Below are 57,671 nucleotides of genomic sequence, written 5' to 3'. Positions count from 1 at the left end.
TGTGATTATGGTGTGAACTTCTGCACAGCGATTCACAAAGACAATTTATTCGCGACCCAATTCCATCCAGAGAAAAGTCATACTGCTGGTTTACAGTTGTTAAAAAACTTTGTGGAATGGAAAATCTAAGCATTTGAACAAGTTTAGCTCCTGATAATAAAGCCAATTTTAAATTGGCTTTATTTTTTTAATTGCCTTATCTATTTATTTCTCATTATTTTTTGCATATCATGCAAACACTTTGAATAAAAATCAAACAACAGATAATTTCAAAATTAAATTTAAAAATCAGAGACTACAGGAAAATAATATGTCTTCTCAGCTTCAAACAAATGATTCAGGTTTTAGTGCAAATGGGCGTTTTGGCAGACTTTCTTACTTAGGCTGGAATATGTTACTCGTGGTCTTCGTATTCATTTTGGGTATTATCGCAGCGTTTTTTGTTCCAGCTTTGAGTCCTTCAACGACAAGTTCATCGATGTATGTATTTGGTGGACTCTTTATCATTGTTTATATTGCAATGATCTACTTCAGCTTTATTTTCTCAATCCGCCGTTTACATGATCGAAATCAAACAGGTTGGTTGTCATTAGTGATGATTATTCCTTTCATCAATTTCTTATTTTTTATTTACTTGAGTTGTGCAAAGGGTGATGAAAATACAAATAACTATGGCTCACCTCGTATTACTCAGGGTTGGGAAAAAGTCTTAGCTTGGATATACATTATTATCCTTCCACTCTGCATTTTAGCCATAGCAGCATCCGCAATTCCTGCTTACCAAAACTATATTCAAAAAAGCCAACAGCTCCAGATGGAACAAATGAATAGATATGCAGAATAAACCAAGTCTATTTTTCAAAGCCAAGTGGGAAAACTTGGCTTTTTCATTTGATCAAAACGGTTTAAGCTGAGTGAAACGATTTGAGCTCATTTCATGGAAATGCAACAACAAACTGCGCTTTTAAGCAAAGAACAAATACGCACCTTCCCTGCATTTCAAAACTTAAATCCAGATCGAATTTATGTCATCCATACACTTAATCAGTGTTTACAAATTGAAGCTGAGCTTAAATTTGTGCAAGTGTTCGGCTTTGATACAGAATCCAAACCGACCTTCAAAGTCGGTGAAAAATCAACAGGCCCTCACCTTATCCAGTTGTCTAGCTTAGAAAATGCTTATCTTTTTCAGGTGAATCCAGAAATATTGGCTTTCTTAAAACCTATTTTAGAAAATGAACAACAACTCAAAGTTGGTTTTGGTTTAAAAAATGATGCCAGTGGTTTTAGACGCAAAGGGATTCATCCAAACGGTCTGATTGATTTAGCAAAATGCTTTTCAAATTTTGGATATAACACCCAAGTCGGTGTACAAACGGCAATTGCTTTGTTATTTCAGCGTTATTTTCCTAAAAGTAAAAAAATTAGCACCTCTAACTGGTCTGTTAAACAACTCAGCCCTCAACAAATCAATTATGCTGCGGCAGATGCTTATGCCGCGCGTATTATTTTTGAATATCTCTACCAGCATCAAAGTTTCACGTCACCACTTCAACAACAAATCGAAAAAATACTCACAGGTTCTCAATCCAAGACTTAGAGATTGATCAATACTTTGTTAATATGTAGCCAATTTTAATTTACGATGAAGCTAGGAGCGAAAGCATGCTAATCATCCCTGCAATTGACCTGAAAGATGGTAAATGTGTACGTTTAAAACAAGGACGCATGGAAGACGATACTGTTTTCTCTGATGATCCTGTGGCAACTGCACAACATTGGGTTGATGAAGGCGCACGTCGTTTACATTTAGTTGATTTAAATGGTGCTTTCGCTGGTACGCCAATTCACAAACCAGTGGTTGAAGCTATTGCGCGAGCACAACCTGAATTACCAATCCAAATTGGTGGTGGCATCCGTTCACTTGAAACCATCGAGCACTACTTAGATGCTGGCGTATCGTTTGTCATTATCGGTACCAAAGCAGTCAAAGAACCTGAGTTTGTTGAAGAAGCATGTAAACAGTTTGCAGGTCATATTATTGTTGGTATCGATGCGATCAATGGCATGGTTGCAACTGACGGTTGGGCAAATGTCACTGATGTTAAAGCGACAGATCTTGCTAAACGTTTCGCTGACGCTGGTGTATCTAGCATCGTCTACACTGATATTGCACGTGATGGCATGATGCAAGGTGTCAACGTTGAGCAAACTGTTCACTTAGCTCAATATTCAGGATTACCTGTTATTGCATCTGGTGGTGTCACCAATCTTGATGATGTACGCAACTTGAAAGGTCAATCAGGTATTTTAGGTGCTATCACAGGTCGAGCAATTTATGAGGGCACTTTAAGCCTTCGTGAAGCTCAACTTTTACTGGATGAACAATCACTTTAATTGTGTTTAGCTCTAGCGATTTGAATAATGGCTAGAGCTTTTTTCGCTTAAATGTTATCCTCATCCTGATTTTTATCTCGATCTTCAATTCTATAATGTCACTTACGCCACCCTAGTTTTTACAGCCCCCTCTTGTAAATAACTCATCACTGTCTAGTGATGTGGTGTAGTCGTGTGCATTTTTATATCACATCACTAGCCTTTAAAATATTTTTCAAAAATAGGCTATTTCTATGTTTTCCAATGTACGAGAACAATGGTTCTCTAATATCCGTGCCGATGTGCTGGCGGGTCTTGTGGTCGGCTTAGCGCTGATTCCTGAGGCGATTGCATTTTCTATCATCGCGGGGGTTGATCCCAAAGTTGGTTTATATGCGTCCTTCTGTATTGCAGTCGTGATTTCTTTTGTTGGTGGGCGTCCTGCCATGATTTCAGCAGCGACTGGCGCAATGGCTTTGGTCATGGCAAGTCTGGTGAAAGAACATGGATTACAATATCTACTTGCAGCAACATTATTAACAGGTGTACTGCAAATTCTGGCGGGCTATTTAAAACTCGCAAAACTCATGCGATTTGTTTCTAAATCTGTGGTGATTGGCTTCGTCAACGCGCTTGCTATCCTCATTTTTATGGCGCAATTACCTGAATTGATCAATGTAACATGGCATGTATATGCATTAGTTGGCTTGGGTTTAGCCATTATTTATCTCTTCCCTTTACTCCCTAAAATTGGAAAACTTATTCCCTCTCCTTTGGTCTGTATTATCGTTATTAGCCTGATCGCAGTAGGTTTCGGAATTGATATTCGCACTGTGGGAGATATGGGTGAATTGCCAGATACACTGCCTGTATTCTTATTACCCGATATTCCTCTTAACCTAGAAACGCTACAAATCATTTTACCTTATTCGATTGCACTCGCAGCTGTGGGCTTACTTGAATCCATGATGACAGCCACGATTATCGATGAAATGACCGATACACCAAGTGATAAATTCCAGGAATGTAAAGGTCAAGGGATAGCTAATATCGCATCTGGTTTTATGGGTGGGATGGCGGGGTGTGCCATGATTGGTCAATCCATGATTAATGTAAAATCAGGTGGTCTAACCCGATTATCAACATTTTCAGCAGGCGTATTTTTGCTGATCTTAGTCGTCTTTATTAGTGACTGGCTCAAAGTTATTCCTATGGCAGCATTGGTTGCCGTGATGATTATGGTCTCGATCAGCACATTTGAGTGGAAATCACTGACAGGTTTTAAATCTAATCCCCAAAGTAGCAACGTGGTTATGATTGCCACTGTCATTGTGGTTGTAGCAACCCATAACTTGGCACTCGGTGTACTCACAGGTGTATTACTATCCGCTTTATTCCTTGCCAATAAATTAGAAAATGATATTCGTGTTGAAAGCTATATAGAAAATGATGCACGAGTCTACGATTTAAAAGGTCAAATCTTTTTCAGCTCCTCAGAAAAATTCATGCAGGGTTTTAATTTCCAAGAACCAATTTCTAAGGTCATTATTGATTTAACTCATTCACATATTTGGGATGTAACTTCAGTGGCAATGCTAGATTCTGTGGTGAATAAGTTCCAAAGAAGTGGAGTCAATGTCACGGTACGTGGGTTGAATGAAGCCAGCTCAATCATGATTGATAAATATGGAACACATACTAAACATCAGTTTGATGCAATTTAGTTCAACAGACTGACTCCATTAAGCATAAAAAAGCCAAACTTTCGTGTTTGGCTTTTTTAGATCAATAAATCACATTTCGAATAAAGCGGAGTATGTCAGTACCTTGATTGCTATAGCGATAAGGAACAGAACTATCAAATAAAAACGATGTACCTGCTGCAACTAAATGTGTTCTAGAAGCAAATTCTAGACTCAGTTCACCTTCAATAACATAGATCAACTCCTGCCACCCTTGTTGATCAGGTTCAGCAACATAGGTCTCTCCAACAGCCAATGTCCATGTCCATAATTCGACTTGAGTACGTGCAGGGATGGATGCCTGTAAAGTTGCCTGACTCTCAAGATGAGTGCCCTGCCACGCCAAAGTCCTAACAATCGCAGAATCCACAAACTCTGGTGCTGTCACAAGTTGCTTGAAATTCACATCTAAAGCATTTGCGATTGCATCCAGTTTGGTCAGACTAATATTTACCATTCCTGTTTCTAAAGATGCAATGGTACGTCGACTCACACCAGCCCGCACTGCCAGCTCTTGCTGACTCAGTAGATGCTGGTTTCGATAAAATCGAATATTCTGCCCTACATATTGCAAGACCGCATCAGGATGATTCATGCAGTTTCACTCTCATTTGATTATGCGCAATATATTGCACAAATGCATAAATTAATGCAACATGTGCAGTATATTGCACGTAGATTTGGAATTTGGTTTTGACAGCTTTCTCGCAATCACCTAGAGCAGCACAATTTGCATTGATTTTTATCACCATGATTTGGGGTGGGACTTTTCTAGCCGTGCAATATGCACTCAACTTTAGTACACCGATGTTTTTTGTCGGTTGTCGTTTTGCAGTTGCTGCGGCTGTAATTTTCCTACTTTCATTAAAATCCATGTCGGGTTTAACGCTCAAAGAAACACTGGCTGGAACTGCCATCGGCATCATGATTGCGATTGGTTATGGCACACAAACAATTGGTCTACAAAGTATTTTAAGTAGCGAATCGGCTTTTCTTACTGCGCTTTATGTTCCTTTAGTGCCCATTCTCATGTGGGTTATTTTTCAAAAATCACCATCACTCATGACATGGATCGGCTCAGCATTAGCATTTACAGGCTTAGTCCTACTGACAGGAAATGGTTTTTCCAATATCACGCTCTCTTATGGACAAGTACTTACCCTGATCTGTGCTTTGGTGATTGCATTAGAGATTATTTTGATTGGTTATTTTGCAGGACGAGTAAATTTACGACGCGTTACTGTGATTCAACTTATGGTTGCCGCCCTACTCTCTTTCGCCAGTATGCCTTTGGTTGGTGAACATCAGCTACCAGCATTTTCATGGCCTCTCCTATTAATCGCAACTGGATTGGGGCTCGCCAGTGCTTTAATTCAGTTTGTTATGAACTGGGCACAAAGCATGGTTGATCCAAGTCGTGCAGCGATCATTTATGCAGGTGAACCTGTTTGGGCAGGTCTGATTGGAAGAATTGCAGGTGAACGTTTGCCCTTACTCGCATTATTTGGCGGATTACTGGTGGTATTGGGTGTTTTGGTGAGTGAGCTCAAACTCAAAATCCTCAACTCTCCTCAAAACAATAAAGATGCTTAGCTTACTTTTCTTTTATTGGCGGCTCATTCTTCTTCAGTAGCATCTGAGGTTGATAATATTCAACGATTGGCATTGGATCATAGAAGGGATGTAATAAAGCTTTCCATTCTTGATAAGCAGCAGACTTTCTAAACCCTTCTGTGTGATCTTCAATATGATCCCAAAATATCATCAGGATATAATGATGATCATCTTGAATATTTTTGATCAGCTGTACGGCGTTTAATCCTGCCATCGGATAAATAATCGCTTTGGCTTTTTGAAATGCTGCCTCAAATGCCTGACTTTGATTGGGTTTAATTGTTAAATGCACATGCTCAATAATCATGATCCAACCTGTTTAAATGATTTTTACTAAAAACAGCATCACTTCCATCACAACCACTATATTTAAAATGGCATTTTTCCAATACACGTTTGGATGCATGATTATTTTGATCGACATAAGCCTCTATATTATATATGGCATATTGTTGATTTAAATAGGTTTCAAGCCATTTTAAGGCTTGAGTTGCATAACCTTTATTCCAGAAATCCTTAAAAATGATATAGCCAACGTAAGCAGTTTGCTTATGAGGGAAAATGGTAGCTTGCAGCGTACCAATCGGTTGCTGTTGACTTGTGTCATCAAAAACCACCCAATTTACCCAGACTTCTTCGAGTGTGCCTGAACCTTTGGCGAGTTGTCTAAACCGTTGTCTTAATCCTTCTCGCTCAGGATATTTCACGTCAGGAATAAAACGATATAGATCATCATCAAGCGTATATGAATAAATGAGATCTGCATGCTCAACAGTCAAAGGTTCATAATATAAACGCATCAAATAAATACCAATTCTTCAGGTTCAACACCTCAATTCATTGATACATAGGTTTATTGTCATTGAGAGCAATCAAGCCACGTATTGCACGATATACAATCCAAACCCAAGCTGTAAAAATCACCGCTACACAGAAAACCGTTCCTGATAATGCAACACCCGCAAACGCATTCGGATTATCGCCTGTAAAAAACAAGAAGAAGAATGGAATAAAGGCAATGATATTCCAAGCGAGATACCACCAAAATGTCCGAATCTGCCAAGTAAAATGACTTTCAAAAATAGAGCCTCTTACATCGCTACGTTTTACATAGTTAATAATTAAGGCAATCACTGCCAATAATCCACCTGTAAAAATCGCAATGATATAAAGTACGTAAAGGACCAAAGTCAAAGTACGGTTCGGGTCTTGATCAACGGAATAATTCATTTTATTTATCTCCGGAAACGAACTCCCTCAATAGAACACATTGAGTGGAGAAATTAACCAACATATCAATAATATATGGAAGACTATGGTACAGAAATAAATCTTACGAAACGGTTGTTTTTGTGTTTTATGTCTCAGTTTTTGTTGTGCTAACCAACCTGCACACCATCCTCCAAGCGAATCCACGATATGTAAGGTTTGCTCAGGAATACGGCGATTCCCCAATTGTGCCGCCTCTTTGTCTTGAGAATATAGCCAATAACTCAAGACATTCATCAAACTTACGAACAATAAAGTATAAGGTGGTAATAATTTACTAAAGCTCGCGATGCCCATGAATACAATATAAATCACAATGCCAATTTGCATCGCTGTCCAACGTTTAGCAGACTTTGCATCTGAAGGTTTAGGCTTATGTTCAAATACTTGGGCTGCTTTTAGATAACTGACTTGCTGAGCACGATAACGACCACGCTCATCTAAGATCACCAAGTACTCCAAAGCACAACCTATAATAGGTCGAGGACCTGTGCGAGCAAAGTCCTTGATGTGTAAAAAGACCCGATCTTTGTGCTTATCATTCGGTTGAATAAAACCATAGCCTTTATCATCAAACCATTCTACTAAACGACCTTGGTCTCGCATGCTTTTTCCTTAAGCTTGAACTTTTTGTAAACGATCTTGCAGCATCATCCGCATTTCCATCGGGTCTTTTTGTGAAATGTCTTCACCAGTACGACCCTGTTCCGCATTTTTTTGTGCAACTTGGAGACGCATACTCCAGAAACGACATGCAGCCATTGCCAAGAAAATATTTAAACACGCTAGCTCATCAGCTGTGAGTTGACGAATGCTTTGATACGCTGCAAGGAAAGCCTCTGCCTTGGCTTGGTCTATATGAGCGTTTGGATAAGCAGTACAGAAATCATTGATACTAATCGCAATATCAAATAAAAATTCATCTTGATTTAACTCATAAAAATCAAGAATCCCTCGTAATTGATCACCTTCAAATAATGTATTGTCTCTAAATAGATCAGAATGAATAAAACCGACAGGACGATCAGGATATTGCTGTGTAATTTTGGCAAATTGCTGAAAAACTTGATCCAATAGGGATTGATCATCGTCATTCATATTGGGTCTAAGTTGCTCTGCTACATCTGACCAATACTGATGATTACGATTAAAATCACGCTTTAAAGGAAAATCTTTCAACGCCACATGAATTTTTGCTTGAGCCTGAGCAATCGCTTGGATTTGTAATAATGTTGCTTCTTCTGGATGTTCACCCATCAAGCGTGGGGCAATTTGTGCAGGTTTATCTGCGATGCTATGAATGGCTTGACCATGGTGTTTCAATGGTACAGCAACGGCAACCCCTGCATCTCCCAAACAGTCTAGTACGGGAACAAGCTCACCAGCTCCTTCAGCATCAAGCTCTTCAAAAACAGTAAGAACGTAATGTTTTTGAGTTTGATCCACCAAAAAATAGTTGGTGTTTTGAATACCGCCTTGGATTGGAATCAGGTCAATCACTACCAAACCATAAGGTTCAGCAAAAGCTTGAACATCTTCTAAACTCAACGGGGTATAAACCGACATGGAAAACCTGCAAAAAATAGCTGTGAAGTTTGATAGAATACCCTTTCCCTCCATGAAGGTGTAGCACCCCTTTCTTTATTGGCGATTTTTTGGAATATTTTATGCTCGCAAAACGTATTATCCCTTGCTTAGATGTTGATAATGGTCGAGTCGTCAAAGGCGTTCAATTCCTTGATATTCGTGACGCAGGTGACCCAGTAGAAGTTGCCCGTCGTTATAACGAACAAGGTGCCGATGAAATTACCTTTTTAGATATTACTGCTACCCATCATGGACGCGATACGACTTACCGTACTGTTGAGCGTATGGCAGAAAGCGTTTTCGTTCCTCTCACCGTGGGTGGTGGTGTACGTAAAGTCGAAGATATCCGTTTACTTCTCAATGCCGGTGCAGACAAAGTCAGTATCAACTCGGCAGCGGTGTTCAACCCTGAATTCGTTCAAGAAGCATCTCAACGTTTTGGTGCTCAATGTATCGTGGTTGCAATTGATGCGAAAAAAACTGGCGAAAATAAGTGGGAAATTTTTACCCACGGTGGACGTAAGCCAACAGGTATTGATGCAATAGAATGGGCTGTCAAAATGGCAGACTTTGGTGCAGGTGAATTACTGATTACCAGTATGGATGCCGATGGAACCAAAGCAGGCTATGACATCGCTTTAATGCGTCAAATCAATGATCGTGTCACGATTCCAACGATTGCTTCAGGTGGTGTAGGAAATATACAACATTTGGCAGATGGTATTTTGAAAGGTGGCGCAGATGCTGTACTTGCCGCTTCCATTTTCCACTTTGGTCAACATACGATTCCTGAAGCGAAAAAATATTTAGCTGAGCAAGGCATTGAAATGCGCCTTTAAGCAATAAAAATAGCGAGATCCAAACCTCTCAATGTGATTACTTGAGAGGTTTTTTATTCGGCAAATTTTAGTCAAAAAAATACCTTGCTGAGCAAGGTATATGAAATGCGTTTATACAACGCTAGAGGGTAAACGAAAAACAATAAATTTGGATAAATATCAAGCAACAAAAAGGCTTGGGCTAAATTAGCGAGATATTCAGCAAAAATATTGACATTAAAAACCAATTTTATTGACAATTCACGACAGAAGCACGCGACTAGCATCATGTTTTGTCAAAATACCCTCTTCACGCTATATCAAGATGCAACCGATACTTTTTCGATCTCTTCTGTCTGAGCGGCGGTCACCAATTTGGGTTTCTGCTCTACCCATTTTGCAGGAAATACTGATTCAATCGCTTCAGTTAATATCTTCGAAATCGGTGCAGGTAAAGGCAGACCCAATGGATTAGCTTCTTTCAAATCTGCTGAAGACACCACACGCGTCCCCATCACATAATCAAACCAAGGACGAGTAACACACCAATTTGCATCTTGGTTCGAGTTCATATGGTGATCATAGTGCCACGGGATCGTGCGCTTCGCCCAATCAGGCTCAAGATGGGCACGGCGATGAACATAATAATAATTCCCCGCACTATAAATTGCTGCAAGTGCCATGCCTTTTGAAAAAGGATAGAACACAACACTGGCCACACCTGCGGCTACAGCAAGTGACATTAACTCATTACGCGTACGCCAGTGATCAATGCCTTCCACATAACATTCATCCGAGAAATCTTGTTTACGTACTTCACGATGATGCGCCCAATGCGACTCCATGCTTTTAGGTACAGGGCTATAACGAGGTTGCCCAGGACGATGTACACCATGCAAAACGTATTTATGTGCGAACCATTCAAATGCATTTGCAACCGCTAAACCAGCGATAAAACCCTTGATCATTTTGATCTCCTAAACTGTGCTTCTTTTTATTTAAGATATAAATTTTTGTAGGCGAAGTATTGACGATACGATATATTAATATTGACAAAACACGACAATAAGAGGAATAGACAGGATGTCTCAACTCAAGAATTATACAGGATCAGTTTACGGTGGCTTGGGGCATTTACTGGCGACTTATTGTGAAGCTAAAAATCTAGCTTTACCTGAACAATTACAAAAAATTCAAAACCTTGAACGCTTTGATTATGTCATTTGGCGGGATCTACTTGAAGAGTTGAATCAACTACATCCAAAAATCGGTTTAGGATTAGAAATTGCGGAATACGTCCAACCTAAGCATTTAGGGATTATTGCTTACTTAGCCTTATCTTGTGAAAGTCTTGGTGAAGCTTTAGCACGCTATCATGATTTTCATCGACTTATTTATGATGGAAGTCCTTTAATTGTTGAATTTAATGAACCCTATGCATCTATTCGTTGGGAAGCACCTGAACTACACCCCACTCAACTGACAGACGAAATTGCAATAGCACTGATGGTGCAATTCCTTAAATTGTTTATGTCAGGGGAAATGATCCATTTACACGAAGTTCATTTTGTGAATCCTGCACCTAAAAACCTCACGGTGTATGAACAGTATTTCCACTGCAAAGTTCGTTTTGATCAACCTAAGACTCAGCTTTTACTCCCGATTACTGAAGCATTCAAACCACTAAAAACAGGTGATCACACCCTGCAACAATTGTTATTGCAACAAGCTCAGGCACTATTAGATAAACTACCGAATTCAACACAATTAGATCAGCGTTTACAACATGCAATTTTGACAGGCTTACAGAAGAATCAATATCAGATTGATTTTATCGCTGAGAAATTGGGACTTTCTGTACGACAATTACAGCGTCATTTACAGCAGCAAAACACAACCTTTCAGGAGCGTGTCCAACAAGTCCGCTTTATGTTGGCTACAGAATACTTAAAAGATCCGCACCTGAGTTTGCAAGAAATCTCTTTATTACTTTGCTACTCAGAACAAAGTGCTTTTCAACGTGCTTTTAAACTTTGGACAGGACAAACTCCTCAACAATGGCGAAAACTCAACACAACTTACAGTTCTTTATAAAAACGATTAATGTTCTCACCATTTTACAATTGATCACTAATTAAACAATCTTTATACGAGATTCAGTGACCTATGCTTATAAATTCACATTAATTTCACAGGCACAATAATCAACCATCCATCCAATGGGTGCTTTTATTCTTATAATTAATTTGGTGATAACAATGAACAAATATTTAGCAGAATTTCTCGGAACGTTTTGGTTGGTGTTTGGCGGTTGTGGAAGTGCCGTACTTGCCGCCGCATTTCCAGAACTCGGAATTGGTTTTCTAGGAGTGGCTTTCGCTTTTGGCCTTACTGTCTTAACAGGCGCTTATGCATTTGGACATATTTCTGGCGCTCATTTTAACCCTGCAGTAAGTGTCGGTTTATGGGTGGGTGGTCGTCTTGATGCCAAAGATCTCGCTCCCTATATTATTTCTCAGGTTGTGGGTGCAACTTTTGCGGCGCTGATTCTTTATATGATTGTACAAGGACAAGCCAGCTTTGCAGGCACAGGTGGATTCGCAACCAATGGTTATGGAGAGTTATCGCCAAATCACTTTTCTCTAGCTTCAGCGTTCTTAATTGAAGTCGTTCTAACAGCCGTCTTTTTAGTTATTAATTAAGGGGCTTAGGAAGTTAAGCATATCAAAAAGTATGGTAACTTCCTTATATGAAAGCAAAAAATAGATACTATTCCCGTTCAAGAATCACAGAGGCAAAATTCAGACAGATCATTCGCTTTTTTGCCATGGATTTAACTGCTTCAGATACAGCTAAACTCACCAATATTTCTGTACGTTCCATCAATACAATTTACATCAGGTTGCGTAAAAAGATTGCGGCTCAATGTGAGGAAATATCTCCTTTCAACGGTATCGTTGAACTTGATGAATCCTACTTTGGTGCTCGTCGTATTCGAGGAAAACGTGGACGTGGTGCATCAGGAAAAACCATTGTACTTGGACTACTCAAAAGAGATGGAAACGTATACACAGAAATTGTGCCTGATTGCTCCAAAGCTACGCTACAGGGTATTATTCGGGGGCAGATAGAGCTTGATTCTGTGATCAATACAGATGGATGGAGAGGCTATGATGGTTTAGTTGATATTGGTTTTGACAAACATTTAAGAGTGAATCATGGGGACAACGAATTTGCATGCGGGGAGCGTCATATTAACGGCATAGAATCATTCTGGGGATATGCTAAAAAGCGACTCGTCAAGTTTAATGGAATTGACAAAAAGATGTTTTATTTGCATCTTAAAGAAACGGAGTATCGCTTCAATCATCGGAACGGTAGTTTATATCTCGATTTGCTTAAATTACTCCGTAACAATCCTCTTTAACTTCCTAAGCCCCTATTTTATTATCAACTCATCAAAATGCTCCAGCAGGTTTTGCACCGATTGCAATTGGTTTAACCCTCACCGTAATTCATTTAATCAGTATTCCTGTGACGAATACATCTGTGAATCCTGCACGTAGTACGGGTGTGGCTTTCTTTGCAGAAACTGCGGCACTTGGTCAATTATAGTTATTCTGGATTGCACCAATTGTAGGTGCAGTTATTGGTGCTCTCATATACAAAGTGGTTGCTACACCCCGAAATTAAATGATCACTCCATAAAAAAACAGCCACTATATGGCTGTTTTTTTATTGGATTATAAAAATGGATTCTCTATTTCCTGCTCTGGCTTTCGCTCGATCTGTGCAGGTAATTGTTCTTTTTCTAAAGCGATCACCACATCATTGATCAATTGCTGTAAAGCTTTAGCCGCTTTTAATCCCACTTGATCTTTTGTAATCTGCAAATTACCGTACAAACTGACGCAGTCCACTTGGTTTTCAAGCGTCAAATCATAAATCGAAGATGATTCATTTCCAGTTTCAAATGGTTTAAACATTGTCTACTCACTTTATTATTGTCGGACTATATTCTGAATCTAAATCAATTTACTGCCGAGATCGATTCGATTATCGCAACAATTGTAAGAAATACTGCACAAGTGCATCGACCAATTGTTTAATTAAAGCTTGTTTGGTTTCTTCATCAATTTGCGGAAGACTACTCTGTGAAGTTTGGCTTTGACCCGAACTAAACTGTTTTTGCTGCGCCTGTATCGCTTCTGTAGTCGCTTCTTCAGCACATTGACTTTGGCCATCCCAATGTGAATAGCTGATCTCTTTATTGACTTTTACCTGTTGAGCCGATAATGGCAAATGATAAATATTGCGCTTTTGCTGTTCAGTCAGTTGTGGAAATAAATTAATCCCTAATTTTTCTTCTAGATAACAAACGCTCACCACCTCGACCTGTTCAGAATTATTATTTGGTGCGTAATAAGCCCCAATGATTCCTTGTTTAGGTAAGTACACAGCTTTATAAACCGCAGTCGGGACAATCACACCGCTACCGATTGTTTTGAGTCGTTTTCCTTCAAAAACTGGACCTGTTACAACATATGCTTCTTTATGATGTTTGGTCACAACTGCACGGACAGCCTCTTCAAGTTTTCGCCAAACTTCCTGATTGTTTTTAGGTGCTTGAGGCACCATGTTGGCTAAAGAAAAACTATCATATTGTGCAGCAGTATTGTTCATATCAGCATTGGGTGCCATATGTCCACGATCATATCCTGAACCACGATAGTCCGATAACAATGCTCGATGAGCCATTTGTACACGTGTTTCTTCGTGGAAATTATCTTCGCGTTTAATTTTCATACTTAATCGATCAGGGCTTAAATACTCGGCTGACCATAGTGGCGTTTTTGAAACACCTGAATACATGACATTAAAATCATTAAAACATAAGGCATAGCTATGTTTGGTTAAGCTTTCCTTATTGAGCAATGGAGGAACTTCACGATAAAACTGATTAAGACACGCTCCACTACTTGATTGCAATGGAATAAATTTAGAAATCTTTTCACTACCAAAGGCTATCGCAAAGCTTCCTGTTGCGATCAACGCGAGCAGCACTTTTCCAGTATTTTTGCTCAAAAAAGTAGTTTGTGATTTACCTTTTCTCGTTGTTTTCTTTGCCATGACTACATCAAAACCTTTAAGAATGCGAAGCTTAACAACTCAAAAGCTTGATGTATATTGCGTTCCGAGCATGAACGACAATTTATGTCGCAAAACTATACAATTGATCAGCAGACAATAAAAAAGGCACGCGAACGCACTGCTGTCCCACAAATATCACAAGAAGAACCTCAATTGAGGTTCTTCTTGTTTTCGCCATTTTTTATCAGGCACAAAGAGTGACCTTAAAAGTTTCCTTTCAAATAAATTGACCTGAATAATTCTCAGTAAACGCTGAACACTCCATCCTTCTTGTGCCATGTGTTTAGCGAAGTTCACCAGCAAATAGGCAATTAATGCAATCCATATTTGCGTTTGTATCGCATTGCGGCTTCGACCTAGAAATGACTTCAGTTTTAAATTCTGCTTGATGGCTTTAAAGAATAACTCAATCTTCCAGCGGTCTTTATAAATTGCAGCAATGGTGGATGCTGCCAGATGAAAGTTGTTGCTCAGAAATTCGAATGTTCTTTTCTTATCTGTATCATAAAACTCTATACGTCTTAATAATTCAGGTGCGCCTCTTTTCTTGGCATGCGCACTGCTCAATTCAATACATTCATCCGCAATAATCCCTTTAGTCGCTAATACGCTGCGGCTTGATTTAACTTGATAAACTGTCTTTGGGCGTAGCCGGGTTACAAAGCTGACGTTCTGAAGTGTCAACTGAGCAAACCATTGATAATCAACATATCCTTTATCAAAGACGATAATGCTGCCAGCAGGAAATTTAAATGCTCTGCCTTGCACCATATCATTTTCAATACCATCCCCAAGCGCTACAAATTCAGGAATGGTATTGCTGTGATTTAAGCCAACACTGAGTTTAATACTGGCTTTGGATTCATGCACTTTTGCCCATGCGCACAATGACAGTGAAAGATCAATATGACTGGCATCTAGTGAATACAGCGGATTTTTGAATCTAAATTTATGTGCAGTTTTAGAGTTTTCACAGCGCTGAAGCAGCTGTGTGAACAATTGCTGATACAGGCTGGCGGGCTGTCCTTCGTTGAGTCTTGCTAAGGTGCTTCGCGCAATTCTCTTCGCGCCAAGATGATAGAGCTTTTCCTGCTGGGATTCGAGATTGGATTGAATGTCTCTTAAGCTTTGCCGACAAGAAAGTTGGGACATCAATATGGCAACAAACTGATCCCAGCGGGTGGCTGATCATAATTTTTGCCCAGAGTGGTGCAGTTTAGCCAGACGTTCAAAATCTTGTCTTAGAATGGGTTTGAGTAATTGATGAAATACGGTATTCTGATGTGACAAAACCTGAGTCCTTTATAGTTAAAGTGTTTGTTTGCACTCATATTTTAACTATTTAGACTCAGGTTTTTTTATTTAAAGCAAACTATGGGACAGTAGTGACGCGAACGTGCCTTTTTTAAAACCAATTCTTAAATTTCGATTTGACTACCTAACTCGACGACACGGTTAGTCGGAATTTGATAAAAATCACTAACAGGGCTGGTATTCCGTTGCATTGAGATAAATAAACGTTCACGCCACGGAGACATTCCATCACCAACACTGTGCACGATACGATCACGTGAAATGAAGAAACTAATCTGCATCAAATCATATTCAAATTCTAATTGCTCATATGCTTGCATTAATGCACGTGGAACATTTGGCTCATCTTTAAATCCATAGAAGATTTTAATGCGATAGAAATGCTCGTTTAGTGTTTCGACTTGCACCCGCTCCTCTTGAGGAACAAAAGGAACATCTTCAATCACAACCGTGACTAGAATATTTCGCTCATGCAATACTTTGTTGTGTTTAATATTATGCAACATCGCATGAGGTACAACATTCGGTGTCCCTGTCAAAAATACTGCATCACCAGGTACACGATGGACATTATCCCCCAGACTTCGGACGAATAAATCCAAAGATAGAGTATCGTGTTCCAGTTTAGCAAAGGTCAACTCACGACCACGCTTCCAAGTCATTAGAATCATGACTGCGATACTGCCGATAAGTAAAGGAACCCAACCACCAGAGAACATTTTTAATGAAGCAGCCGCAACCAGTACCGATTCCAAAAAGAAAAATGGAATAATTAAAAGCAATACTTTAGGCAGACTCCATTTCCATGCATAGAAAATAAAGATCGCAACCAGAATGGTGTCACACAACATCGTTAAGGTCACAGCTAAACCATAAGCACTTGCAAGGTTTGAGCTGGTCTTAAAGATTAAGATTAAAATTACAATCGCGACGAGAAGCAACCAATTCAGGAATGGGACATAAATCTGACCTTCTTCTGAATCTGATGTATGTTTAATACTTAAACGTGGCAGATATCCCAATTGAATCGCCTGACGCGCAAGGGAAAAGACCCCTGAAATGACCGCTTGTGATGCAATCACCGCTGCCATAGTTGCCAAGATAATCATTGGATATAAGGCCCAACTCGGCACCAATAAATAAAATGGATTTTCGATCGCAGCAGGGTTACGAAGTAGCAATGCACCTTGACCCGCGTAATTTAACACCAAGCAAGGTAAAACGACGGTGAACCAACCAAAGCGAATTGGACGAGGACCGAAATGTCCCATATCCGCATATAAAGCCTCACCACCTGTCACGGTAAGGACTACAGCACCCATAATAAAAAAGGACTGTAAAGGATGAGTAAAAATAAATTGAAATGCCCAATGCGGACTCACCATACCCAAAACCACAGGTGTCTGTATGACACTGACAATTCCGAGAATACCTAATGACAAAAACCAAAGTAAGGTAATTGGACCAAAAAATTTCCCGACAAAAGCTGTTCCATGTTTTTGCATCAAAAACAAGGTCGTAACGATCACAATTGCAATCGGTACAATAAAAGGATCGAGTACATCTGTTGCGATGGATAAGCCTTCTACTGCGGAGAGGACTGAAATCGCAGGCGTGATGATGCCATCACCAAAGAAGAGTGATGCGCCAATAAACCCAATTGCAATCAAGTAAATTTTTTTAGTATCTGATATTTTGGCTTTGCGCAAATTCAAGGCCAGTAAAGCCATGATTCCACCTTCACCATTATTGTCTGCTCGCATAACAATAGCGATGTATTTGATACTAATAATGAGCATCAAACACCAGAAGATAATGGACAGGATCCCCAATACATTTTCAGGCTGAATCCCGAGTCCATGTGCAGCATGAAATGATTCTTTCAATGCATACAGTGGACTTGTTCCAATGTCTCCAAAGACTACCCCTAGTGCTGCTAATGCCGTGGCTGGCAACGCTGCTTTTTTTGCAGTACTTTGCATATATTGTCTTCAATATAAAACGTGACTTGACGCAATATTATCATTAGACAAGAAGTTTTTCTGCAAATCTGTTTCGCTACAACTTGGCAGCCTGCTTTTTTTTAGTTACTATCGCACCCCATTGGTGAGGTGTCCGAGTGGCTGAAGGAGCACGCCTGGAAAGTGTGTAAACGTTTATAGCGTTTCGAGGGTTCGAATCCCTCTCTCACCGCCAAATTCAATTTCTATGATGTCTCATAGAGTCCTAAAAGCTTAAATCTAAAGGGTTTAAGCTTTTTTTATTGCCTTATACTATTCGATGAGATCTATTGTAATCCCCTATAACGTGGGGGATAATTGGGGGACTATTTTAAATAAACAATAATCATCCCCCAATATATAAGGATAACATCCTAAATGCTTACTGATGCGCAAGTTAGAAAAATCAAACCAATTGATAAGAAAAAACGCTATTCAGATGAAAAAGGGCTTTATTTAGAAGTTACACCATCAGGTGGACGTTTCTGGCGGTTAAAATATCGATTTAATGGACGTGAAAGCACTTTAACAATAGGAAGCTATCCTGAAGTTTCACTCGCTCAGGCTCGACGTGTTCGTGATGAGGCACGAATACAACTTTATAATAATATCGACCCTAACGCCGCAAAAAATCAACGTCTCGATAAAACTGATAAAAACAAGCTTTTCAAAGTTCTAGCAATGGAATGGATGCAAGATCGTAAAGATGCGATCACCGAAGGCACTTACTTACGCGATTTATCCGTATTTGAAAAAGACCTATTCCCAGCTCTAGGCGATATGCCAATTGATCAAATCAAGGGGAAAGACGTATTAGCTTGTGCTAAAAAAATTGAAGAACGTGGCGCATTGGAAATGGCTAAGCGCTCTATTCCTTTGACTGGTCGAATTTTCCGTTATGCGATCCGTAAAGGAATCATTGAGAATGATCCGACCCCACACCTGCAAGAAGCATTAAAGCCACGTAAAGTAAAACATATGGCTCGTTTGGATATCTCTGAGTTTCCACCATTCTTGGAACGTATGGATCGTTATCATGGCAGCATCTTGGTTAAAACAGCATTACAACTAATGACATTAACATTTGTAAGAACTGCTGAACTTATCAATATGGAGTGGAATGAGATTGATTTCGATAATCATTTATGGCGCATCCCTGCATACAAAATGAAAATGGCATTACCTCATATTGTTCCTTTATCAAGACAAGCCTTTGAGCTAATAGAAAGTCTCCGACCAATTACAGGTAACAAGCAATTTGTTTTTTATAACCATAGTAAAGCCAAACCCTTAAGCAATAATGCTCTTTTAAGTGCTATTCGAACAATGGGCTATATGGGAAAAATGACTGGACATGGTTTTCGTGGGCTTGCTTCCACTACGCTACATGAGAAAGGCTATATGCATGATGCTATAGAAATACAATTAGCTCATACTGTCGGAAATGCCGTATCGCAAGCTTATAACCATGCACAGCATTTAGATTATCGAAGAAAGATGATGCAGGAATGGGCGGACTTTATTGATGGTTTGAGGAGTTAAAATTTCATAGAGCATAGAGATTATTTATTTTATTGTAAACTTAAAGGAAAGGGATCTACAGCGCCTAAATTTAATTAATCGCCATAATTTTCCTTGAAATTATATTGGCCATTTTATAAAAATTTAATTTGTAAACTCTAATTAAACTTCCTAGCGAAGCCTTCAGTTTTTGCTAAATATTTAATAAATTATCATTCACTTGAAATTATTAGTTGTCACAACAATTCTAAATATAGACAATGAAGTATATTAATTAACAGTTTTTAATACTAAAATTTACTCAGGGGCATAAAATGGCTGTCGATCCAAAAACAATATTCGAAGCAATTTCTAAATCACCAATGGAATTACTAGCGGATAGGGGTCTCGGTCTCTACATTCCCTCTTACCAACGTCCTTATAGCTGGGATAAAGATAAAGTTAGCCGCCTAATTGAAGATATTAGCCATGGCATAAAAACCTTAGTCAAATCGGATGATAGCTTCACATTTCTTGGGACTGTGATCACAATTCATGATGTAAACAACTCTACTGTTCAACCAATTGTACGCGCAGATGTACCAAGTAAAGTCTTAACTGTTATTGATGGTCAACAACGCATGACCACGTTATTACTTGTCTGTATTGCTTTGCATAACACTTTGAGCATAACACATAAGCAATTCACAAAAAAAACAAAATCTTTATTTAATGAGTACGAAAAACTTACAAATGAAGGTGCAGAAATTTCTCCAGAACTCGAAAGTCATGTCACGGCTTTGGAATGGCTTGATGGCCAGACGAAAGAAGCTTTATCAGCGTTAGCTGATACATTTTATGAAAAATATTCATTTGGAAAATCACCTCTTTATCCTAGAATGATCCGATCAATTGACGATCAATGGTCTAAAAGCCCTGCGAATAAGAAGTATGACTCTCCAATTGCTAATTTAACTTTTAATTACATCACCGAAATTGATAAAGTCGATTATGACGTAATCGAATATAAACCGAGTAAAAGAAATTCAAATATAGAAGGTGAAGAAGCCCTAGTTGATCGCTACAATCAACTAATGAAAATCCTTAAAAGTATAATTAATAACCGTAATAGCGTAGCAGATGAAATGGAAGAAGTGCCAAATATTGAAGATATTTATGCTTCCGATTCTTTCCAAGAAGGCCTGCTAAATCATGTAGCACCTGTTCAAGACATTCTCAAGCTGCAAGAATCTGAAAAAGAAATTTTTGATAAGTTAAGTCTTCTCGTATTTTATGCTCGTTATGTCCTTCATAGAGTAGTTTTAACTGTTGTAAAAGGTAAGAATGAAGATTATGCATTTACAATATTTGAATCTTTAAATACGACAGGAGAACCCTTAACAGCATTTGAAACTTTTAAACCTAGAGTTGTAAATGCCGTTGGCCTTGCGGATTATGAAAACTCCATTGAAAAAACTCTACTTGATCAAGTTTCAGAATATTTATGTATATTCTCAGTAGGTCCTGAATTACAGAAAGCAACTAAAGAATTATTAATACATTTTTTTAGCGCATATTCAGGTTTAAAGATTTCGGGACGTTTAGCAGAACAACGTAGTGAACTAAAAACATCTTTTGAAGAAGCTGCTGCCCCTATAGAATTCATTAAAATGCTTAGTTATTGTGCTAATTTTAAGAAGTATTTCTGGGAATCTGATAGCTATACAGATATTCAGAAGTTTTTTCATCATCATCAATTATCTACAACCTCAAAACTTGGACTAAAATTTTTCAAAGATATTAACCATACGATTGTTATTCCGATTTTAACTTTATTCTTTAGTCAAGTTGTCGACGCTCAAGATCAAAATGAAAAAGCTCAACGATTTAAGGACTTTGAAGAGGCTATAAAAGCTATGCTTGCTTTCAGCACTCTTTGGAGAGCGACTAGAAGAGGAACTGGAGGAATCGATAATGAATACCGAGAAATACTTAGCAAATCAGAAATGCCATCTGGTCTTCCACGCCTAGCAAAACTTTACATGCAAGATAAAGTTATAAATATAGATCTATTCAAGGCGGAATTAAAATCAAGATTGCTTGATGCGGAACGCAAAGGAAAAGTTCTAAGCAAAGAAAATTTTATCAATTTAGCAACATATCAACCAATTTATAAAAGCTCTAAATTAGCGAAATTTATTTTACTTGCGGCACATCATGACGCAGTAGCAGATACCGCATATGAAGGTTTATTAATCAAGGGGAAAGATTTATCTAATCCATGCTTAAATCTGGAATCATATATTGATGATAGAAACCTATCTTTAGAACATATTGCACCACAATCGAATAACGGTTCTTGGGAACAAGCAATTTATGAGCATGGTGATTTAATTGATACACTTGGTAATCTAATACTTGTTTCTCATGAGCTAAACTCCTCTTTAGGCAATCGAGTTTGGGCAGAAAAAAGAATCTTCTACAAAGTAGTTGGTGCTCAAGATCAAAATAGCGCGGCTGAAATACTACGCGAGGCGGCTGAAACTAAAAACATTCGTTTCGGTGCATTAACACATGAACTTTTACAAGCTCAGAAATATATGCCGAATCTTATTGCTTTGGGTAATATGACAAAACCATGGTCAACAGATTTCATAATCACACGCTCTAAACGACTTTACGAATTAGCTTGGGATGAGTTGATTAATTGGCTAGAATGATTGATTAAAGGTAAAAAAAAAGAGATGCTTATAGTGTCTCTTTTATTATGCACTAAATATGATTTATCTAGATTTTGCTGCATCAACTCCTCTTCTACCATCTGTTAAAAATGAATTATTTAGAGCTTTTGAGGAAGAGTATTCAAATCCTTCTTCTGCCCATAAGCTAGGCCGCACTTCAGCAGAGAAGATAGAAAATGTTAGGAGAATAATAGCGGATTCAATCGGCGCATATAAAAGTGAAATAGTTTTCACTAGCGGTGCATCTGAAGCCAACAACTTAGCAATTAAAGGATATGTTTTAGCAAACCCTAAAAAAGGGAAACATATCATCACTTCCTCAATTGAGCATAAATGTATTCTAGCAATTTGCCATTTTCTTGAAAAAGAACATGGGTATGAAATTACTTTTATCTCTCCCCAGAAAAATGGAATCATTGATTCTCAGGATGTCATTCAAGCGATGCGTGATGACACGGTTCTTGTTAGTATCATGCATGTCAACAATGAACTCGGTTCTATTCAACCAATTGAATTAATTGGCAAAGCATGCTTTGAAAGAAATATTAAATTTCATGTAGATGCAGCTCAATCTTACAAAAAAATTGCTATTGATGTAGATGAACTGTATATAGATATGCTTTCAATATCAGCACATAAGATTTATGGCCCTAAAGGTATTGGAGCGCTATATATTAGAGACTTAAGAGAAACTAGAATCCAGCCAGTGATTCATGGGGCTGGGCAAGAATATAACATAAGAGGAGGTACTCTTCCGACTCCATTAATTTTAGGTTTCGGAGCAGCTGTTGAAGATAACATAATTGAAGACACCTCTACAGATATGAATAACCTTAACTCCTTACTACGAACCAAAGTTCTTGAAATTGGAGGAACAATTAATTCTCCCGATAAAAATTATATTCCCCATATTCTAAATATCAGACTTCCTAACTTTGATGCTGCACATTTTGTGGCTCAATCAAATTTTTTATGTTCTCAAGGATCAGCTTGCTCATCAATGAATATTGAAACTTCTTATATATTACAAGAAATCAATCTTTCTTTTGAGGAGGCTATCTCTAGTATACGTTTAAGTTTTGGTTATACGACCAATCTAAATAGTATTAATAATCTAATAAATAAGATAAAAGATAGCATTCTCTAGAGAATGCTATCTTTTCAAATTTCAATACATTGTTTAAACCATTCAATTAATTTAATCTTTCTCTGCATAAAAAATTGTGCAGTAGGAATACCGTTCTCATCGGAATGTATTTTTAATAATTTTTGGGTTTCATCCATTATGAAATGCTTATCTAAACCCACTTGATTATAAAAATCAAAACTATATATAAGAGGAAGATTTGATTTTTTTATATTTTCTGTTTTAGGTAAAGGCATAATATTACCTATTCCATTAATGTAATAGTCTCTTAATTCATCTTGAAAATAGTACTTTAAAAACTCTTGACTAGGATTTTGTGCTTCCATATGGTCTAGTTCTAGCTCTCGTACCTGCTCCTCAGTGAGACCAAAAGAGAAAAACTTGTTTACCAAAACATCATTCTCAAGCGATAATTTAAACAACCTAGAAAATAAAATTCTAACTTTTAAATTTGCACCGAACTTCCATTCATCAATCCATTGATTGAACTCATCTTGGGGAGTAGCTGAGCCAGCTTTTGATATTAGTGTATATTCTCTTGGCGAGGTACTATTTAAGTTATTTGCAGAAATTAAATTAACAGCTAATTGTCTAGGCAAAGTAGCATCTTTAGATTGTATAGATAATTTCCATATGATCTTAGATTGTGCCTCTATATCATTATCAACAGTTGTTATATTTTTTAACTCTTCAAATACTTTCTTCACTTTTTCAGGGTCAAAATTCGAAACCTCTATTTTTATGTAATTTAATAAGAAATTTACTAAACCAGATAACACACCCTCTTGTTTCAGGGCCATCAATAAATGTACAACTTTATAAGTTACGGATACATTTTTATCATATTCCGCTTGTACTGCAATGATATCTTGCGATCTAAATCTAATCCCAAAAACTTTAACAAAAATCTTACATGCCTCAAAAATATTAAAATCTCTTTTAATATCTTCCTCACTATAATTTGTATTTTCAAAATATTTATTCAAAACAGTTCTATAATCTTTGGTAGCCTTATGTGTTATTTGTGTAGAACCACTTATGAATGCAATTGCTAGATAAGTTACTAGCTTTTTTTCTGCATCAGAAATACCTGATTGATAAATTTTTTCAATCCATTGTTGGTCAAGGTTTTGTAATATACGATCTTTTTTCGCATCAGACATATCGTTCTTTATAACAAAATTCTTATAAAATAGATTTTTTATTAAATCTAAATCATCTAATGCTAATGCTCTATCATTTAAAACTTCAAATAATGTATAAGCATCCTCTGTATTTCCAGTCTGAATAAGACACAGCTTGACCTCTGTTAAAAAATCACCAATTTTATCTTTTAGAGAGTTAGCTCTAACAAAGGAATTTATACTTTTTACTTTAAAACCATCTTCCTCTACAATACTCTCAAACCTTCTTACTATCTCTTCAATAGCATTTAGATAAGTACGTTCACTTTCATTAAAAAAATCAGAGTCGAAGTTATTAATATAAAATTTAGGCGTGTTTATATCATCTAAACTATAAATAATATTACTTAAAACCTTGGCTAAAGAATCATTAAAGGTTGAACGATCATAAGTTAAAAAAAGTTTACTTTCTTTTAATTTATCTTGTAAGAGTTCTATTCTTTCCTTAACATTCGATGATTCAGTAGATGATAGAAAGAAACTAATATTGAATAATCTAGTTGACTCTTCAAAATTTTGATCCTGCCTTTGTTGATAAATCTCCTCTCCTAAATCTTCAAGCTTCGAAATTAGCCCATCATTTTTAAATAGATATTGAGTAACAAATATTAATTCTTTATATAGTGTTTTAAAATCTGGAAAATATTTTTGCTCTCTTAAACTTACTGATACTAACTCTCTCAAGACTAGAAATCGAACAAAATTAGCTAAAAATAAAGTCGTGAAACGTTGCTGCCCATCGATTAAATCATGCTCTTTATTATCTGAAGCGACAGTAACAATAGAACCCGAAAAGTAGTCAGTTTTCTTTTTATGATCTTTCCAATCTAAAATTAATTTTTCTACATTTTCTTTATCCCATCGATACGGTCTTTGGTAATGGGGAATTTTCATACCATGATTTACCTCAGACCTATCATTAATAGACTGACTAACAGCATAAAAATTTCTTAGTTCTGCACCCTTTAAATCCATTACCTAACCTTATTAAGTTTATGTTTTATAGTAAGGATATTATCATTTAGTTTAATTTTAAGTCTAGGAAAGTTTCACTTATAACAAGTAACGCATGCCCCAGCTCCCTCCATATCATCATACACAGCATCTAGATCAATCATTTCAATTAATTGATCATCATGCAGAGCATTTCGACGACGCTTTTTCTTAAATTTAACTAATTTTTGCTCATGATCAGCTTTAATTTGGGCAACACGCTCAGGATCTTCAAGTGTACTTAGTGGGGTGTTTTTTCCCATCCAATAATATGTTTCACCATTAGTAGATTTTTCGTCAGATAGTTGTTTTTCATAAGCCTTAGCTTCTTCAAATTTATCTGGGTGACGTTCTTTTAAACGTACCCATTCAATTTTTCTTTGATAAAAGCAGAAGGTACATCCACTTCTAGAACGCCATTCATAATACTTTGGCAGTCCTAAACCCGTTCCTTCTAAAATATTTATAATATCTTCTTTAACTAAACCATCTTCAGCAAACGGCATTTTTGTCGTTAAGAACTTTTGTGTAGGTACATAACCTTCACGCCATGGCTCATCAGCACGAATACCAACATAACTTATAATTTCATAACCCTCATCTAAAAATGGTTTCACCCATTTTTCAAATGGGACCAATTTCATTTGGACAGTGCACCAACGTTGATGTCCAGAAGGTAAGAAATGATTGTATTCTTTCAACCAATAATCGAAGTCTTTATCAGATCCCAAACGTAATATTGGTTTACCCAAGTAAGCCTCTAACTTATTTAAATAATCCATGACCTCTGGAAGTTCTTTACCAGTATCTGTAAAAAAATACTCAATCTCCAATTCAGGATAATTGTCTCGCATATAGACAGCTAGAGCAGCACTATCTTTTCCTCCAGACAATCCCAAAACATGCTTAATTGGCTTCTCAACCTTCATGTTTTCCCTCCTCACCTATTGGATACAAATAGTTCTTCAAGAGTTGATATAAAACAATCGCTTTAGCGTCATCACTTAATTCAATGGAATCAACCTGTTTACTTAGCTCAATCTCAACACTACTCAATTTAGTCTGAAGTTCAGGTTCAATGATCACATTTCTATTGTATTCTTCTAGACCATTAATAGTATTTACGATAATAGCCAAAGACTTATGATCCTCATCAGAAGTGATCTTAGTTTTTTTAGTAAAAAAACTTAATTGCTTAAAGCGTTGCACATAACTTGGGAGAGCTTCAAAAGCTTTTTTCAAGCTATCATCACTCCAATCTCTTTCAGGAATCTGGCCAAGTAAAGTAATCATATTACTTATCCATTGCGAAGAATCATTTGAGCTATTCGCTAAATGTTCCGCAAATTTCTTCATTTTCCAATCTGCAGCAGATGTACTTATAGATTTTGCTTGTTCAATAATATCAATTGTAATTTCACCTAACTCTTTAAAAAGGCTTTGTTCAAACTTCTTGAATAAATTAAGTTTAGAATTCTGAATACTAATGAAAAAATTTGAAAGATCAGAAAGAATTTGAACATCACTTCGCTTACTCACATCTAACAAATCGTACATATCTTCAAATAAAAGTTTGTAAGGATCATCAGCTTTAACAATAAAAGCTCGAAGTTGTTGGACTTTCTCTTCAAAAAATTCTATATCTTTAGAGAACTTGACCCAATTTGATTGTTTAACCAAATACGAAACAATAAATCGAGCAACTAACAATGGTGTTTCGTCGATATCTTTTGAAAAGTTCAAGCTAATGCTCTGTGCTAATAGTTGGATAAAGCGATCCTTTTCTTCAGGCTCTTTAACAAATTTTACTGCAACCTCATTTGGACGTTTAACCAATTTATTTACGAACTCTTCATCCATTGAGCTGATAAAGCGAAACTCTTGTGTAACATCCTGATCGTAAAATGCTAAGGCTTTTTCTTTAGCTAACAATAAAGCTAAACCAAAAATTGGCAACAATCCCTGAGGTATACCGAATGGTGGGGCCAACCAAATCTCATATAAATCAGAAATCTTGACTAGATCTTTATTTGATTTAAATAAGGCATGTCCAACCTCCATCATTTCAGCAACAAGTCTCAAATTACCACTAGCATCTTGATCATTTTCAATATCAAACTTAGGGATAACAAAAGCCCATTTACTTTGTTCTGCTAGATACTGATGTAAGCCTAGCTGCTTTAAACAAGAAAGATAAATTGCCTTCTCTGGTGGGAACTTCTCAATATTTAGATTTTCACTCTCATTACTTTCAAGCATCTTTTCTAATAATTTTCTTCGACCAGCCGCTGCTGAGCTAGAAACATCATGCCTTACAACTAGTTCATTTGAAACTGTAGGACATGCGAAGAAAATTTTATCGGCAATTTCAGAAGCAACCATAGACAAGGATTTAGACAGAATTTTTTCGCCAGAAAAATACCAATCAACATGTTCAAATGATTGTTGAAATAAAGAATCTACCTGCTGATACGCATAATTCAGTCGTTGCTCGTACTCCTTCTTAGCAACTGGATCTATCATTAATTTGGGCTGATCCCTATAAATTTCCTTTAAAGCGAAAATCTCTTTAGACCAATTCAAAATTTCACTTAATTTTTTAAGCTGAGAAATGACTAAATTAGGGTGCTGGGAAGATATCTCTGCAAGTTGCTTAGAGTTTAAAGCTTGCCCCGTAATTAATACAAAATGTGCAAATGCTTTCCTATTCTCTAAAGTATTGCTATCAATTAAGTGCTTCAATCCTGAGATATCAGAGACCAAATGTTGATCCATCCAACGTATAACACCTTTCTGCTGATAGTGTCTTTTCGCTAAGACTGAATTTCCTTTATAATCAATATGCTCGAAATAATTTTGCTGACTACTGAGAGTTTGCAATTTTTCTTCTAAAAGTTGTTGAATATTTAGTTCAGATGTTTCAACAACCTCATAAGAATCTGTACGGTTCCAATAAGTTATAACCCCCCAAGACTGCAAATTATTTAAACATTCATCAAGAAAGTCTAATGAGGCTGCCGAAGTTGGCAAAGCATTCGCTATCAATTTTTTTGTTGGATAAACTCCTAATGGCTTTCCAAACAAATTCATCATTGCGACGGCTTTAACAATATTGAAATACAATTGATCTAAGTCAATATTTTTATTGATTTCAAACTTGTTCATCTGCTTACTCAGTAGAGTAAGCGATTCTTCAACAACACTCCAAGAATGCCCTTCTTTAGAACCTAAAATTTGATGCTGTAAGTTATGGCTTAAATAATCCCATAGATCAACAATAGTGTAAGTTTTATAATACTCAACATCCGCTTCTAAAAACTTTCTAAAACTTAAGGGCTCAACAGATAAAAGAAAACTAAAAATACTACGTTCATTTTGGCTAAAACTACTTTTAGCAATCGCTCCAAGCAAAATTGTAGTCAATGGATGTAAAGGTAAGGCATTGATAAAATATTGTTTAATTTTAGGGCTGCTTTCAGTTAATCTTGAGCTAATTGACAACATAACATCATCAATTAGACGTTCATTTAGAATAACAACAGGATTAGGGATTTTATTCTTCGTTTTTTTAATTGTTTTAGAAACTAAAGCCACGGATTCATCTAATGAAATTCGATATGCGATATCAACATATCTCCCTTGGATTTTAGCCCATTCCAATGCAATTTGATGGCTTAAACCTTTCGCATAATCAGAAAAGGCCTGATGAAGCACTCCTAAAAATAAAAAAGGACACTCTTTTGTAGAAAGTCTGTTAATTTTTTCAGATAACTCCTGAAAAAGATGTAAATCACCGCTGTTTCGAGCAATATGATCTAATAACTTCCCCATTTCATCTAGAATGAAAATGCTGCCAGATATTTTACCATCAAGAGCACGAAATACTTGATCTATCCATGCGATTAACTGTTGTTCAGTTTTAATTTCCTCAGATAAGAAAAACAAGTCATCCTGAAGAAATTCAATCAGATTCGCTTCTTCTAAGGCCTTTAAAATAGATTTATAAAATAACTCTGTCGGAGAAGTCACTCCCCCTACAGCTTTAACTATCAGCCAAGGCTTTTCGTCATAGAACTTAAAAGAATTGTCCAACTTTTTAAGTAGTCTTTTATCATTCACCAGATTTCGTGCTGCACTTCGTATATTTTCATTCTGATGCAGCAAACCTGTCAAAACAGCAGCTAAAGTTGATTTTCCTGTTCCGTAACTACCTGTTAAAGTAAAAGTTGACTGTCCAGAAGAAGCAAATGAGTCAATAATGGTTTGTAAAGAATTAAAAGCTGTTCCATGAAAAACAACCTTGTCAAAAAACTCTTTTGATATATCTGTATCAAGTCGTGTAGATAAAAGATGATTAACGTGAATTTGATAATAATGATTCAAATTTTCTACTTTAGTCATTTTGAATTTTCCCACGATAAATATTAGCTAAGAGTTCATTTAAATCAACTTCATTAACTTGTTCACAAGCTAGACTTCTCATTCCTAAGGTATCTGTCCAATTAAAACGATCATCTATTAGCGCACATTGATTGAGAAAATAATCAACCGCCGCGTTGTTCAAACGAAATAGTTTTCCTGGGCTTCCTGGGTTAGTTACTACACTATCAACACTAATTGTAGGTGACTGACTAAAATTCTCTTGCCAGAAATCAACTAAACAATATAAAAAAACCTCTATAGATAAATTTTTCTGCTCAAGTAAGTCAGCTTTAAATTTATGTGATTCAATCTGATAAATGAAATTTAATTCATTCAATGGAGAGACAAATGTGTCTTCATTCAACTGCTTTTTACTTAGCCTTTTTGCATAACAAAGCACAAAACAATCAAAATCTTTTTGTAAAGTCGCTGGTGAAGGAACTTTTAGTCCTGCCGACTCCAACCAATTATTTAAATCACTAACTAATTCTGCTTTATCAAAAATTTGCTTATTTGAATAATTAAAATACCAACGAGAAAATGTTAAGTCCGTAAAACGTTTTTGAATAAAATAGTGTAACAACCAAGTAGATTCATTTAATTCTAAAAATGGATCATAATTTTCAAAAATTTCACCCAATTTTGTTTCATAACCTATTTTCTTATTCTTTCTATTTTGTAATGGGACTAAACCAGAAATATCGGCCCAATATTTAATACTATTGACCATATTTTTCCCGACACCCAACTCTACAACTTGTTTCTCAACATCTTTTTCATTAAAATTCAACAAAGTATAAGCTTTATTCAGCCAACCATAACGCAGAGCAAAAGTTTCATGCCCTGAAAAATGTAGAGTAAAATTAGTAGAATTCATTTTGAAGATATTCACTGGAGAGTTTTCTCCAGTAACTCTATCCTTTCTTACTTTAAGATTCAAGACTCGCATATATTAAAACGACAAGTTCTGTCACGCATTCCTTGTATTTAAGTTATTGAAAATAAAGAAAAACCACTAGTGGTTTTTCTTTATATCACAAATCACTTGATGAAAAACTAAATATGCTTCCATTGCAAAAGCAATACACTTATCAGTATCAACATCTGGTATCTGTACAATTTTCAGTACCTTAGCCTCATTAATTGAGCATAATTCAAGTTGCCGGCCTCTCAATCTAAAAACAATTTTGTAGTCATTGAATGATTTTTCTAAAGATTGCTGAACGAGAGTAAAGTTCTCATATTTAACCAGCCAACTTTCAATAAAAATCTTGATGACTTCATCATTCAAATTATCTTCAGTCATAAATTAATTACTCCTTTCGTTGCTTCAGCTTACCGTCAATCCACTGATGAATTTCCCAAGCTGACCAACCAATACGCATTTCGGTTAACCGCACAGGTTGAGGAAATGTAGGATCGTAATATTTCGAGTCCTTATTTATCATCTCATAGATCTTTGATCGGCTTAGAGCAGTAAACTCAACAACATGCTTGATATTAATAATTTGGTTCATCTGAAAAGTTTGACCTGTAAACGCATTCATGATGTTTAACTCCTAATCATTGATGCGAGCGGTAATTGCTCAAATGATAGGTCTCCTGAATAAAAAATTACTTGATCCAGTCTGATCCAATGCCATCTAATTCAAAGCCTGCACTGACTGCTGCAACCCTTTTTGAATATCCTGAACATGGGTCAGGTCATTAGTTTGCTGATGCTGTTCTAGCTTGGATTCATCCGAGTAAAACTCCTCAACAATATCCAAGCCTTCTTCACCACCCACCTCAAAACTAGCATTACCATAGCCCTGTCGTGCAACCTGATCCAAAGCCTCTTGATGAAACCCTACTGCCTTGCTTTGTTCACTGATTTGTTTGGCATTGCTAATCGCTTCCTGCAAATTGGTTCCATCCCGCAAGGTTAAATCCACGTAGTAAATCGGTGTACGATAACTTTGTGTGGTGCTTTTACCTCTTAAGGTCAGTTGCAGAGGCAAACATGAGAGTAGATCACCTGAAGCCGAACTGTAATAACGGAGTCGTGCTGCTAAGGTACGGATACTATTAAAACCTGTGGTCCTAAAGATGAAGGTGCCAAATTCATCGGATTCATCTAAGTTCACATAGAGCCGTCCATAAGGCTTACACAGTCCGCCTTGTGCCAAGGGACATAAATCAGGTGATGGACATGGATGTTGTTCAATGCCATTTTGTCCAATTCGTTGGCAAGTTTCTCCATTGCCTGAGCAGATTAATCGTCCTGTTTGTCGGTCAAATAAGCTGTACTCAGCGCGTAGGTTCAGTTCAGGATCATTGAAGATCATCCGTACTGGAATGGTTCTGAGTTTTTGATTCGATGCTTTAGCTCGTAGTTGTTCATCGAGTGGATGTTTGACCCAACCGTCTTTTCCTTGAATTTGGCTGGTAATGGTAAATTGATCATCCTTTTCAGGGACGCGTTTGCCGTTCTTTTCCACGATCTTACCAATACTGATACGACCTAAAACGGGTGGTGTAATTGCTAAACCTTTAATCATGTTGATGTCCTCTATATAGGTATTGAAGTGATGTTTAGATTTTGCGTATAAAAAAATCCCATGCCTGTTTGGGGTCTGGGATCGTGTTATTTGATGTGGCTTTGGTGATTGATATGTTGTTGGGAAATAAATGCTGCAATGCGTAGCTGCCTTATCCACCATTCGGATAAATCTGAAAGCGCCGTGTCCCAACTTTGGTTTGTGGGAACTGTTGTAGATATTCAGGGTGTTGTTTCAGTAAAGCTTTGCTATTTAATGTGGTGGCGTCTTGTGCCTTCTTCCATGTCACTGAACCACCGGTAAATACTGCACGTTCAGCATCTTTCATTAGCATCTGTATTTGGTGTTTGAGTTCATCGAAATACTGTTGATGCTGTTCAAGCCTATGTCGCTCTTCTAACAGTTGATTAAAGAGGTAGTTGGCCTGTTCATTTTGAGTCAGGTCTTCTACGGTTAATGGGATTTGTTCTGGATAAAGTTGTTGTAAGGCTTGGGCTGCTGAATCAGAGGCATCAACACTCGGTGGAATACCCGATTCTACACATTGCCAGAAGTGACGCTCCGCATTGATGATGTGCTGGATCACCGTTTCATTACGAGTCACTTTATAGATTTTGGTTTCATGTCCACAGATCAAGGCACAGATATGCGCAGCTTGTTTACCTGTCACCGCCAATTGATGTTGGACTTGGCACAGTACATACAGTGGCACGCCATCTCGCCACAGTTTTGCGCCATATTCTCCGACAGTTTTACACTCCAAGATTTGCACTTCTTCATTACTGACAATGGCATAGTCCAGATTGGCGAGCATAAACTGCTTGTCTTCATCAGGGTGTTGTAATACTGCATTAACACGACGCACTTTGTTGTTGGTGTGCATGCTGTAGTATTCAGCCACCAAGGGTTCAAGTTGTTTGCCCCAGTACAATGGTGCATAGCCTGCACTTTCATCTTCGATGTTTTGTTGCATGCGTCCTGTCTTGATCATCCACAGTTCCAGCATCGACATATAGGGATTGAGTCCGCAGGCAGTTGCAGCATCACTACTACCGATACCCTGTTTACGGATTTCAAGCCATTGTTGATAGTTCAGTTGCTTGGTGTTGGCTAGGCGTTTGGCTGTGGGTGTTTTTGTTTTTCTTGGCTGTTGATTGGGTCGGTCACGTTTAGTTCGAGTGCCGACTTCGACTTGTGGAGTGGATGGATTGATATTCGGTGAGTAAGCTTGTAATGGGGGTTGGTTTAATGCGTTTTGAATGTGATGATGACTATTCATAATGGCGATATTCCTTTTTAAATAAAGTATCGTCACCACAGCAACTTCTAGATTTCAGGTATAAAAAAGCCACCTCTGAGAGTGGCGAAGAGTCTTGCACTGCGGCTATCGTATAACCACTGGCTTAGACTAATGGTGAAAGCTTAAATAAAGCTGAAATATGAGTCACTGTGGTGGGTATAGGTTGTAAGGGAAATGATGGTTGGATCTGATAGTCGTTGGGCTAAGGCTAAGCCAACATACGTAAAGCCTGTTCCAAGCCCCGTTGTTTAATCGCAGCCCCCGCCCCAAACCATGCTGAATCGAGTCGATGATCGGTACTCATGGCGCGTCTTTCATGATCGACGAATTCCGTGATTGAGCATAACAAACCATAGGCCGTGTCTTTGGCTGAACTGAGTTCTGCCCCACGCCCATGTCCGTTAAACATGGTCATCACTTTAGACATAGCGCGTCCATTCGGTTCGGTTTTATTGTCGGATTTATGCAGGTTCGGTGTTACGGGAATGGTTGCTTTGGGTAGTGCTGCATTACGATAGTATTGAATGATACTGTCCTCTTGATCTGCCACACTCAGATTGCTGTTGTTAAACACCGCATCAAAGTAAGCAGCCGCTTCTTGTTGTGTCACTTTACGTTGACTGAGTTGCTTCATTTCATACATGTGTTCATCCCATGCACGCACTGAAATACCGAGTTGATGTTTGACTTTCTCCGCATCAAAGCGAGTACTGTGGGGAACTTTGACTACACCTGTGTTATTCGATCCAGCACTTTGTGCTTTCAGTGCAATCGCTAGGGTATTGTTACACACCACTCGAATTGAAGTGAATTGTACCGTAGTCGCTAAGGTACCATCACAAGCGGTCGCCAAAAGAATATAGCCATTGCTGACATCTTTGCCTTTTAAGGCTGCACTCTGTCCTGTCTTCGCCAAAGCCCAGAATTTCTTACCGCCTTTCAGCACCCCAGCGGTTTCTAACTCAAAACCCGATTGTTCGCTTAAGTCTCGATAGAAGTTTAAGATTTCCATTGGTTGCACTTCTTGGAAACGTTGACTAACCACAGATAACGGTGCATGGGTATCGGAGCGATACAGTACCCGTTGTTCTTCAAAGGGTAGAATGATGTCTTGTCCGCGTACATTCTGTGCCATGTAACGAACATCAGAGCTTTCAATACGCCAATCCATACCCGCTTGTTGGGCCCAAACTTCAATCGGTTGATTGGGGGTGAGTTGATTCCCCAGTCCATGCCAAGGGGTTTGACCCACAAAGGCCATACTGTCGACTAAATGTGCCATAAAGCATTCTCCTGTTGAGATTAAATAAAATTGTGAAACTGCAATTATTCGAAAGGACGTGTGTTGTGCATCGGATAAGTGGTCTCTGGCTCATATTGAAAAGCCAAAGCAAAGCAATATTCACACTCCAAGCATTGATACGAAGTTTGCCCACGGGCTTGGGCAGGAATGGAAGGTGTGGTGGGTTGAGTCGGTGTGGCATCCTGTAAATGATTGAGTAGACAAGCCGCGCATCCCACCGCGCCGCCAATCACAGCACCAATGATCAGCACCATCGGCTTTTGCCCTTTCAACATTCGGGCACCTGTGACTCCCATCGCGGCATAGTTGACCAAGTAATGCATCAAGCTATGCATGGGTGGTTTGGGAAAGTTCGTATGCATTGGGTTAGGTGGTGGTTGGAATTGCGGTTGTGCAATCATTTCAACCTGATCACTGCCACACATCGGACAACAAATTTTGGACATAACAGTCTCCTGAGATAAAACATCAGTCATAAACGGGCATAAAAAAACCTGCCGCAATGGGCAGGTTTTTAGGTTTGTGTTGGATTGGATTTAAAGCTTGGCAAGCAGTTGTAAGAGTTTGATGACATAGACCTGTAGCGTTTTTTGTAATACTGGATGTTGATCACGCTGCGTGATTAGCCAAAGCAGTGTTGCAATGAAGACACAGCACAATAAACAGATCAGCATAAATCTGCGCTTGTTCATGGCAGTTGTTTACTCACGATGCACTGACTTTTGGTCGAGCTAGTTTTGATTTAGTTTTACAAGGGCGGATGCTTTGAATGTATTGCCCATCACCGGTATCGTTATAAAAGCCATGTTTGGACTGAATTTCAAGACACTGACCCTTTTTAAACTGATCAATCTGCTGCGCGACTTTTTCAGGTAAGGCATAGTAGTTCAAGATTACTTCACCCTTTTTGGTGTTGAAGATAATCGCCTCCTCACCTAAGCCAAGGTCCTGTTTTAAAATAATTTGCTCTGTTTTTGCCATCGCAGTATGCGTGATCAATAGACTGAATGCCGCAAAGCTCAAGTAAGCTAAACGTGTTGTGATTTTGGTTTGAAACATCTTCATGATTTTATTCCTGTCATGATTGATATTGGGGTCAACTTAGAAACACGGTTGATAGCCTTCTTGTAGTACTTGCTGACTACTTAGATTCCAACGCACCACATACCACGTACATTGATAACGATCTGAATCCCAAGCTGCACGATAAGTCAGCTCATTCCCTTGCTTGCTCCAGCCTTCCACACGTTTTTGTACTTGATCACGATCAGCACGTCCCCACTCCTCCATCAGGTGGGTTCGTAACATCTGATCAATCTCAGGCAGCATGCTTTTTAAATCTGCTGAAGCGGATTGCATCGGCTTTAGGCCATAAGTAGAAGGATTAGAACTCAAGGTTTGATCTTCGTGGTATTCGCCATCGACCTGCATGCTCAGTTGTTGTCGTTCGGCGTTGCCCGTTGAAGTTGAGGATTCAGCTTCAGTGGGGCCTGTGCTCATGGAAATACCATCTTCCCCCCATGTCTAAGTCGGCGGATGTGGATGGTTCAGTTGTTGCAGTTGTGCTTGAATGAGATGCTTGGGATTGTGTCGCTGCCAGTTGTGCTAGTTTTAAATCTGTTTGACGTTGTTGCTGTTGGTTATATAACACGGCTACGGTCAGTAACACGATCATGCCGCAGACGATCAATACCCAATGCATCGGTTGTAGGGTTTTCGTCGAGCTTGAATCATTAGAATTTCTATTAATATTTTTATCCTTTTTGTCTTGGTCTTTATCTCAATAAAGCTGCACTCTCCCTGTTTTGAATCAGGGAGAGTGATTGCCATCAGGTTTGAGGTGTGTGCTAGAACAGCCAACGCACAATTGCCAACGGCCACATCAATCCTTTGATCAAGAACAGCAGGCAACTTAAGTAATCGACACCGACATAACCGCCTTGTAGTTCAGCCGTGCGTTGCATCAACATCGCGGCATAGACAATGGTCGCGATCAGATAAAAGCCAAAGAATTTTTTCATGGTTGGGCCTACTTCTGACAGCTTGGATCAGTTAAGGCAGGTCCACGAGTCACTTTGCCATTGGCATCTTGGGTCGCCATAATGTGACAATGGTTGATCTTGGCAGATGCGGGTTTGTCAGGCGCTTGCATTCGCTGTCCCGTATAATCTTGACGGGTGGCTTGACGTACTTCTTCAGAACGTACAAATACCGTTTGCCCTGTCTCGGCAATAATCAATTGCATCCGACTTGGTTTGTAATAGGTATTACGTGGACAACCGCCTTCATTGCGTAAGGCACTGATCAGAAATGTCTGACGAGTTCGCTGACGTTCATAGCCGACATAAGTACAGCGCAGTTGTACCCCGCCCTCAACGCTGACCAGTTGTAAGGGATAGGTGTATTCTTGATAACCGCCTGCTTGCGTGGCTTGTCCAAGCAGCAGTGCACCGCCTAAAAGCATAGTTGTACAGAGAAGTTGTTTTAAGGGATGGCTGAATGTTGAATTCGTTTGAAGTGTTTGTTGTTGAGCGTGTAGATGTGCTGTCATTGTGAGTATCCTAAAGACTAGATAAGGTGTAGGTAGCGTCCTACTTCATCTAGATGTTGTGTATTTGAATATTTTTTATTTACGTTTTTAATGTGAGCTGGAGGTTAATACTCAGCCTGCCAACCACTATTACCTAAATGGAGCAGGACGGATTGCGCTTGTGTCATGCTTTGATCAAGTACTGCATCGTAGCGTTCCACTACGACCTCACAGTCATACTGGTCATAAGCTGGGCCATTGCCTGGCTGCCCTTCAAAGGGATTACTGCGTATGCATTGCTGCAATTTGACTTGTACGATGCTGTCATCCTGTTGTCGCATGGCATGTAAGGCATCATTGGCGGTCGGTGGAATAAAAGCCTCACGAGATTCACCACAAGCACTCAGTCCAACCATCAATGCAATGCTGAGCAGTAAAGGACGGCTTTGATTTAAAAATAGCTTACTCATCAGCTGCTCCTTGTGTCTCAACAGATGTATGGGCTAAACCAAAGCGATAATCGATCTGCTGTGGAATGGGAATATCTGTGCTGCGTAAAAGCTGCCGTGGCTTGGGATGGTAATCGCGTGTGCCATCGTCACGTCGAGTCACTTCCTGTTGTTCTTGATAAAGGTCATAACCTAACTGCTGCGGCTGGAAGCGATAAACGATAGGTTGCGGAATGGCCGTATCTGAGGAATAAGCGGAGAGGATGAGTTGTTTGACCGTCAGACGCTGCCCTGCATCGAGTTGTAAGAGATAACCCAGACAAGTACCTCGTTTTAAATCATCCAAATTGCTTTTGGCTTGGGCCAATGGGTAATGCAGTTCTACTTTCAGTACTTCGACCTGTTGCCCGTCAAAGTTCGGATTGTAGGCTTGGGCCAATACCTCCTTTTCAGTGACATAGGGAATGCTGGTGCGCAAACTTAAAGTTTCATGGTCTGCATCATATTCAATCGCGTTATAGGCATCTTGATCGTCGGCATTAAAACAAACGGGGGCATGTAATACATTCAACGCCAGTTCTAAATGGCTGAGATCGACTTTCAGTTTTCCCGTCAGTTGTTGATGCTGTTGCTGTGCTGCATCAAGCCGTTGTTGATAGTCTGCTGTGGTTTCAAGTTCTCCTTGTACTTCAATCGAGTTTGGAGATTTCAAACGCCGAAAGTAGTTGATCATCAACTGATTGGCTTGCGGATAGGCTTCGGCTTTTCTGAGGTCAACAGGATTGAAGTCTTCCTTAAAGCGTCTACGTTGACTGCCCAACAATACAATCTGATCAGGTTTCAGTTTGAGTTGCTGACGGAATGTTTGCCAGTCTGCTTGTTGTTCTTTATCGGTGAGTTGTTGATGAAAGCCTTCTAATGCAGCGTCATCGACTGCCTCACTCGGGGCTAAAGGTTGTATCTGTTCAGCCGTTACTAACACGGGAACAGGATTGGATTGAGTTTGAATGCGTTCAGATAAAGCCTCAGCTTCATCGGGGATATAAACATGATTGTCTTTTTTTGAGCATGCCGTGACGCACAAAGGCACCATCAGACACGCCACCCAAATCGGGGCATGTGCCATAGAACCACCTTTTATTATTCGTCGTTATAGATCAAATCTAAACGTTATTGAGTGGAATCAAGCAAAGCACAGCCGTGTGATCGTCTTGCCAAAGGCAATCGAAATAAAAAGCACAATCGGTATAAATTTGGAAATGGCAAAGCCAAAAGATAAATGTCAGTACGCATGGCGGACTCCTTAGGTAAGAAATTCTGCCAAATCACTGTCATTTGATTATGGTGGCAGAACGAAAGAGGGTTGACAGACTGAACCTAAGAATCAGCACGCGCAAGCGCGTCCCTCCCTCGTCCTACCGCAACGAAGGAGGGACGAACGGGTCCACATCAAAAAAACGAGTTTTTTAATGCTCTTAGGAAACGGCCTGTCAAAACCGACTGGCAATGTAGGCCAGCACGCCAAGGATAATCGCTGCTTACCATTCGGTCAAGCAACGGGCGCTATGGCTGCTCAGGAAACAGTAAAGCGGATAACGCTATGATCTCTCTCAGCTATTTGATGGTGGAGACTGCTTAAGTAATCGATGGATCATTTTTAGCTTGAGTCTTGATCATTCGTTTGATTATGATTCTCAAAACACAAGACAATAATTTTTTTTGAGATCACTCACTGTGTCAGAGCAATTTAACTTTGTTTCAATTAAAAAAAAGGCCAACATTCATTTTAATGGTTCGTCGATTAGCCATGTGCTGATTTTAAAAGACGGCAGCAAAAAGACACTCGGTGTCATTCTGCCTTCAGAACATCCCCTCACCTTTAAGACTCATCTCGAAGAGCGGATTGAAATTATCTCAGGCACATGTGCAGTTCAAATTGGAGATCAATCTGAAGTTTCCACTTACAGCTCAGGCGAATCTTTTATTATTCCACCCAACAGTGAATTTACGATCCAGTCTGAAGACGTTGTAGATTATGTATGTCACTTTGAACCGCATTAAACTTGTTTTTATTATTTAGCTTAAATAAGGGAAGCCCCCTCATGGTGGCTTAATCCCTGCGTTTCACTTCACCTATTTATGTTGAATGATCTGACCACTAAATGACTCCATACCTCGATCCCACACATAAAGATTAGTTGCATGTTCTTTGAGAGAAGTCATTCTGACATCTAAACTTTCAAGATTTTCTAATGGCGACTCCATATCATCATTCATAAACGAGGGCACTGTTCGATTGCCCTGAATATCAGGTTTAAACTGTTTGTGCTCCAGTAAAACCCCGATGCCATCTGTGACATCCGACCAGATCTCCCTCAACTTTGCACAGTAATCAGTCTCTTCCGAATAGAATGCTTTTTGGAAGGTTAAGTAGTAGCGCACCACATAGTGTTGATATTCTGGATTACGATAAATCTGATAAAAACGATACAATACTTGTGCACGACACCATGGTTTATCCATGAGTCGTCGCTCAAACTGTTTCAATGCCCGACTAAAGTTTTGTATATGACTCAGCTCTTGTGCTGTTGGATGAGGGTGCATGGTTAAATAGAATTTAAGATCAGGCGCATCCACACTGATGCGATTCATATCTGAGTATTGATCCATCAATTTCTGGATCTTTTTCTCATAAGCCGTATTACACTTATTCAGCATTTCTTGAAAGCCAATGCTTTTAAATAACTTTTCTAATTTATTGAGTATCTTCGACACTAAGTCAGCCCATTGTTTCTCATTCTCAGGCCAAATCTGAAATTCTTCCTGTTCCGCGACACATGCATAGTACGCATTACTGAATTGGGTCACCCAAAACCCAAATTTAAATTCTCGATGTGAAAACAGCAAGTAATGCCAATCCTGACAATACTCGAAGAATGAGCGTCGCCAAGTCTTTCTCAAATCGCTATCAACGAGTGTTGCACGCTTAAGTTCAATATAAAAATCATGTACATCCTGCTCTAATTTTGGAGCAACGAAGAGTTCAGCTTGTTTGAAATTCATGTCAAAAGTCGTCCTATGTGATTCATTCATAAGACGGCACTCGATGTATTTTTTTACTGACTCACTTGCATTCAGACTTCAATTGATACTGTCTTCCATGCGGTTGATATTCCCCTTTACTCAAACAACGCATTCCTGCATAGCTAACCAATAAGCTTTGATCATATTTGTCCTCATTGGCAAAGTAGTTCAACAGAAGCATCACATTGTCAGTCATTTGCTTATCGTCACGATGAAGCATACCCAATGCGAGACGGCCCGTTTGTCGGTAACGTTCCTTGTATTTAACGGTATTACAATTGTTGCCTATCCCTCCATCACCGACAATCTCTCGCCATTTATCAATCACTGCTTGCCCTAGAAAAGTATCGTTCTGACGCTTTGAACCGTTATAGATGAATAGCAGATGAGCATGGAATCCTTTGTCCTTGCCTTGCTCCAGTTTAAGCACATATCCTTTCAACTCAGCAAAACACCCCTGCTGGTCTTTAAGCAATTGTCTTAATTTTTGGATATGCTGATAAAAGTCCTGTAAACCAATCTGACCATGCTTCTCCTTTGTATAACTTAGATCAACACGAACCAATAACAGCTTGTGATGATCTTTGATGATGGTCTGCATGTAGGATTGTATTGATTCACGATTGCGTTGCTGCTGCTCTTTATAACGTTGCAAATGCTCCTTTACCTTTTCACGTTGACTCAAGATCAACTTTTGTAACTGATTCACTTGCTGTGCATCCAATGTACTTATTTCATCGTAAATACGTCCATCCAGCATCTGCTCAACAGCCTGCATCAGTAGGACAAATATCTCAATGGTTGCAGCATAGCTGAGTAATTCCTGATGGTACTGCTTGAAGCGTACAATCAGTTCTTGTAGTAAGTCTAGGAAGACAGCATGTTCAACATAGTGGTTAAGATTACATTCAATGAAGTGATGTATATCGGATAATACGGAAGCTTGATGAATGTGGTCAGAGAGTCGCATGAGGATGTTCCAATCAAGGTATGTCATATCTCAAGCAGTAGAAGTATTTTTTTATTGTAGTTCTTACCAATAAGAATTCTGATCATCAGTAGATTCACATGTGATCTTAGGGACCACCTGTTCATCATCGCTTTAAATGCTTAAGTTGATTTAAAGTCTTTAACAACAACTCACCTAGTGGTTGAGTTGTTGTATGTATGATGTCTACTGAGTAATGAAGGTATAAGAGAATAGATATATGATTAATAATACTATTTACCGACTTCAACGATGTTGTAACTGTCTGCACATCACTGTATAAAGACAATTCTGAGACATGCTGAGCATCGGTCGCTGAGCAAAAAAATAAAAACGAGACTTAAGCGAAAAAATTAGATTTAGCATCAACCGTCCCCAAACATGTTTGCTTGACCACAAATCGTGTTGGCTAGTCCATGTTGAAACTTAATCAGCATATTGAATCTAAACTTTCTGAACGCTAAGGATGCTATTTTTTCGGCATTGCCCCCTTAATAAAAGCCTTTGGAACTGAATGGCTAAATGGGGGATGAAATACATCCCGATAAGCAAAATATGTTACGACTTGCTCAATGAACTCTTTTTTCATTTTTTTATCATATGCCTCAAGATAGACATGATAAGAGTTCTGAGCATTATACACTGCATTCAATCCATCAGCAGAATGCATTAATACTCTCGATTTAATAGCACCATGGAATTTTATATTTTCAACATCTTGCAGCTTTAAAATCTGAGAGGCTTTAGTATCAAGAAAGTTGTTCCAGCGCCTATTCAGATCATGGACTACCGTTTGAAAGTGTTCCTGACAACGATCATTAAAGAACAATACAATATCCAGTTTAAATTCTGATATCAAATTCAAGCTATTCTCTTGCCAGCCCCCAATATAACCACGCAACCAACAACAAGGTTTAGCTCTCTTTGATAAGCGCATAAACTCAGTAAATAGTTTTGAGAATTCTGGCTGAGTAAAGTTTCCTTTCGATGAGCGAGTATCAACGATTATACGATAAGCCCAACAATTCTGCTCCAAGATACGATTAAGATATTCTCGTGTATTGGCATATCTACGTATACATTGAGTATAGTGTTTTTCTAAAAGCTTACGTTTATCACCTTCTGAAATTTGCTTTGAAAAGAATAAACCCCGTATATTCTGGATATTACTATTCAACCGACCTAATACAACAGAATCTACAGGCTGATTAAAGTTAAGGCCTTCAAGAATTATCGATTGAAAATTTTCCCACAAGATTAGGTCATCTAGGCTACGAAACCACCATGGTCGAAATCCACGATTACGAATTAAAAAATCAAGCTTATCCCAAAAGTTAAGATCACTTTTAATTTGAATCAACAGCGATAAATACTGATGACCTAGCTGTGTAGCAGTTGTTTGTATCTCTCTAGCATTCAAAAAGTAAGACTGCTGGATTAATCCCACCCTATTAAAAGCTGGATGTTGATTAGGCAACAAGGTTTCAATAAACATCTCAATTAGGAACAATAAGTCTCCATACTGTATTGGAAGCCCTTGCTCAGCACAAAATTCTTTATAGTAAATCTGCCCGACAAGCAGACGATCAGCCACACGTTTATCAAGATGATTGATATCCCATATCCCTTTGGGCGGTTTCCATGCCTGCAATATCTGCGCAAGATTTTTAGGCATAGGGCCTTTCTTAGGTACTACAGCTTGCCTGTTTATTTCAGGCAGTTGCCAATCCGAATGATAAAGGACCTCACTCACTTCAAAAGGCATTTTAGGATATATGAGCCTTGCAAATGAATCTATTTTAAAAAAATAGCTGAGTACCCAATACTTAAATTCTTCAATTCGTTTACACGAACTGACTCCAACATGTCCAACAGCATTTTTCTTAGCATGCGTCCTTACAAACTCATTTCCATTAATGACATCAATAGCATTATATTGACTAAAATCTCTCTTCAATAATTCCTGTAGACGAGCAATAATAGCCGCTTCCTGATCAATGCCATGACTTCTTAATATTAGAATACATGAAAGTTTTAAACCATTTTGATAATCATGCTCAAGTTTGGTATACGCACATAGCCAATATGGAATCGAATCACAAATAGCATTCTGGATATCAGCCCGATCTTTAAGTACTTGCTCAATCAAGCATTCTAAAGACTCATTCTCTAATGGATTCAGTGTACGCACAAACCGAACATCAAGAGCAAAGATATATACCTTCTGATGTATTGCCAAAAGCGTATCAAAATCCTTAAAAGCATGATTAATCTTCTCGACGACTTGCTGAGTCTGCTTTTCGGTATTCTCTATATATGAAGAAGTTTTCTGTACGTCTGAAAAGTAATTAATTAATCTCCAAGCTTTGTCGTATGTGAATTTTGAAAGCGACCATTGCTGCTTCCTCTCTTGCAGACCTTCGGAATTCAATAAAATCTGTTCAATACCAGAAGTAATACTTGGTAGATCAACTGCATCTTCTTTTAAAAAATGTTGATAATAAACCCAATTTAAACCCAACCAAAGATAGCTCATATCAAACATTTCACGCTCAAATCTCAGCGCATTAAAATAAACAAGAAATGAATGGTCAAGTTCAGCATGCATAGTCACATCAATGTCCAAATGAACCACGCGAGGCACGCTTCCAGATTTCAAATCCCCCACAAACTTTTCTAAGGCCCGGATAACCTGAACCGACTCTTTGTATAAACAAGGGCGCTGGTAAGCCGGATCACTCTTCAAGGAGTAATCTAACGCTTGCCAAATATAAGGAACTTTATTAAAAAGCAAACCCAATAGATCATCATTGTTAATTATTAAATTATAATTATCCATAGATACGTAAAAAAACTAGTCAATAGCTGATATTATCAGCTATGAAGTGATTTTTCTCAATAAATTAAATCCTATTAATCACATTATTTTACATAATTATTCAGTATTAATAAAATTAAAAATCACTATGAATAATATAGTTAATCTTCTTTCACTTTCAGACACACTCATTGGGTCTCATCTTTTGTGGAAAAATGGTTAATTATTTTATAAAATTCTGTTTAATTAAACAGAATTTAACCATGGTTTCATCATGAAAGAAGTGACTGTTATAGAGCTAAGCGAGCATACCGGTCTCTCAAGATCTAAGATTTACTACCTTATAAAAAAAGGCAAAATTATAATTTCAAATGGAAAAATAAATTTTGAAGATGCAATTCGGGTTATTACCGAATTAACTTTAAAAAAGAAAGAAAGTACAAATGAAGAAAATTTTAGACATATTTTCAACATGCTATATTTGCAAAATATTACCCTGCAAAAGCAGCTGGATTTAGCTTATGAACGTGAAAAAGTCTATCTTGCTGAACTCACAAATTATCGACAAAGCTCACTTCAAAAAACAACTTTCAACATCGCTAAATATGAAGATAATACACTGGTAGTACTAGATAAAAATTTAGCGGGAGCAGATAAAAGTTCTCTAAAACACATGCAATCTGAGGCGCAAACAAATCACGCTATAACCAATTCATGTCAAAGCATCAATAAAGAAGAGAAATCTACAACTAAGACTGATTCTCACAATTCCATTACAGAACCCGTTCAAATAACCATAACTGAATCAGAAAATGATAATACTGAACCTAAAAAAGAAATGACTGAACAAAGTGATAATAGACTTCCTCCTCCATCGCTCACCCCTGAAAACACTTTCTCATCTCACCAACAAAATAGTCGTAAAACACCTTACAATTCAGTAGTAAAACTTCGTAGAAGGCCTCCAGTCCAATATCCTCGTCCTATTAAGTCAAATACTCAAGAGGTAAAGCCGACCAAAAAACAATCAGCTACATCTCTGGACGACCAGAATGAAATAGATCAAGAACCAATTACTCCTGATCTTAAATAACCATTTGCTCTGTAAGAATTTAGCTTAAATGCAATCTATCTATTGTCTTAAGCTAACTGAATTATTGTAGCTTTGGTTATTTCATTGCCAAATTTATACGGAGTGGATTGAGGAGTAGAAAATATATGTCTAAGAAATCTAGAGTGCGATCAGCACTCTGTATAGCTAAAATCAAAACGACTAATAAAAATTAGTCTGATACCCTAGCTAAAACAATCAAATTAGACTACAAACACTAAGGTGTAATTGAACAAATTACGCAAAAGCAAAAACAACTTGGAAAGCTTCGTTCGTGTACAGAAAAAGTAAAGACATAGTAGCTGATTTGGCTGAGCTCAATTAATAAAAAAATTAACTCGCATTATGGAGTCTTTAAGCTCAGGTCTGCGCTAATGGGCAAAAAACTATACAACCCCACCTGACCTCATCGTCATCATACGAGGTGGTGGAGCAGTCAATGATTTAGCTTATTTAAATGACTATGATCTAGCTACCTTACTCTGCAAACGAAAAGTACCCATTTGGGTCGGTATCGGTCATGAGAAAGATCGAACCATTTTAGATGAAATTGCACACCGATCTTTTGATACCCCAAGTAAAGTGATTGCAGGAATACGTAATCTGATTTCAGAACGATCTCAGGAGGCAATCGATTTTATTCAGTCCATCAAACTACTCTCTCAACATCAAATTTCAGCTTATCAAAGTCAAAATGATCAGTTGATGAATATCATCAAAACCCATGCCCAGAATCAAATAAATACAGCGCAAAAAAATCTTGAATTGATGAAGTCAACAACGCAGTATTTTTCTCAGCAACAACTTAAATTTGCTTCGACTCAAATCGACACATTGATGAGAGAAACCCTACTACAAAACCCTAGGAATGTTCTTGCTAAAGGATATGGGATTATTAGATTAGTAGTAGGTTAAAAGCCACGCAAACGATTTTACATAATCGCCACTTATGAGTAGTGACGTAATTTTAATGTGTCTCGACCTATTTTGAGCCTTCCAGCTGCGTTCGGCCAGAAGCGGACGCCAGGGTGTGCCTTAAAATCCTGCTAAACCCCTCCCAGCTAGCTCCGCCAATTACCGGCGCCTCACTGCATACCAATTGGAAGTCTTATAGCCAAGCGTTTGAGTGCGATTGCTAATTGCTCGCAATAAAACTGTAACATTGAGTCGTTATGCTCACCTCATTATCTGATTTCGTAATCAAAAATAAAGATTGATTACAACAACGAGGGTCTGGCAGCAATGATTCAACTTCAAAATATTACCGTCCAGTACGGACAAATGATTGCGTTGCATCCAACTTCGCTCACGTTTCAACAGGGACAGTTTTCAGTGTTGCTCGGTGCCTCTGGTGCAGGCAAATCAACAATGCTCCGTTGTCTTAACCTGATGCAAAAACCCACTAGCGGCAATATAAACATTACAATGTTAGGTTCATTGTTGGACAAAAAAATATTGCAAGAGCATCGTCGGCGTACTGGCATGATATTCCAGCAGCATCAATTAATTGGTCGACTTTCTGTTTTGCAAAATGTGCTAATGGGTAGACTAGGTTATCACTCGACGCTTCGTACTCTTTTTCCTCTATCGAAGGAGGATCAATCTATTGGATTACACAGCCTTGACCGCGTTGGGCTACTTCACAAAGCACTCTCACGAGTGGATGAGTTAAGTGGCGGTCAGCAACAACGCGTGGGTATAGCTCGGGCATTAGCGCAGCAACCGGCACTTGTTTTGGCAGACGAGCCTGTGGCAAGCCTTGATCCAGCAACCGCCAACAAAGTCTTGGCGCTCTTACACCAGATATGCAAAGAAGACGGCATAACCGCTGTAGTCAGCCTACATCAAGTCGATCTCGCTAAACGCTATGCTGACCGAATCGTCGGTCTGGCTCATGGCAAGGTTGTGTTCGATGCAATACCAGCGGCTCTGACACAAACGCATGTAACTGAACTCTATGAACAAAAAGCGTAATTGAATTCAAACATTCCAAATATTACTCATAACCATTGTTTAACTTAAGAACTGAGGAGAAATAACCATGAAAAAGCTATTCGCTGTACTGGCTCTAATATCGTTTTGCCTCTTAGGTAGTGTCACATATGCCGCACCTAATCCTGACCCCGGCACATTAAAAGTTGCTCTCTTGCCTGATGAAAATGCATCAACCGTCATTAAAAATAATAAGCCTCTAGAGATGTATCTTGAAAAAGCTCTGGGCAAAAAGATTGAGCTTATTGTTACCACTGACTATTCATCAATGATTGAAGGAATGCGGTTCGGTCGTATTGATCTTGCATATTTTGGGCCCATGTCTTATGTATTGGCCAAACAGAAAAGTAAGATTGAACCATTTGCAGCAATGCAACAAAAAGGCACAACAACTTATCAGTCAGTGCTAATTGTGAATAAGGCGGCGGGCATCAACAACATCACAGATATCAAGAAAAAAGCCGTTGCCTGGGGTGACAAGGCCTCTACATCCAGCCACCTGATCCCCAAATCAATGCTTGCTGATAAAGGATTATTTGCCGGAAAGGATTACAAGGAGCATTTCGTAGGCGCTCACGATGCAGTGGCGATGGCAGTTCAGAATGGACACGCGCAGGCCGGTGGTCTGAGCAAGCCCATTTTCAAATCGCTCGTTCAGAGCGGCTTGATCGATCTAAACAAAGTGAAGGTCTTAGTGGAGTCAAAACCGTTTCCTCAGTACCCATGGACTATGCGCTCTAACTTAAAACCAGAGCTAAAAGTAAAAATTCGTGCTGCCTTCCTCGATTTGAAAGATCCGAACGTGTTGAAACCATTCAAGGCTGAAGGATTCAGGCCTGTAACAGATAAGGATTACGATGTCGTGCGTGATTTAGGTAGTTTGCTAAAGCTAGATTTTTCCAAGTTCTAATTTTTTGAGGTCTCTACAATGAATACGAACTTCGAAGCCATATTGTCAGAGCAGCGCCAAAGCTGGAATCGAGTAGTTAGGTATGTGATATTGATTTTAGCTATTGTCGTCGGATGTTGGTATTACGTTGGTCTATTTGATGGTGAGCGTTTAGGCGAAGGCGTGCCAAGTCTTGTTAGTCTCATTGGTGAGATGTTCCCTCCCAACTTTAGTGAGTGGAGAGCATGGGTCAAGCCAGTGCTCGATACCTTAGCCATGAGTATTGCTGGAACCGCCATCGCTGTGCTTTTGTCCGTGCCCTTGGGTATTTTGGCTGCACGCAATACCAGTCCACATCCAGCGGTCTATCAGGCTGCGCGTGCTCTGTTAAATGTGTTGAGATCTGTTCCTGAGCTTATTATGGGTATAGTTTTCGTGGCAGCTGTCGGCTTTGGTGCACTGCCGGGTGTGTTGGCATTAGGCCTGCACTCAATCGGCATGATCGCTAAGTTTTTTGCGGAAGCGATTGAGCATACAGATCAAGCACCAGTTGAAGCTGCGCAGGCCGCAGGTTGCAGCCCGCTACAAGTGATATTTCATGGCATTTTTCCGCAAGTATTACCGCAAATGGCCGACACCGCGATTTATCGGTGGGAATACAATTTTCGCGCCTCAACGGTGATGGGAATGGTCGGTGCCGGCGGTATAGGTTTCGAGTTGATAGGATCGCTGCGTCTTATGCAATACCAAGAAGTATCCGCGATATTGCTGGTCATTCTTGGGATGGTGACGCTAGTTGATACATTCAGTTCATTCTTGCGTCGCAAGTTCAAGTAGCTAACCCATATAAAAAATCCGGTATACACATGAGGGTCCACATGAAACAAAAAATAGTTCTTACCCACTGGGTTCATCCTGAAATTATCGATTATTTACAATCTGTTGCGGATGTCGTTCCCAACATGACCCGCGATACTATGTCGCGCGCAGAATTGCTGGAGAGAGCAAAGGATGCTGACGCACTGATGGTATTCATGCCTGACAGTATCGATGATGATTTTCTTGCGTCCTGCCCTAAATTGAAGATTGTAAGTGCAGCACTCAAAGGCTATGACAACTTTGATGTCGATGCTTGTACCCGCCGTGGTATTTGGTTCAGCATCGTGCCGGACCTTCTGACCATCCCAACGGCGGAGCTGACAATTGGATTGCTTCTTGGCCTGACTCGCCATCTGGCCGAGGGGGATCGCCGTATCCGAACTCACGGATTTAACGGGTGGAGACCGGAACTATACGGAACGGGTTTAACAGGACGCACACTCGGAATCATCGGTATGGGTGCGGTCGGGCGAGCGATTGCGAAGCGCTTATCGAGTTTTGATATGCGGGTGCTTTATTGCGATGACATCGCCTTGAATCAAGAGCAGGAAAAGGCCTGGAATGCACGACAGGTGAGTCTCGATGAATTATTAAGTAGCAGTGACTTTGTTGTACCTATGCTGCCAATGACGCCGCAAACTTTGCACTTATTGAATGCAGAAACAATTGGCACAATGCGCACAGGAAGCTACTTGATCAATGCGTGTCGTGGTTCAGTTGTCGATGAATTAGCTGTTGCCGAAGCACTTGAATCTGGAAAATTGGCGGGTTATGCGGCAGATGTTTTCGAATTGGAAGAGTGGATCCGTGTTGATAGGCCAACAGCTATTCCGCAGGAGTTACTGACCAATACAGCGCAAACATTTTTCACCCCACATTTGGGGTCTGCGGTCGACGACGTGCGTTTCGAAATCGAGCAACTAGCAGCCAATAATATCTTACAGGCACTGACCGGCCAAAGGCCATCCGATGCTATCAATAATCCAATTTTGGAAGGCGTTAATTGATCAATCTTGAACGCGTAGTTACTTTTCTGGCTGTCGTGAATCGGGGTGGCTTTCGTGAAGCAGCCAAGCACACAGGGCTCTCACAGTCAGCTGTGACTCAGCATGTTAGGCGCCTAGAAGAGTCGCTGGGTGTCAATCTGATTGTGCGAAACAACGCAGGTAGTACGCTCACAGAGGAAGGCAAAGTGTTTTTGCCTTATGCGGAAAACCTAGTGCGCACCGGATCCAGAGCGTGCGCATTATTCGACACAAATCGTCTTGTAATAGGCGCGAGCTCGAATATCGGCATCTATGTATTGCCACCGCACTTGAGGCGGTTCAAGAAAACAGCAACTTGCAATTTTGATGTAGTCATTGGCGATAATCTTACCATTGTGAAAAAACTGGAAAACTTTGAAGTCGATGTGGCCATTATGGAATGGTGGGATCAACGAGAGGGATTTGATGCATGCGTTTGGCGAAGTGAAGCACTAGCTTTGATTGTGCCGGTGGAGCATCCGTGGGCCAAATTGGCGAGTATTCCATTAGATTGGCTGAAGGGAGAGAAATTGCTGGGGGGAGAAACAAGTAGCGGCACAGGGCGTCTGTTACAGCATTTTTTCGGAAGCGTGGCAGATTCTATTGGTGTATCTATGCAGCTTGGAAGCACAGAGGCGGTTAAACGGGCAGTACAGGCAGGCTTGGGTATTTCATTGGTGATCTCTTCGTCTGTGGTCGATGAGTGCGAGAGTGGTCGACTAAGAAGCGTTAAAATTGAAGGGATCACCCCCTACAAAAATCTTTACGTTATTTGTCGTGGCAATATGCTTGAAAATACACCATCGGCACATTTCAAAAAATTTCTACTTCAGTAGATGGATGGTATGTTGTTTATGCCAACAGTTAGAAAGTGTGAAGTTTGCCGTGACATATCATGATTTTAAGTTGATGGTAGCATTTTATTCATTTGCGTTATTTCTCTAGAAGGTAGGCGTCTAAATACTAAGTTTTCTACCTTTAAAAGGCCATATCGAACATCCACTTTAATCTGCGGTATCAAGAGAAGATTATTTTTTGCGAACATCCGCTTTGGGCACAACTGAGCCGGTTCTGGTGCTTTGAAATTAATTTAGATCAATTGCATCGCATATCCACCAGCTAACGTGTCCGTTAGTCTCACTAGCCCCTTTTCGGGTACATCTAGTGTGTCAGGTGCTTAGGCTCTAGCGCAAAAGGCGTACTCTTAATCTTCTCAAGACTCGCCTGTATCCAACCTGCTTTGGTCGCCTGATCATCACTGTGGTCAATGTCCGCGTCATTCAAACCGATAACAAAGCAATTCGTTCTGTTCAACAAGTCGGAGCAACCGTTTCAATTGAAATGCAAGATGGCTTTATTCATGCCGATGTAAATAAGGTGACTAACAATGACTAAGAAAGAGTTAAGTTTTAAAGAAGGTTATGAATTACTAAAGAAAAATGCAACGTTGTTAGAAGATCAAGATGAACCAGATATTGATAACCTTATGAAGATTGTTGAAGAATCAATGTCTGCCTATAAAGCTTGTAAAACAAGAGTCGATGCTGTGCAAAAAGCGCTGAATGATACTTTTAAAGAATAATCCCACATTAAATTTAGTTCTAACAAAATTACTTAATAGTGGGTAGTGTTCAAAAAGCTGTGTCATTTCCTTAAACTGTTAAAAACATGAATGACGCCACTATAACAACAGCCTTTGACTTTGACTTTGACTTTGACTTTGACTTTGACTTTGAAACAGCATTAAAACAACTCCAGTCAGGACAAGCCTTGACTGGAGAGAATGGCATTTAAGAGTACCAAAATTAGTTCAAGCCACCTTAGAAGATTAACAGTTGACTCACAACAAAAATGGGAATATATTCCCATTTATATGTAAAATCTAGGAATATAGTCCTATTTCAGGAGGATTTATGCCGAAAAGAGATCTATATAAAATTTTGTTCCCCAAACAGCGTAAGGCATTGACCACTTTCGGGGAAGATCTATTACTCGCTGTTAAGCGTCGTGGTTGGACTAAACAAATGATCTGCGACCGTACTGGATTTGATAATAAAACTATAAATAAAGTTTTTGCTGGAGATCCCAGTGTAGCAATCGGTACATATATCAAAGTGATGGGAGTGTTAGGTATGGAAGATAATTTTGCCAAATTAGCAGCCCATGACGAAGTGGGAATTAAACTGCAAAATATTAAATTATTAGAAGGTTCAAAATGACCCGAAATATAGTAGATGTTTATGCTTCTTGGTTACCTATTGATTCACCATTACTTACAGGGCAATTAATGTTTGCTGAGACAAGTCGTGGCGGTGTATTTAGTTTTGCTTATGATCGCTCATTCTTGAAGTCAGAATATCGTCTTCAACTTGATCCATTCTTAACACTTCATCGTGGTGAACTTTATAACGACCTTCCAGATAAGAATTTTCGTAGCTTCTTAGACTCAGCCCCTGACCGTTGGGGACGAATTCTGATGCAACGCCATGCGGCAATAGAACATTACAAAGGTTTACGTTCAAGTGCCAGACTCACGGAATTGGACTATTTACTGGGCGTGCATGATTCTTTTCGCATGGGAGGAATTCGTTTTAAAACAGCAGAGTCTGATAATTTCTTAGATGACAATGACGAGTTTGCAGCTCCTCCAATGACTTCATTACGTGAACTAGAATATGCCGCAATCCAAATTGAGAAAGATGAGAACATTGACAGTGAAGAATATTATCACTGGCTTAAATTATTAATTTCCCCTGGTTCTTCTTTAGGTGGTGCTAGACCTAAAGCTTGCGTGACTGATGAGCAAGGACATCTCTGGATCGCCAAATTTCCTAATCAGAAAGATACATTCGATGTAGGGGCTTGGGAGTTCATCTGTTATGAGTTGGCTCGATTAGCTGGAGTAGAAATGTTCCCAAGTGAAATACGCCGATTCTCTTCAGAACATCATACTTTTCTCACCAAACGATTTGACCGCCAAGGAACTGAGCGAATACATTTCTCATCAGCCATGACTCAACTAGGGTACTACGATGGAGAACATTCAGAGGGGGCAAGTTATCTTGAAATAGCCGAGTTTCTAACCAATAACGGATCACAAACAAAAAATGATCTAGCTCAATTATGGCGCAGGATCATCTTTAATATTGCAATATCAAATACAGATGACCATTTAAGAAATCATGGCTTCTTATTAACTGATAAAGGATGGAAGTTATCACCTGCATATGATCTTAACCCTATTGTAGGGAACCAAGGTTTACACCTTAATATTACAGATACAGCTAATGCACTTGATTACAACTTGGCATTTGAGGTGATTGATTTTTTCCGCTTATCTCAAGAGGAAGCGACTCAGATTTATGATGAAGTATTATTGGCGGTAAAAAAATGGCAAGGCATTGCAAATCGGTTGGGCATTAGTCGTAGTGAACAGCTAATCAAACAGGAAGCTTTTAACGTATAATGGTTGTATTTAGATAGAATAGAAATTGATGTACTATGAAGGACAACGAAAGTTTGCTGTCATCTTTCTGCCAATCAATTGAGAAAATTCATTTCATTGAATTCAGCTTTTTCTAACTGGGGGACGATTGGGGGATCAAATAAGACTATTTATATTTTATTTAAATATTATCAATATATTAATCAAAAAATGTGATTCCCTCTCTCCCGCCAAATTTAGTTTCTATGATGTCTCATAGAGTTCTAAAGTAAGCGTCCGCTGAACACACCTTATGAATTCATCCTATAAGCCTTAATTTAGTCCCCACTTAAAAACAAGTGGGGACTAAAATTTATGACTACAAATCACCAGACATCCATCGCATCTCTTGCGAAAAAACGAAGAACATACAGTGCTGAATTTAAACAGCAGATCGTTCAGGCTTGTAAAGCACCGGACGTTTCAATTGCTTCGGTCGCTTTGCAACATGGATTGAATACAAATCTTGTATCCAAATGGATTCGCTTAATTGATGGTAAGCCAGGGAATGATCGCTCACCACTACCGAATAAACCTGCATTTATTGCCTTATCTTGCTCTGCACCATTAGATCCTACTCCTACTGACATGTTAACGGTTCAAATTACTTTACCCCACTCAAAAGCAGAAATTGGCTTGAAATGGCAAGTATCAGAAATATCTGCTTTAGCAGAATTACTCAAGGCACTTGCAACATGATCCGCATTGATGAAATCTGGCTTTCTACCCAACCTCTGGATATGCGAGCAGGGATGGATACTGTCATTGCTCAGGTGGTGAGAACCTTTGGCTCGATCAAGCCGCACTGTGCTTACCTGTTCTGTAATAAACGTGGTCATCGTATGAAAGTACTGGTGCATGATGGACTGGGCATCTGGCTGTGTGCCCGGCGGCTGGAACAGGGCAAATTTCACTGGGCTAAGCTTCACCAAGGTGAAACCGTGGCCCTCAGCCCGGAACAGTTACAGGCACTGATCCAGGGTTTGCCCTGGCAGCGCATTGGACGACAGCAGGTGGTGACGATGCTTTAAACCAGGCTGTTCCATTCCGCTATTCTCCAAACGTTCTATTTCATTCTTCTCATGACCTCAGGCATACTGCGGTCATGAATACGCTGCCTGACTTAAGCCAACTGACCCATGAACAACTGCTGGAATTTACCAGACAGTTGGCGCTGCAGCATCAGTCTCTAGCACAATCAAACCAGCAATTAGATGCCAGAGTTCAACATCTTGAAGTCACCAATCAGCAATTAGATTCTAAAGTTCAACATCTTTCTATTCTCAATCAAAAATACGAGCATGAACTCGCACTATTTAAACAGCACAAATTCGGCAGTAAAAACGAACATCTCACTGCAAAACAAATCCATCTCTGGAATGAAGCGGTTGAAGAAGATATTGCTGCTGTTGATCTGGAACTGGAACGGCTGAATGCAGATAAAACCGATGCAGCGACACAGAAAGCCAAAACCAATAAACCTAAACGTCGACTGCTGCCCGATCATCTACACACCATTCGTATTGAGCATGAACCAGCATCAACCCAATGCAGTTGTGGCTGCCAGTTACGTCGTATCGGCGAAGATATCAGTGAAAAACTGCATTTCAGACCGGCACAGTTCTATAAGGAACAGCATGTGCGTGGCAAATGGGTCTGTGATCAGTGTGACACCCTGACTCAGCAAGCGATGCCCGCCTATGTGATTGATAAAGGCATTGCTTCACCTGAACTGCTCAGCCATGTGCTGGTATCGAAGTATGCCGATCATTTGCCGCTGTACCGTCAGCGCCTGATCTATCAGCGGGCGGGCATTGATCTGTCCAGATCTACTTTATCTGACTGGATAGGTCGCTGCGGTGTGGAACTGGAACCTCTGGCCAATGCCTTAAAACAGGTGGTGCTGCAACAGCGGGTGATCCATGCAGATGAAACACCAGTCACCATTATGCGGATGGGTGATGATGAGAAAAAACCGAAGAAAGGTTATGTCTGGGCCTATGCCACTACACAGTACAATCCAGTTCAAGCGGTGATCTATGACTTTCAGGATAGCCGTTCAGGTCAGCATGCTGCAGAGTTCTTGAATGGCTGGCAGGGTTATCTGGTCTGTGATGATTACAGTGGTTATAAAGCACGCTTTAAATCAGGCGATGTCATTGAGGTGGGCTGCATGGCGCATGCACGTCGTAAATTCCATGAGCTACATGTGACTGGGAAAAGTCAGATCGCTGAACAGGCATTACTGATGATTCAGAAACTGTATGCGATAGAAGCCGAACTCAGGAAAAAGACCGATAGTACAGCAGAACACCGCCGCGAATACCGACAACAGCACAGCCAACCGGTGATGCAACAACTGTATGAATGGCTCAACCAACATTATCTGACGGTGCCATCGAGTTCTCCAACCGCCAAGGCCATCAATTACAGTCTGAAGCGTTGGCCAGCCTTAAGCCGCTATCTGGATGATGGCAATCTACCCATTGACAATAACTGGGCAGAGAACTCAATGCGCCCCTGGGCATTGGGCCGTAAGAACTGGTTGTTTGCAGGTTCGCTGCGCAGTGGACAGCGAGCGGCAAATATCATGACTTTAATCCAGTCAGCAAAGCTGAATGGGTTGGATCCGTATGCCTATCTCAGTGATGTGCTGAAAAGGCTGCCGACGCATAAAGCGACCCAAATAGAAGAATTACTGCCACATCGCTGGAAATCCAACTCAAATTAAAAAATAGGCATGGGGTTCAGCGGACGCTTACGTTCTAAAAGCTTAAATCTAAAGGGTTTAAGCTTTTTTTATTGCCTTATGTTTTCCAATATATCCTATTAAATCCTGAGTTGGTTGCGATACGAATTGAGATAGAGTAATTCATATAAATTTTATTCCTTAATTTTTTATACAAATCCCTAGACGATTCAGATTAAATCAAGTCACAAAACAAACATAAAAAAAGCCACCTCTTGGGGATGAGATGGCAAAACCAAAAAGTATGTATTTTTATTCAGGATAAATATTGATACTTCAACAAATCAGTCATATCTGTAGCTTTAATTTTTCGAAATGTTGTCCAATAACTCAGGCTCTAACATAAAAAACTCTCGCCCAAAGTGTTCAACATCCATTTCCGCAAGATTAATTTGATATTCAATCTCACCATTTAAAAATGATTGAGAAGTTTGAATCATTTTTCCCCAGCCCAATTCTCGCTCACAGTGTGTCAATAAAAAGTGATATACCTTCGCATCATTGATCTTCAATACAAAAGCAGTATCAGATAATTGAAGAATTGAGACATTTTCGGAATATTGCACATCAATCATGAACTATCCCTAATTTAAATGCAGAAATGCTTAATTCATATCAATACATAGAAAGCAAAAAAAATTCAATAAAAAAATGATTTTTTATATATTTGTT

General features: G+C 39.1%; 57 protein-coding genes, 1 tRNA gene and 5 pseudogenes (1 of these 63 only partly in view). 31 read left to right on the top strand and 32 right to left on the bottom strand.

Annotated elements, in window-relative coordinates:
* The 5 genes from hisH to Q9Q86_RS14540 form a co-directional block, all read left to right on the top strand.
* Positions 1-129, top strand: the final stretch of a protein-coding gene (gene hisH, locus Q9Q86_RS14560; RefSeq protein ID WP_042893150.1) for an imidazole glycerol phosphate synthase subunit HisH. It extends 489 nt beyond the left edge of the window; 129 of the gene's 618 nt are visible here — the last part of the coding sequence; its start codon lies off the left edge, out of view; it ends in the stop codon at positions 127-129.
* A 181-nt stretch (positions 130-310) separates the two neighbouring features.
* Positions 311-844 (top strand): DUF805 domain-containing protein, encoded by a 534-nt coding sequence (locus tag Q9Q86_RS14555; protein WP_004964695.1) that lies wholly within the window; start codon positions 311-313, stop codon positions 842-844.
* Between the two features lie 93 nt (positions 845-937).
* A complete protein-coding gene (locus Q9Q86_RS14550) occupies positions 938-1,600 on the top strand; it encodes a 3'-5' exonuclease (protein WP_112987026.1) in 663 nt (220 codons plus the stop codon).
* 65 nt (positions 1,601-1,665) lie between these two features.
* Positions 1,666-2,397 (top strand): 1-(5-phosphoribosyl)-5-[(5-phosphoribosylamino)methylideneamino]imidazole-4-carboxamide isomerase, encoded by a 732-nt coding sequence (gene hisA / locus Q9Q86_RS14545; RefSeq protein WP_004909768.1) that lies wholly within the window; start codon positions 1,666-1,668, stop codon positions 2,395-2,397.
* A gap of 233 nt (positions 2,398-2,630) precedes the next feature.
* Complete coding sequence (locus Q9Q86_RS14540) at positions 2,631-4,100, top strand: SulP family inorganic anion transporter (protein WP_112987025.1); 1,470 nt, start codon at positions 2,631-2,633, stop codon at positions 4,098-4,100.
* Between the two features lie 61 nt (positions 4,101-4,161).
* On the opposite strand, the gene Q9Q86_RS14535 is transcribed toward Q9Q86_RS14540, so the two are convergent.
* Positions 4,162-4,713, bottom strand: a complete 552-nt coding sequence (locus Q9Q86_RS14535; protein ID WP_112987024.1) for a helix-turn-helix domain-containing protein — start codon at positions 4,711-4,713, stop codon at positions 4,162-4,164.
* A gap of 155 nt (positions 4,714-4,868) precedes the next feature.
* On the opposite strand from Q9Q86_RS14535, the gene Q9Q86_RS14530 reads away from it, so the two are divergent.
* Entirely contained in the window at positions 4,869-5,711 is an 843-nt protein-coding gene (locus Q9Q86_RS14530; RefSeq protein ID WP_234857326.1) for a DMT family transporter, read from the top strand.
* A gap of 1 nt (position 5,712) precedes the next feature.
* Here the strand turns inward: Q9Q86_RS14530 and Q9Q86_RS14525 are convergent, their stop codons facing one another.
* The 5 genes from Q9Q86_RS14525 to Q9Q86_RS14505 are packed head-to-tail and all read right to left on the bottom strand — an operon-like array spanning position 5,713 to position 8,567.
* Positions 5,713-6,039, bottom strand: coding sequence for an antibiotic biosynthesis monooxygenase (locus Q9Q86_RS14525; protein ID WP_112987023.1), 327 nt, complete (start codon positions 6,037-6,039; stop codon positions 5,713-5,715).
* Positions 6,029-6,532 carry a GNAT family N-acetyltransferase gene (locus Q9Q86_RS14520; RefSeq protein ID WP_005403363.1) on the bottom strand — a complete coding sequence of 168 codons (504 nt, stop codon included), beginning with the start codon at positions 6,530-6,532 and terminating at the stop codon, positions 6,029-6,031. Before Q9Q86_RS14520 ends, Q9Q86_RS14525 begins: the two co-directional genes overlap by 11 nt.
* A gap of 37 nt (positions 6,533-6,569) precedes the next feature.
* Complete coding sequence (locus Q9Q86_RS14515) at positions 6,570-6,962, bottom strand: hypothetical protein (RefSeq protein ID WP_112987022.1); 393 nt, start codon at positions 6,960-6,962, stop codon at positions 6,570-6,572.
* Between the two features lie 27 nt (positions 6,963-6,989).
* Positions 6,990-7,607 (bottom strand): DUF1294 domain-containing protein, encoded by a 618-nt coding sequence (locus Q9Q86_RS14510; protein ID WP_112987021.1) that lies wholly within the window; start codon positions 7,605-7,607, stop codon positions 6,990-6,992.
* 9 nt (positions 7,608-7,616) lie between these two features.
* Positions 7,617-8,567: a homoserine kinase gene (locus Q9Q86_RS14505; protein WP_112987020.1), complete on the bottom strand. Its 951-nt coding sequence runs from the start codon at positions 8,565-8,567 to the stop codon at positions 7,617-7,619.
* A gap of 101 nt (positions 8,568-8,668) precedes the next feature.
* On the opposite strand from Q9Q86_RS14505, the gene hisF reads away from it, so the two are divergent.
* Entirely contained in the window at positions 8,669-9,427 is a 759-nt protein-coding gene (hisF, locus tag Q9Q86_RS14500) for an imidazole glycerol phosphate synthase subunit HisF (RefSeq protein WP_112987019.1), read from the top strand.
* Positions 9,428-9,726: 299 nt separating this feature from the next.
* On the opposite strand, the gene Q9Q86_RS14495 is transcribed toward hisF, so the two are convergent.
* Positions 9,727-10,374, bottom strand: coding sequence for a sterol desaturase family protein (locus tag Q9Q86_RS14495; RefSeq protein ID WP_075696016.1), 648 nt, complete (start codon positions 10,372-10,374; stop codon positions 9,727-9,729).
* A gap of 115 nt (positions 10,375-10,489) precedes the next feature.
* Here Q9Q86_RS14495 and Q9Q86_RS14490 point away from each other — a divergent pair, with 115 nt between their 5' ends.
* The 4 genes and pseudogenes from Q9Q86_RS14490 to Q9Q86_RS14475 all read left to right on the top strand — a co-directional run.
* Positions 10,490-11,500 carry an AraC family transcriptional regulator gene (locus tag Q9Q86_RS14490; protein ID WP_112987018.1) on the top strand — a complete coding sequence of 337 codons (1,011 nt, stop codon included), beginning with the start codon at positions 10,490-10,492 and terminating at the stop codon, positions 11,498-11,500.
* A 164-nt stretch (positions 11,501-11,664) separates the two neighbouring features.
* Positions 11,665-12,102: pseudogene (locus Q9Q86_RS14485) on the top strand (aquaporin); the annotation flags it as partial.
* A 53-nt stretch (positions 12,103-12,155) separates the two neighbouring features.
* Positions 12,156-12,833 (top strand): IS1595-like element ISAju1 family transposase, encoded by a 678-nt coding sequence (locus Q9Q86_RS14480; protein ID WP_308150314.1) that lies wholly within the window; start codon positions 12,156-12,158, stop codon positions 12,831-12,833.
* A 32-nt stretch (positions 12,834-12,865) separates the two neighbouring features.
* A pseudogene (locus Q9Q86_RS14475) lies at positions 12,866-13,099 on the top strand (aquaporin); the annotation flags it as partial.
* A 50-nt stretch (positions 13,100-13,149) separates the two neighbouring features.
* On the opposite strand, the gene Q9Q86_RS14470 reads toward Q9Q86_RS14475, so the two are convergent.
* The 4 genes and pseudogenes from Q9Q86_RS14470 to Q9Q86_RS14455 all read right to left on the bottom strand — a co-directional run bounded on the left by Q9Q86_RS14470 (position 13,150) and on the right by Q9Q86_RS14455 (position 17,853).
* Positions 13,150-13,392, bottom strand: coding sequence for a hypothetical protein (locus Q9Q86_RS14470; protein WP_112986783.1), 243 nt, complete (start codon positions 13,390-13,392; stop codon positions 13,150-13,152).
* A 70-nt stretch (positions 13,393-13,462) separates the two neighbouring features.
* Positions 13,463-14,536, bottom strand: a complete 1,074-nt coding sequence (locus tag Q9Q86_RS14465) for a DNA/RNA non-specific endonuclease (protein ID WP_112986782.1) — start codon at positions 14,534-14,536, stop codon at positions 13,463-13,465.
* Between the two features lie 156 nt (positions 14,537-14,692).
* Positions 14,693-15,847, bottom strand: a pseudogene (locus Q9Q86_RS14460) (IS4 family transposase).
* 128 nt (positions 15,848-15,975) lie between these two features.
* Complete coding sequence (locus Q9Q86_RS14455; RefSeq protein ID WP_112987119.1) at positions 15,976-17,853, bottom strand: potassium transporter Kup; 1,878 nt, start codon at positions 17,851-17,853, stop codon at positions 15,976-15,978.
* A gap of 123 nt (positions 17,854-17,976) precedes the next feature.
* On the opposite strand from Q9Q86_RS14455, the gene Q9Q86_RS14450 reads away from it, so the two are divergent.
* The 4 genes from Q9Q86_RS14450 to Q9Q86_RS14435 all read left to right on the top strand — a co-directional run bounded on the left by Q9Q86_RS14450 (position 17,977) and on the right by Q9Q86_RS14435 (position 23,259).
* Positions 17,977-18,067: transfer RNA gene (locus Q9Q86_RS14450), tRNA-Ser, on the top strand.
* 182 nt (positions 18,068-18,249) lie between these two features.
* The gene (locus Q9Q86_RS14445; protein WP_112987120.1) at positions 18,250-19,413 is read left to right on the top strand and encodes an integrase arm-type DNA-binding domain-containing protein; all 1,164 of its coding nucleotides are present in this window, start codon (positions 18,250-18,252) and stop codon (positions 19,411-19,413) included.
* Positions 19,414-19,706: 293 nt separating this feature from the next.
* Positions 19,707-22,091 carry a DUF262 domain-containing HNH endonuclease family protein gene (locus tag Q9Q86_RS14440; protein ID WP_112987121.1) on the top strand — a complete coding sequence of 795 codons (2,385 nt, stop codon included), beginning with the start codon at positions 19,707-19,709 and terminating at the stop codon, positions 22,089-22,091.
* 58 nt (positions 22,092-22,149) lie between these two features.
* Positions 22,150-23,259, top strand: coding sequence for a cysteine desulfurase family protein (locus tag Q9Q86_RS14435; protein ID WP_112987122.1), 1,110 nt, complete (start codon positions 22,150-22,152; stop codon positions 23,257-23,259).
* Between the two features lie 14 nt (positions 23,260-23,273).
* On the opposite strand, the gene Q9Q86_RS14430 is transcribed toward Q9Q86_RS14435, so the two are convergent.
* The 17 genes and pseudogenes from Q9Q86_RS14430 to Q9Q86_RS14350 all read right to left on the bottom strand — a co-directional run bounded on the left by Q9Q86_RS14430 (position 23,274) and on the right by Q9Q86_RS14350 (position 39,106).
* Positions 23,274-25,418 carry a DUF262 domain-containing protein gene (locus tag Q9Q86_RS14430; RefSeq protein ID WP_112987123.1) on the bottom strand — a complete coding sequence of 715 codons (2,145 nt, stop codon included), beginning with the start codon at positions 25,416-25,418 and terminating at the stop codon, positions 23,274-23,276.
* A gap of 74 nt (positions 25,419-25,492) precedes the next feature.
* Positions 25,493-26,365, bottom strand: a complete 873-nt coding sequence (locus tag Q9Q86_RS14425; protein WP_112987124.1) for a phosphoadenosine phosphosulfate reductase family protein — start codon at positions 26,363-26,365, stop codon at positions 25,493-25,495.
* A complete protein-coding gene (locus Q9Q86_RS14420) occupies positions 26,355-29,837 on the bottom strand; it encodes a P-loop NTPase fold protein (protein ID WP_112987125.1) in 3,483 nt (1,160 codons plus the stop codon). Before Q9Q86_RS14420 ends, Q9Q86_RS14425 begins: the two co-directional genes overlap by 11 nt.
* Entirely contained in the window at positions 29,830-30,798 is a 969-nt protein-coding gene (locus tag Q9Q86_RS14415) for a DUF4007 family protein (RefSeq protein ID WP_308150313.1), read from the bottom strand. The genes Q9Q86_RS14420 and Q9Q86_RS14415 overlap by 8 nt, the downstream gene beginning before the upstream one ends.
* A gap of 75 nt (positions 30,799-30,873) precedes the next feature.
* Entirely contained in the window at positions 30,874-31,164 is a 291-nt protein-coding gene (locus tag Q9Q86_RS14410; protein WP_112987127.1) for a hypothetical protein, read from the bottom strand.
* Positions 31,165-31,171: 7 nt separating this feature from the next.
* Positions 31,172-31,405, bottom strand: coding sequence for an AlpA family transcriptional regulator (locus Q9Q86_RS14405; RefSeq protein WP_112987128.1), 234 nt, complete (start codon positions 31,403-31,405; stop codon positions 31,172-31,174).
* 96 nt (positions 31,406-31,501) lie between these two features.
* The gene (locus Q9Q86_RS14400; protein WP_112987129.1) at positions 31,502-32,398 is read right to left on the bottom strand and encodes a hydrolase or metal-binding protein; all 897 of its coding nucleotides are present in this window, start codon (positions 32,396-32,398) and stop codon (positions 31,502-31,504) included.
* Between the two features lie 151 nt (positions 32,399-32,549).
* Positions 32,550-33,677, bottom strand: coding sequence for a YqaJ viral recombinase family protein (locus Q9Q86_RS14395; protein WP_112987130.1), 1,128 nt, complete (start codon positions 33,675-33,677; stop codon positions 32,550-32,552).
* 229 nt (positions 33,678-33,906) lie between these two features.
* Positions 33,907-34,980, bottom strand: coding sequence for a DUF932 domain-containing protein (locus Q9Q86_RS14390; RefSeq protein ID WP_112987131.1), 1,074 nt, complete (start codon positions 34,978-34,980; stop codon positions 33,907-33,909).
* A 44-nt stretch (positions 34,981-35,024) separates the two neighbouring features.
* Positions 35,025-35,447 (bottom strand): hypothetical protein, encoded by a 423-nt coding sequence (locus tag Q9Q86_RS14385; RefSeq protein WP_112987132.1) that lies wholly within the window; start codon positions 35,445-35,447, stop codon positions 35,025-35,027.
* A gap of 90 nt (positions 35,448-35,537) precedes the next feature.
* Positions 35,538-35,693: a hypothetical protein gene (locus Q9Q86_RS14380; protein ID WP_171293785.1), complete on the bottom strand. Its 156-nt coding sequence runs from the start codon at positions 35,691-35,693 to the stop codon at positions 35,538-35,540.
* 13 nt (positions 35,694-35,706) lie between these two features.
* Positions 35,707-36,066 carry a hypothetical protein gene (locus Q9Q86_RS14375; RefSeq protein WP_374050025.1) on the bottom strand — a complete coding sequence of 120 codons (360 nt, stop codon included), beginning with the start codon at positions 36,064-36,066 and terminating at the stop codon, positions 35,707-35,709.
* Positions 36,067-36,102: 36 nt separating this feature from the next.
* Positions 36,103-36,751: pseudogene (locus Q9Q86_RS14370) on the bottom strand (hypothetical protein).
* A 97-nt stretch (positions 36,752-36,848) separates the two neighbouring features.
* On the bottom strand, positions 36,849-37,022 hold the full coding sequence (locus Q9Q86_RS14365) for a hypothetical protein (RefSeq protein ID WP_171293787.1): 174 nt from the start codon (positions 37,020-37,022) through the stop codon (positions 36,849-36,851).
* 8 nt (positions 37,023-37,030) lie between these two features.
* Positions 37,031-37,552, bottom strand: coding sequence for a hypothetical protein (locus tag Q9Q86_RS14360; RefSeq protein ID WP_112987133.1), 522 nt, complete (start codon positions 37,550-37,552; stop codon positions 37,031-37,033).
* A gap of 104 nt (positions 37,553-37,656) precedes the next feature.
* A complete protein-coding gene (locus Q9Q86_RS14355) occupies positions 37,657-38,001 on the bottom strand; it encodes a hypothetical protein (protein WP_112987134.1) in 345 nt (114 codons plus the stop codon).
* Positions 37,994-39,106 (bottom strand): hypothetical protein, encoded by a 1,113-nt coding sequence (locus Q9Q86_RS14350; protein WP_112987135.1) that lies wholly within the window; start codon positions 39,104-39,106, stop codon positions 37,994-37,996. Before Q9Q86_RS14350 ends, Q9Q86_RS14355 begins: the two co-directional genes overlap by 8 nt.
* Before the next feature lie 608 nt (positions 39,107-39,714).
* Here Q9Q86_RS14350 and Q9Q86_RS14345 point away from each other — a divergent pair.
* Positions 39,715-40,041 (top strand): pyrimidine/purine nucleoside phosphorylase, encoded by a 327-nt coding sequence (locus Q9Q86_RS14345; RefSeq protein ID WP_112987136.1) that lies wholly within the window; start codon positions 39,715-39,717, stop codon positions 40,039-40,041.
* A 72-nt stretch (positions 40,042-40,113) separates the two neighbouring features.
* On the opposite strand, the gene Q9Q86_RS14340 is transcribed toward Q9Q86_RS14345, so the two are convergent.
* From Q9Q86_RS14340 to Q9Q86_RS14330, 3 genes are all read right to left on the bottom strand, one after another.
* Positions 40,114-41,043 carry a hypothetical protein gene (locus tag Q9Q86_RS14340; RefSeq protein WP_112987137.1) on the bottom strand — a complete coding sequence of 310 codons (930 nt, stop codon included), beginning with the start codon at positions 41,041-41,043 and terminating at the stop codon, positions 40,114-40,116.
* Between the two features lie 61 nt (positions 41,044-41,104).
* A complete protein-coding gene (locus Q9Q86_RS14335) occupies positions 41,105-42,034 on the bottom strand; it encodes an inovirus-type Gp2 protein (RefSeq protein ID WP_171293788.1) in 930 nt (309 codons plus the stop codon).
* A gap of 487 nt (positions 42,035-42,521) precedes the next feature.
* Positions 42,522-44,891, bottom strand: coding sequence for a hypothetical protein (locus Q9Q86_RS14330; RefSeq protein WP_046812870.1), 2,370 nt, complete (start codon positions 44,889-44,891; stop codon positions 42,522-42,524).
* A gap of 253 nt (positions 44,892-45,144) precedes the next feature.
* On the opposite strand from Q9Q86_RS14330, the gene Q9Q86_RS14325 reads away from it, so the two are divergent.
* The 15 genes and pseudogenes from Q9Q86_RS14325 to Q9Q86_RS14255 all read left to right on the top strand — a co-directional run bounded on the left by Q9Q86_RS14325 (position 45,145) and on the right by Q9Q86_RS14255 (position 56,981).
* Positions 45,145-45,963 (top strand): hypothetical protein, encoded by an 819-nt coding sequence (locus Q9Q86_RS14325; protein ID WP_052942537.1) that lies wholly within the window; start codon positions 45,145-45,147, stop codon positions 45,961-45,963.
* Between the two features lie 360 nt (positions 45,964-46,323).
* Positions 46,324-46,881 (top strand): annotated as a pseudogene (locus tag Q9Q86_RS14320) (exodeoxyribonuclease VII large subunit); the annotation flags it as partial.
* Between the two features lie 342 nt (positions 46,882-47,223).
* Positions 47,224-47,955 (top strand): phosphonate ABC transporter ATP-binding protein, encoded by a 732-nt coding sequence (gene phnC / locus Q9Q86_RS14315; RefSeq protein WP_005803921.1) that lies wholly within the window; start codon positions 47,224-47,226, stop codon positions 47,953-47,955.
* A 67-nt stretch (positions 47,956-48,022) separates the two neighbouring features.
* Complete coding sequence (gene phnD / locus Q9Q86_RS14310) at positions 48,023-48,883, top strand: phosphate/phosphite/phosphonate ABC transporter substrate-binding protein (protein WP_112987139.1); 861 nt, start codon at positions 48,023-48,025, stop codon at positions 48,881-48,883.
* A gap of 18 nt (positions 48,884-48,901) precedes the next feature.
* Positions 48,902-49,699 carry a phosphonate ABC transporter, permease protein PhnE gene (phnE, locus tag Q9Q86_RS14305; protein ID WP_004757464.1) on the top strand — a complete coding sequence of 266 codons (798 nt, stop codon included), beginning with the start codon at positions 48,902-48,904 and terminating at the stop codon, positions 49,697-49,699.
* Positions 49,700-49,740: 41 nt separating this feature from the next.
* Entirely contained in the window at positions 49,741-50,748 is a 1,008-nt protein-coding gene (locus tag Q9Q86_RS14300; protein ID WP_005071472.1) for a phosphonate dehydrogenase, read from the top strand.
* Complete coding sequence (locus Q9Q86_RS14295; RefSeq protein ID WP_112987140.1) at positions 50,745-51,602, top strand: LysR family transcriptional regulator; 858 nt, start codon at positions 50,745-50,747, stop codon at positions 51,600-51,602. The genes Q9Q86_RS14300 and Q9Q86_RS14295 overlap by 4 nt, the downstream gene beginning before the upstream one ends.
* 424 nt (positions 51,603-52,026) lie before the next feature.
* Complete coding sequence (locus Q9Q86_RS14290; RefSeq protein WP_272939453.1) at positions 52,027-52,161, top strand: hypothetical protein; 135 nt, start codon at positions 52,027-52,029, stop codon at positions 52,159-52,161.
* On the top strand, positions 52,154-52,348 hold the full coding sequence (xseB, locus tag Q9Q86_RS14285; RefSeq protein WP_086376056.1) for an exodeoxyribonuclease VII small subunit: 195 nt from the start codon (positions 52,154-52,156) through the stop codon (positions 52,346-52,348). Before Q9Q86_RS14290 ends, xseB begins: the two co-directional genes overlap by 8 nt.
* 86 nt (positions 52,349-52,434) lie before the next feature.
* On the top strand, positions 52,435-52,560 hold the full coding sequence (locus tag Q9Q86_RS14280; protein WP_272939452.1) for a hypothetical protein: 126 nt from the start codon (positions 52,435-52,437) through the stop codon (positions 52,558-52,560).
* A 119-nt stretch (positions 52,561-52,679) separates the two neighbouring features.
* Complete coding sequence (locus tag Q9Q86_RS14275; RefSeq protein WP_046812872.1) at positions 52,680-52,985, top strand: hypothetical protein; 306 nt, start codon at positions 52,680-52,682, stop codon at positions 52,983-52,985.
* Positions 52,982-54,232, top strand: a complete 1,251-nt coding sequence (locus Q9Q86_RS14270; protein WP_086376055.1) for a type II toxin-antitoxin system HipA family toxin — start codon at positions 52,982-52,984, stop codon at positions 54,230-54,232. Before Q9Q86_RS14275 ends, Q9Q86_RS14270 begins: the two co-directional genes overlap by 4 nt.
* Before the next feature lie 333 nt (positions 54,233-54,565).
* Positions 54,566-54,949, top strand: a complete 384-nt coding sequence (locus Q9Q86_RS14265) for a transposase (protein ID WP_004762545.1) — start codon at positions 54,566-54,568, stop codon at positions 54,947-54,949.
* Positions 54,946-55,281: an IS66 family insertion sequence element accessory protein TnpB gene (tnpB, locus tag Q9Q86_RS14260; RefSeq protein ID WP_157938043.1), complete on the top strand. Its 336-nt coding sequence runs from the start codon at positions 54,946-54,948 to the stop codon at positions 55,279-55,281. The genes Q9Q86_RS14265 and tnpB overlap by 4 nt, the downstream gene beginning before the upstream one ends.
* A gap of 74 nt (positions 55,282-55,355) precedes the next feature.
* Positions 55,356-56,981 (top strand): IS66 family transposase, encoded by a 1,626-nt coding sequence (locus Q9Q86_RS14255; RefSeq protein ID WP_308150312.1) that lies wholly within the window; start codon positions 55,356-55,358, stop codon positions 56,979-56,981.
* Between the two features lie 320 nt (positions 56,982-57,301).
* On the opposite strand, the gene Q9Q86_RS14250 is transcribed toward Q9Q86_RS14255, so the two are convergent.
* Positions 57,302-57,574, bottom strand: a complete 273-nt coding sequence (locus tag Q9Q86_RS14250; protein ID WP_004951410.1) for a hypothetical protein — start codon at positions 57,572-57,574, stop codon at positions 57,302-57,304.
* Between the last annotated feature and the right edge of the window lie 97 nt (positions 57,575-57,671).

The organism is Acinetobacter sp. A22 (assembly GCF_030913345.1).
GTDB lineage: Bacteria > Pseudomonadota > Gammaproteobacteria > Pseudomonadales > Moraxellaceae > Acinetobacter > Acinetobacter junii.
Note: the sequence above shows the minus strand (reverse complement) of the source record. Positions and strands in the feature narration are given on the sequence as shown.

Coding starts and splice junctions, on each gene's coding strand:
- Q9Q86_RS14265 (WP_004762545.1), top strand. CDS start 54,566: ATGACTACAAATCACCAGACATCCATCGCATCTCTTGCGAAAAAACGA.
- Q9Q86_RS14275 (WP_046812872.1), top strand. CDS start 52,680: ATGCCGAAAAGAGATCTATATAAAATTTTGTTCCCCAAACAGCGTAAG.
- Q9Q86_RS14365 (WP_171293787.1), bottom strand. CDS start 37,022: ATGAAAAAATTCTTTGGCTTTTATCTGATCGCGACCATTGTCTATGCC.
- Q9Q86_RS14360 (WP_112987133.1), bottom strand. CDS start 37,552: ATGACAGCACATCTACACGCTCAACAACAAACACTTCAAACGAATTCA.
- Q9Q86_RS14505 (WP_112987020.1), bottom strand. CDS start 8,567: ATGTCGGTTTATACCCCGTTGAGTTTAGAAGATGTTCAAGCTTTTGCT.
- Q9Q86_RS14405 (WP_112987128.1), bottom strand. CDS start 31,405: ATGAATGCGTTTACAGGTCAAACTTTTCAGATGAACCAAATTATTAAT.
- Q9Q86_RS14555 (WP_004964695.1), top strand. CDS start 311: ATGTCTTCTCAGCTTCAAACAAATGATTCAGGTTTTAGTGCAAATGGG.
- phnD (WP_112987139.1), top strand. CDS start 48,023: ATGAAAAAGCTATTCGCTGTACTGGCTCTAATATCGTTTTGCCTCTTA.
- phnE (WP_004757464.1), top strand. CDS start 48,902: ATGAATACGAACTTCGAAGCCATATTGTCAGAGCAGCGCCAAAGCTGG.
- Q9Q86_RS14445 (WP_112987120.1), top strand. CDS start 18,250: ATGCTTACTGATGCGCAAGTTAGAAAAATCAAACCAATTGATAAGAAA.
- Q9Q86_RS14535 (WP_112987024.1), bottom strand. CDS start 4,713: ATGAATCATCCTGATGCGGTCTTGCAATATGTAGGGCAGAATATTCGA.
- Q9Q86_RS14250 (WP_004951410.1), bottom strand. CDS start 57,574: ATGATTGATGTGCAATATTCCGAAAATGTCTCAATTCTTCAATTATCT.
- Q9Q86_RS14440 (WP_112987121.1), top strand. CDS start 19,707: ATGGCTGTCGATCCAAAAACAATATTCGAAGCAATTTCTAAATCACCA.
- Q9Q86_RS14490 (WP_112987018.1), top strand. CDS start 10,490: ATGTCTCAACTCAAGAATTATACAGGATCAGTTTACGGTGGCTTGGGG.
- Q9Q86_RS14520 (WP_005403363.1), bottom strand. CDS start 6,532: ATGCGTTTATATTATGAACCTTTGACTGTTGAGCATGCAGATCTCATT.
- Q9Q86_RS14480 (WP_308150314.1), top strand. CDS start 12,156: ATGAAAGCAAAAAATAGATACTATTCCCGTTCAAGAATCACAGAGGCA.
- Q9Q86_RS14550 (WP_112987026.1), top strand. CDS start 938: ATGGAAATGCAACAACAAACTGCGCTTTTAAGCAAAGAACAAATACGC.
- Q9Q86_RS14300 (WP_005071472.1), top strand. CDS start 49,741: ATGAAACAAAAAATAGTTCTTACCCACTGGGTTCATCCTGAAATTATC.
- Q9Q86_RS14530 (WP_234857326.1), top strand. CDS start 4,869: ATGATTTGGGGTGGGACTTTTCTAGCCGTGCAATATGCACTCAACTTT.
- Q9Q86_RS14455 (WP_112987119.1), bottom strand. CDS start 17,853: ATGCAAAGTACTGCAAAAAAAGCAGCGTTGCCAGCCACGGCATTAGCA.
- Q9Q86_RS14255 (WP_308150312.1), top strand. CDS start 55,356: ATGAATACGCTGCCTGACTTAAGCCAACTGACCCATGAACAACTGCTG.
- Q9Q86_RS14390 (WP_112987131.1), bottom strand. CDS start 34,980: ATGGCACATTTAGTCGACAGTATGGCCTTTGTGGGTCAAACCCCTTGG.
- Q9Q86_RS14515 (WP_112987022.1), bottom strand. CDS start 6,962: ATGAATTATTCCGTTGATCAAGACCCGAACCGTACTTTGACTTTGGTC.
- Q9Q86_RS14355 (WP_112987134.1), bottom strand. CDS start 38,001: ATGAGTAAGCTATTTTTAAATCAAAGCCGTCCTTTACTGCTCAGCATT.
- Q9Q86_RS14465 (WP_112986782.1), bottom strand. CDS start 14,536: ATGGCAAAGAAAACAACGAGAAAAGGTAAATCACAAACTACTTTTTTG.
- hisA (WP_004909768.1), top strand. CDS start 1,666: ATGCTAATCATCCCTGCAATTGACCTGAAAGATGGTAAATGTGTACGT.
- Q9Q86_RS14330 (WP_046812870.1), bottom strand. CDS start 44,891: ATGGATAATTATAATTTAATAATTAACAATGATGATCTATTGGGTTTG.
- Q9Q86_RS14435 (WP_112987122.1), top strand. CDS start 22,150: ATGATTTATCTAGATTTTGCTGCATCAACTCCTCTTCTACCATCTGTT.
- Q9Q86_RS14400 (WP_112987129.1), bottom strand. CDS start 32,398: ATGATTAAAGGTTTAGCAATTACACCACCCGTTTTAGGTCGTATCAGT.
- xseB (WP_086376056.1), top strand. CDS start 52,154: ATGACTAAGAAAGAGTTAAGTTTTAAAGAAGGTTATGAATTACTAAAG.
- Q9Q86_RS14430 (WP_112987123.1), bottom strand. CDS start 25,418: ATGGATTTAAAGGGTGCAGAACTAAGAAATTTTTATGCTGTTAGTCAG.
- Q9Q86_RS14525 (WP_112987023.1), bottom strand. CDS start 6,039: ATGATTATTGAGCATGTGCATTTAACAATTAAACCCAATCAAAGTCAG.
- Q9Q86_RS14470 (WP_112986783.1), bottom strand. CDS start 13,392: ATGTTTAAACCATTTGAAACTGGAAATGAATCATCTTCGATTTATGAT.
- Q9Q86_RS14340 (WP_112987137.1), bottom strand. CDS start 41,043: ATGAATTTCAAACAAGCTGAACTCTTCGTTGCTCCAAAATTAGAGCAG.
- Q9Q86_RS14270 (WP_086376055.1), top strand. CDS start 52,982: ATGACCCGAAATATAGTAGATGTTTATGCTTCTTGGTTACCTATTGAT.
- Q9Q86_RS14495 (WP_075696016.1), bottom strand. CDS start 10,374: ATGATCAAGGGTTTTATCGCTGGTTTAGCGGTTGCAAATGCATTTGAA.
- Q9Q86_RS14395 (WP_112987130.1), bottom strand. CDS start 33,677: ATGAATAGTCATCATCACATTCAAAACGCATTAAACCAACCCCCATTA.
- Q9Q86_RS14325 (WP_052942537.1), top strand. CDS start 45,145: ATGAAAGAAGTGACTGTTATAGAGCTAAGCGAGCATACCGGTCTCTCA.
- Q9Q86_RS14420 (WP_112987125.1), bottom strand. CDS start 29,837: ATGACTAAAGTAGAAAATTTGAATCATTATTATCAAATTCACGTTAAT.
- Q9Q86_RS14350 (WP_112987135.1), bottom strand. CDS start 39,106: ATGGCACATGCCCCGATTTGGGTGGCGTGTCTGATGGTGCCTTTGTGC.
- hisF (WP_112987019.1), top strand. CDS start 8,669: ATGCTCGCAAAACGTATTATCCCTTGCTTAGATGTTGATAATGGTCGA.
- tnpB (WP_157938043.1), top strand. CDS start 54,946: ATGATCCGCATTGATGAAATCTGGCTTTCTACCCAACCTCTGGATATG.
- Q9Q86_RS14375 (WP_374050025.1), bottom strand. CDS start 36,066: ATGAAGATGTTTCAAACCAAAATCACAACACGTTTAGCTTACTTGAGC.
- Q9Q86_RS14280 (WP_272939452.1), top strand. CDS start 52,435: ATGAATGACGCCACTATAACAACAGCCTTTGACTTTGACTTTGACTTT.
- Q9Q86_RS14335 (WP_171293788.1), bottom strand. CDS start 42,034: ATGCGACTCTCTGACCACATTCATCAAGCTTCCGTATTATCCGATATA.
- Q9Q86_RS14385 (WP_112987132.1), bottom strand. CDS start 35,447: ATGTCCAAAATTTGTTGTCCGATGTGTGGCAGTGATCAGGTTGAAATG.
- Q9Q86_RS14510 (WP_112987021.1), bottom strand. CDS start 7,607: ATGCGAGACCAAGGTCGTTTAGTAGAATGGTTTGATGATAAAGGCTAT.
- Q9Q86_RS14425 (WP_112987124.1), bottom strand. CDS start 26,365: ATGAAGGTTGAGAAGCCAATTAAGCATGTTTTGGGATTGTCTGGAGGA.
- Q9Q86_RS14540 (WP_112987025.1), top strand. CDS start 2,631: ATGTTTTCCAATGTACGAGAACAATGGTTCTCTAATATCCGTGCCGAT.
- Q9Q86_RS14380 (WP_171293785.1), bottom strand. CDS start 35,693: ATGAACAAGCGCAGATTTATGCTGATCTGTTTATTGTGCTGTGTCTTC.
- Q9Q86_RS14410 (WP_112987127.1), bottom strand. CDS start 31,164: ATGACTGAAGATAATTTGAATGATGAAGTCATCAAGATTTTTATTGAA.
- phnC (WP_005803921.1), top strand. CDS start 47,224: ATGATTCAACTTCAAAATATTACCGTCCAGTACGGACAAATGATTGCG.